Raw genomic sequence first — 57,671 nt, 5'->3', positions numbered from 1 at the left:
ATTTCTAACTTCAACCGTGTGCACATGGCCACTCGGGCTCGAAATCATTACCGTGTTCGTGTCCTGGTTGACTGACAAGACCTTTACCGTCGCCTTGACCGAGCGCCCCACCGACCCGGCTGGACGCTCTCCGGACTGTGTTATTGAGCTTCCTTCTCCAACCTTGACGCCCTTTACACCCTCGCCCGGATCCTTGATCTCCGCCGCAAGCGCCTCGTAATAACCGATGATTACCTGATCGCCGACCTTGACCTTGGCGAGATTTTCGACTCGAGGATCGATGAGCACGGTGAACCTATTTCCCAACGAATCTTTTAAAAAGACCTGGCGACCGTGGAGATCTATTTCTTCGACTTTTGCCGTGGTTTGCTTGGTGTTAGCGTAAAGCTGCCCCGCCTCTTGAGTGGCGCATGCCGCGAGCGTCATCAGGAATACACCGACCGTTCCGCGAATAATCGAATACCAGACTCTATCCATAGCGAAGCTCCCTCAGTCTTCAACGACCCGGAAATATCCCTATCCGTCAACTCCGACTTATCGGCCACAATAAAGCGAAGTTCAACTCGTATAATACGTCCCGTAGAACGGGGTGACCGCACGAACTGAACTTCGCCGTCATCATGATGATTAATTAGACAGCGCGGTTAGCAGAACCGGTTCCCTGTCGCCTATCAGCAGGACTCCTTAAAACCTAGCTTTTTTAATACGGTCTCCAAGGGACAGAGTTTGGTGAATCCGCTCTGAAATAGGTTAGCTCCCACGAACGCTGTAAACCAAAGCCAATTCTGGTTTACGAACAGTGGACTGGCCTCTACGCCCAACGCCAACGACAGCAAAACAAAAAAGCCCGCAAAAATCCGCACCAAACGATGTGTGGTCATAACAGTCCTCATGTTAGAATACGCTAATATAGCAAGTCCCAGCCGGCGATGGGACGCAAACTTCTTTATGATTCGCACGCGGCACGAGACCATGCGCAATCTGCAGTGCCCGTTTGAAAAAGCCACATAAAGAATTCGTCTTTTCCTTGGACATTTTCAGCTCTCCTTTTAGTGAAGTCTGCTGCCCTGACGTGCCAGAGAACTCAAGATGCCCTGGCATCGCCTCGAATCTGCTGCGGCACTGAATTCTGCCTCGTAAATCAAACGAAAATACTTTAATGGTTAAAGTGATCATGTACAGCACAGCCATCTGCCCCTATTGCGTCATGGCGGAGCGTCTGCTTTTGAAAAAAGGCGTCGAAAATATCGAGAAGATCAGAGTCGATATCGAGCCGGAACGGCGCTTGGAAATGATGGAAAAGACGAGACGCCGAACGGTACCCCAGATCTACATCGGCGAAAACCATGTCGGCGGCTACGACGATCTCGCTGCACTGGAGCGCGCCGGTCAGTTGGACCGTCTGCTGGCCCACGATTGAGGGCATAGATGTGGCCCAAAAGAACCGAACCTCTCATTCACCGTCCAAGTGATGCTCGCTATATATCGAGCAGCGATCGAGAGGATTTCCGATAGCAGACTAAGCCGTTTTTTTCGAAACCAAACTCGTAGATGCCGATCTTTAATACCAGTTAGTTATGGCGCAGCCGATCAGCCGGCAAAACCAGGCGCGTAAAGCAAACACCGAACCAGGCTCTCACCGAAACATTGTATATGCCAGCCTGCTTATGTATATTTGCTTATTCCTTTAGCTCTTTCGCAGGCGAAAGGAAGTCGACAAGCTACGGGCCTTTTATCGGGCTTGCCCGATCATTAAATATAAAAATCCAATAATCCACCAAGTGAGGGAAGAGATATGCGTAAACTAATTTGCTTAAAAGAGTGCTTGCTCGCTCTGAGCCTGCTCGTTTCCGCCGTGATCCCCGTATCGAGCTGGGCGCACGGAGGAGCTTCGGGCGTCGATTTGGATGCTTGCCGTATTCCGGTTGGCCCCCACTGGGTGCATTTTACCGCTTATCAACCGCAGATAGCCGGAACAACAGAATACTGCAACTCCATTCCTGAAGTGGGTTCGGCCACCTTGGTGTTCGACTACGAGGGAAAAGCGCTGCGGAACATGACGGTTGAATTTGAAATTACCAAAGAACCTCAGGGAACCCGCGTTTTTTACAAAGAGCCGTCGACCTATCCGACCGGCACGGCCAACACCACGATCAACTTCACCGAAGCGGGCGATTACCTAGCGCACGTGACCCTGGTCAATGAAGGACAAAAAGTAGACGCCCACGTACCTTTTGCCGTCGGAGCTTCGGCAACCGGAATTGCAACCAGCACCTACGTGGTGATCGCCGTGATTCTGATCGCAATCGGCTATATCTTTTATCTTTCCAATGCATCATTCAAAGGCGCCGTCGATCGGATGCTGAAAAAATCTTAGGAACTTTCAAGTGGGATTGACTGACTAATGCCAGTTCGTTTCAAGTCTTAGTCAAGTCTTCGAATCTCTGTTCCCAACGGTACTCAAAATGCAGACACGTTCCCTCGTATTCTTGTTTGGTTCCGCCTTATCGACCTTATCCACTGTCGCCGGAGCGGTTACTACTCCACCACCCAGCGCCAAAGTTCAGGTCGGCGAGGCAGAGCCTTTCTGTAATAGCGGGGCTCCCGGTGAATGGCGTAAAGCGCAGGTCATCGAGGGCGTAACCATTCAAGAGTCGAGGGTCTGCAACCCGGATAATCCGGCCGATGTCGCGGCCTTCGTGAAGGGGACCAATAACATATCCATGCAAACGATCATGGATACGTCCAGCCTGGCCGCGGACGCGATCACAAAAACCAATGATATGGACAACGACGGCGATCCCGACCATATCATCATTAAACTTGAAATCATGGAAGTAAATGGGCACTCGCCCGATTTCGCCGGTGTAGTGCCCACCTTCGATATCGCACCCGGCATACAACCTAGCTTCTGGGTCTTCGCTCCGAAAACCCGCGATATGTCGACGCGTAGCTTCGCCAGCGTGGAAGCAAATCCCATGCTGCGCATGCCGTCCGCACCAATCCGCGTTGAACAAGGCGACGTGGTCTGGCTGGTGGTGGAGAATACCCATTATTTCCCCCACTCAATACATCTCCACGGCGTCGACCACCCCTACATGGACCACGGCGGCGAGGGCAACGACGGCGTAGGTCAAACCAGTCAAATGGATATCATGCCGGGCCAAAGCAAGACTTACGTGATTAAGCCGCGCCAGCCCGGCACCATGTATTACCATTGCCACGTCCAACCCCATACGCATATTCCGATGGGGCTTGCAGGCATGTTTATCGTGGAAGAGAACAGACCGAACAACTGGGTTCAAACCTTCAACGTAGGCGCCGGCCAAGTCCGTCATCCTTCTGTGGCCGTATCCGAAAAATACAGCCAGGAATACGACCTACATTACCAGTCGATCGACAAAGAGCTGCACAAGCTCCCGCAGTCGGCCAACGATCCCCGCCTGATCGCGAGAGCGATGAACCAGGAGTACGACATCACCGATGCGAGCGACGACTACTTTGTTCTGAACGGACGATCCTTCCCGTATACCCTTCGGGAATCCCTTATTACGGTGAACCCTAACGAGAAGATCAAGCTGCGCGTTCTCAACGGCCATACGGAGACACTTGCGCTTCATACGCACGGCCATAAGGCCACGGAAACCCACTATGACGGCGTTGAACAGAACCCCAGCGCTCAGGTTACCCGTGACGTTTACATGATGGCCCCGGCCCAACGGCTGGACCTGTCGATAAACACGACGGATGACGGTTTGCACAGCTTTGGATCGGGTGTCTGGATGTTTCACGACCACGTTGAAAAGTCCTTTACCACCAACGGCATGGGTGAAGGCGGCAGCATAAGCCTCATCGTGTATAAATCCTACCTGGATGAAAACGGTACGCCCAAGACCCACGGCATGGACCTGAAACCATATTTCACCAAGGAATTCTGGGAAAGAAAAATACCGGTCTGGCAAGATTGGGCAGACGAGTGGGGTAGTCTGGCCGAACCTGCTGGCATGCAAGCAGCGGCTTCCACGAACGTGGCGCTGGCTAAATCCGCCTCGGTTGCGCCGGATCAATCGTCCAGTCCATGGAGCAGCCTTTTCAGTGGACTGCTGCTCGGTATTGCAGGTTATGTGCTCTATCTATACCGAGAGCGCGTGCTCGCAATGATCAGCCAACTCGCATCCCAAGCCAAAGGCAAGCATTGAGGCATCCGATCGTCATGTCAAAGTTCACGCATTTCATACTTTTCAGCGCTTTCCTGACCGCTTCGTCGGCTTTTGCCGCGGAACAACGGGAAATCGTAGAACACAAGATGTTGATGGATCACGGCGATGGCCACCTTATGGACATGGATGGCGGCATGGTGATGGGTCAAAACAAGGACAAACTGCCCGGAGGCTGCAACAAAATCAGCGAAGACTCGGAGATCACCGTAAGAGCCGGCCACAAATACGCCAAGAACTTTCCCGGCACCATGTTCGCTTTCGACAAACAGGAGTGGCGCGTCAAACCCTGCACGCGACTCACCGTGCATTTCATCAACGAGGATAATGTTCGTCATCAGTGGATGATGCATGGACTACCGAAGTTTATGTACGACAAGGGCATGTTCCACTTGGAAGTAACCGGCCCGGGCAAGATAAGCGGTACGCTGATCCTGCCGAAGGAAGACAGGACCTATCTGGTACACTGCGACATTGCCCAACATATGGAAAAGGGAATGAAAGGACAACTGGTCGTGGGCAAAGGAGGCGGCACGTTCCCAAGCATTCCCGGCTTGACCGACTTCGCCATTCCCGATAACTACGACCCGACTCAAACGGTAGCTGCCACTTCCTCAGTGCAGCCCGTGGCTACCCAACCCGTAGTGGCTCAGCCGTCACCGGCATCACAGCCCTCCTCCCATACCGGCACATTTATCATTGGCATAGCTCTTGGTTTGTTCGCGACGCCGTTTTTAGTGAGCAATTTCAAACAGCGCTTCAAAGGCATGAGCTCAAAGGATGTCGTAATCTATGGAGCAAGCCTTGGTAAAAGCCTGTTCGACCAAGCCGTCAATTTAGCAACCTCGTTATACCGTAGCCTAAAGAAATAGGCCGGCCTGCCTTCTTCTTGCCTATATCCGTTGCGCGGCGCCTTAGTCGACAGGTGCGCCGCGCAAATGGAAACTTGTCCGCCTTACTTGTAGAAGCCCCTTTTAGCTTTCCGCATTAATCGAATCGAAAGACTACGCGACCGCCTCGTACCAAGGCTTACCTTGAAAAAAAGGTGGCAAATACCGAGACGGCCGCATAGAGTGATATTAGGCCGCCTATACGCCCGCTTGCGCCAGAGTGGATTGTTCATGCCACTGGCGTACTTGCATCAGATGATCATCTTCCTCCGCGAGTGCCGCCCGAAAATCGGTGGCCATGTCATCAAGCCCCATCTCACCGGCCAACCTGATGAGTAGTTCCCAGCCTGCGTGATCGACAAGCTCAGCGGTGAGTATTGCTTCCAAGGATTGATCGACGGAGGTGCGCGGATCGCTCATAACCTGAAGCACTCCGCTTGACGCTACTGCGCTAACATCGGCGCCAGGGGTCTGTGTAGTCGGGTCGGCCCCTAGGGACTCTAGCGCCTTTGCGACCAGTTTAAAATGCTGTGCCTCCTCCCGCCTAAAACGCCTGAGCGTATCGACGGAGATCGGCGAATCGGCCTGCGCCGTTGTTTCACACTTGGTAATGAGATAATCGTAGAGCCGTGTACCGGTGCGCTCGAACGCCAGGCGCTCCCCCAGCTTATCGATCAGGACCTCGGGATGTTTGCCGGTAAGCTTGTTGACGGCTGCCTGGACCGCACCCTTCATGGTGCCTGGCATAGGCACCGAGCCCACCGGTTCAGCTCCCTGGATGTAGGTGCTGTCAACCATAGCCAGCGCCGACTCGTCTCCCGAGGAGCTTGGCGGGGTATTATTTGCCGCCTCGATCATTCGTTGGCTGTCTACAGGTGACATACCGATGCCGGTTCGATTCTTCATGGTCATTTCGATTGATTGATCCATCGTTCAACTCCTTGCAAGGCTTTTCGTGATTATGCGATCTTGCGATTCAGCTCGGTCCCGGGAGACCATTGGTATCCCGCCGCCACCGCTTGAGACGGCGAGCCCTGGGAATTCATCTGCTGCCGATAATCCAGCGATGCCGGGTCTTCCTGGGCTTTGTCGACGAACTGGGTGCCGCGAGTACGCAAGCCGACTTCTTGGCTGAGTACCTTGCGTACGAATTCGCGGTTGCTCTTGAATGGGATGGGGTCGGGCAATGTATCCGAAATGATCTCAGTCGGATCCCTTCTCTCATGCTTTTTGAACAGCTCTGACACATAGGCGACGTGTCCTAGCTCATAGTCCAGGAATCGCTCCCAAATGGCCTTGATACGCGGATTTGTCTCCTGTTCCACACAGCTGTAGTAGTTATACGCCTCGGTTGCCTCGTGCAGCAGCCATTTCTCCAGCCAGGTTTCGGTGGGATCTATGATCGATTCGTACTGGGTAACGTGTTGCTCTTCGATCGAGGCGATCTCCGCGTACAACTGGCGGGCGACCGGATCGGCATACATCGGCCCGATATTGGCGTAGAAATCGTGGGTCTGATACTCGGCGGCCATGATCGTCGTAGCATGAAGCTTGGTGACGGCGGCCGCTTTCGCGCGATCGTAATGGTCCCGCAGATCGTTCTCCGGCGCCCGATGTTCATCCGCCGTAGGTCGTCCGGGAATGATGTCTGTATGGGATTGCAAGATGTTATTCGCATCCTTGCCTTCCAGCCGATCCAGCAGCGCCGAATAACGATAGAGATGGTCAAAATCCTCCAATAATCCAAAGCGGTAGACCTGCGCGAGATACGGCTCAGGCTCGTTTTGCGCCACCGCAGCCGTGACCTCGACGGCTACCTGTTCATAGGCGATGGTGGTCTCCAAAGGCGAGTGGTCTGAGGAAATGAGCCAATTGACGGTGGTTTGCTGGTGCTGCTCGACGCGCCTGACCTTCGCCAGCGGCACCTGAAGTTCTTTGTTCATCCGCGCGCAAAGGTGCTGAAAACGTAGCGCCTCCGTTTCCAATCCGTTCATGAGGATGATTCTGACCCGTGTGAACGCCTCGTCGTCGAGCTTGCTGATCGGCTTCTGAACCATGTCTTTCCATGTGAACCTTTGCTTTTCAAGGGAAACGCCCCTCGAGTCAAAGAGCTTGACGGCCATAACGCCTCCTGTCCAAAAATAAGTCTGTTCTAAAGGAATGCGTTTCGTTTTCGAAACACTCCTGAGTATGACACCGAGAAAAGGAATCGATTCAGACAATAGATCTACGTGCATTAACCTATTCCGCGCGAATGACTGATCCTCTCTGGTGCACATCAGGAACATACGCACCATATCGGATCACGCAATGGCGCACCGTTTCGGGAAGGAACGCCCCACATTGGGCTCATACGCCGCGGAAGCATAAAGGCCTGCTTTTTGCTTACGACACCCCATCCTGAAATCAGAGAGCTCGTTTATGGAAACTGTCAGCAAAACCAATGATGTATTGTTCGTGCTACTCGGCGCGATCATGGTGCTCGCGATGCACGCCGGTTTCGCCTTTCTGGAAGTCGGCACCGTCCGCCGCAAGAATCAAGTCAATGCCTTGGTAAAAATCCTGTCGGACTTCGCCGTGTCTAGCGTGGCCTATTTTTTCATCGGCTATTACATCGCGTACGGCGTCCAATTTTTCGATGGGGCGGCTCAGTTGGCTCAAAACAACGGCTATGAATTGGTCAAGTTTTTCTTCTTGCTAACCTTCGCAGCCGCTATCCCTGCTATCGTGTCCGGCGGCATTGCCGAACGCGCCAAATTCAACCCGCAAATCACCGCTACGTTTTTGTTGGTAGGGTTTGTGTACCCTTTCTTTGAAGGCATTGCGTGGAACAAGAATTTCGGCGTCCAGGCTTGGCTCGAGCAGGGTTTCGGGGCTCCATTCCACGATTTTGCCGGCTCGGTAGTGGTGCATGCCGTGGGTGGCTGGATCGGCTTGGTCGCCGCCATTCTGCTCGGGCCACGCCGGGGCCGTTATCATCGCAACGGTGACATCTCGGCCCATCCGCCCTCGAGCATACCGTTTCTGGCGCTCGGTGCCTGGATTCTTACAGTCGGCTGGTTCGGCTTCAACGTAATGTCGGCGCAAACTCTAAACGCAGCAAGCGGTTTAGTGGCCTTGAATTCTCTTATGGCTATGGTCGGGGGAACCTTGGCCGCTCTTCTAATGGGACGCAACGATCCCGGCTTCGTACACAACGGCCCGTTGGCCGGTTTAGTTGCTGTATGTGCGGGATCCGATCTTATGCACCCCATCGGTGCATTGGTTGTAGGCGGTGGCGCAGGGATTCTGTTCGTCGTTTTGTTCACTCTGACTCAGAACCGATGGAAGATTGACGATGTGCTGGGTGTTTGGCCTTTGCACGGACTTTGCGGTGCCTGGGGAGGAATAGCCGCCGGGATTTTTGGCCAGTCTGTACTAGGCGGCATCGGCGGTATCAGTTTCTTATCGCAATTGATCGGTACCGGTCTGGGCATTTTCGTGGCTGTGGCCGGCGGTCTTTTGGTTTATGGCCTTCTCAAGCTCACAGTCGGATTGCGCCTGGACCCCGAGGAAGAATTCACCGGTGCCGACTTAACCATCCACAAAATCAGCGCGTCCCCGGAAAAAGAAGCCGGCTGGTAAATTCACTCCTATGCCCTTGCCCTGTTTTTTAGAAGCCATCTCACCATTAAAGGAAGGAGAGTATCGGTGGCCACGCTTCGCGCTCTAATAAGTAGATGGCCCATCCTGCCGCTACACGTTCGGGAACCGGCTGATTTGCAGACCACTCCAGAGCGATGCGATCGTTTTCGCGTTACGGAAAATCGTCTATTCGATGCTTAATAAATGGCAGATTGCAGCTCGTGTCTGTAAACTGAAAAAAATAGGGCCAGCGTTCTATTCCGGACCCGGAATACGCCAAATCAGGAAACCCGATGAGAAATGGACTTGATAAACCCTGACCTTCGGCAAACGTTTTGTGCGACAGCTTGAGAACCGGTGCGCAAAAGGCACGGTAAAGAGGACTAGTTATGAAAAAAGCCGTAGTGATTGGAGCAGGATTGCTCGTACTCATACTTTGGGGCGACGTGCTGCTGCATCTGCTCATCACGGCGATAGAACTCGTGCTCGAAACCATGGAACTGGTAGCGGAGCATTTGCTGGAGGCGCTCCTGGAACTCACCCCGTATGAAGCTCAGGCAGTTACAGCGTGGCTGGGGTTCGGACTTTTAATGCTTTTTCTCCTCTTCGGGTTCAAAAAGGTGAACAACTTTGTTCAACGGGCCAAATTGACAGCTCCTGTCTGGTGGCAGGACCAAAAGGGACATTTCCGGATAAACTGGGATTCTATCGGCTGGCAGATCGCGCTGACGGGAATGGCTCTGATGCTTCTGCTTCTTTATATCTAACTGAAAATATCTAACTGAAAGCCGAGCCGCACACCTCAGTGACCTTGACCGCCGACAGGAGCTTCGAACACCTTACAAACGGCCAAGGCAGGTATCATTAATCTCGAGTATTAAGCCGCGCGGAATCAGGCTTACGCTACACGGCTGGCTTTCTTGCGCTCATGCTCCAAAAGCAGCTTCTTTCTGAGCCGAACGGATTTCGGCGTCACTTCCACCAGTTCGTCATCATCGATGAACTCCAGAGCCTGCTCCAGGCTGAGCTTGATGGGCGGAGTCAGAAGGATGTTTTCGTCGCTGCCGGCGGCACGGATATTGGTCAACTGCTTGGCCTTGGTGGGGTTCACCACCAGGTCGTTGTCGCGCGAATGGATGCCGATGATCATGCCCTCGTAAACTTCCGTGCCGTGCTCGATGAATAGGCGTCCGCGCTCTTGCAGATTGAACAGCGCATAGCCTAGGGCCTTACCCTCCACCATGGAGATCATCACACCGTTGATCCGCTGGCCGATATCGCCTTTCTTAACCGGGCCATAATGGTCGAACACGTGGTACAAAAGACCGGTGCCCGAGGTGGCGGTCATGAATTCGGTCTGGAAGCCAATCAGACCGCGCGACGGCATCATATATTCCAAACGTACTCGGCCCTGCCCGTCCGGCACCATGTTCAGCAGATCGCCCTTGCGCTCGCCCAGCTTCTCCATCACCGCCCCCTGATTCGCCTCCTCCACTTCGATGGTCACGAATTCATAGGGTTCGCAGAGCTCGCCGTCAACCTCCTTGATGATGACTTCGGGGCGCGACACGCCCAGCTCGTAGCCCTCGCGGCGCATGTTTTCGATCAGAATGGAGAGATGCAGCTCGCCGCGTCCCGAGACCTTGAATTTGTCCGGGTCGGCCGTGTCTTCCACCCGCAGGGCGACGTTGTGCAGCAATTCCCGTTGGAGGCGTTCGCGGATTTGGCGCGAAGTGACGAACTTGCCTTCCTTACCGGCGAAGGGCGAATTGTTGACCTGGAAGGTCATGCTCACGGTGGGTTCGTCCACGGTCAGAGGCGGCAGCGCCTCGACGCAGTCGGTCGCGCAAATGGTATCGGAGATTTCCAGAGCATCGATGCCGGTAAAGGCGATGATGTCGCCGGCATCGGCCTCGGGCACTTCGACCCTTTCCAGGCCCTTGAAACCGAACACCTGAAGGATGCGCGCGTTGCGCTGCTTGCCGTCGCGGCTGACCACCACCACCGGGGTGTTGGTCTTGATGGTGCCACGCTGGATGCGGCCGATGCCGATGACGCCCACGTAGGAGTTGTAATCCAGCTGGCTGATTTGCATCTGGAAACCGCCCTCCTCGTCGACTGCAGGCGGATGCACCTTCTCGACGATGGTCTCGAACAGCGGGTCCATGCTGCCTTCGCGGATATCCGGGTCGTGGCCGGCATAACCGTTCAGGGCCGAGGCGTAAATGACCGGGAAGTCCAACTGCTCCTCGGTCGCCCCCAGCCGGTCGAACAGGTCGAAGGTCTGGTCCAGCACCCAATGGGCGCGTGCACCGGGGCGATCAATCTTGTTGATGACTACAATGGGCTTCAGCCCCAAGGCGAACGCCTTTTGCGTCACGAAACGGGTCTGCGGCATCGGGCCGTCCACCGCGTCCACCAAGAGCAGCACCGAATCCACCATGGACAGGACGCGCTCCACCTCGCCGCCGAAATCGGCATGGCCAGGGGTATCGACGATGTTGATGTGATAGCCGTTCCAGTCGAGGGCGGTATTCTTGGCCAGGATGGTGATGCCCCGCTCCTTTTCCAGAGCGTTCGAGTCCATAACCCGTTCTTCCACTTTTTCGTGGGCGGCAAAGGTACCGGACTGCTGAAGCAATTTGTCGACCAGGGTCGTTTTGCCATGGTCTACGTGGGCGATGATAGCGATGTTTCGAAGTTTTTCGATCATAAATCGGGAAAAGGATAGGTAATGGAGGCAGGGGCCAGGTAAAACCAGTCATTTTACCACATTCAAAAGCCTACTCAGTCCTGAGCGGACGCACTGCTCTCGCCCTGCTGGGCATGCGACCAGTAACCCCAATCCAGTTTGCGCCACCGGGCGGGGATTAGGTCGCAATAAAGGAGTGAACACCGGAAAACGGAGTGAAATGTCTTGCGGAGCGTGCCCTTCTCCAAACGCCGGTGATCCGTTGCGTATACCGGCGTGTCCGGTGCGAATGCGATCCGGTAACCAGCGCGTTTTATGCGCCAGACCAATTCCGAATCTTCGTTGCAAATCAATTCGGGATCGAATCCGCCAACATCGGTCACGATACTGCGCCGGACCAGCAGATTCGAACCACTGGCCGCAGGAATACCTATTTTGTGCGACAACCGCTGCCCGTAGGCAAACCAGTGGTAATACCGGCGAAATCGAGTATGCGATAGTTTTGCGCCGTAAATACAGTCGAACTCCGCGTATTTGGAGAGTGCATGGAAATAAGCGGGCGCCAATACCACATCCGCGTCCGTAAACAAGAGCCATTCGGTTTTGGCTAAACCCGCACCGATCTGACGAGCTTCGGAAATCGTGCTTTTCAGCCTCAAAACTTGAGTAAACTCCGGCAAGCGATGCTGAGCGACGATTTCCGCGGTCTTGTCGTCCCCAGCGTCCACTAGGATCAGATGACAGGCGTTGGGCAATGACGCGAGAAAATTCCTGATGTTTTTCTCTTCATTTAGCGTAGGCAGCACAACCGTGATGTCACTCAATTGCATGGAAACACCCTTCATCCGTTCTTCGTTGCAGTTTTCAAGACGCACCAGACGAGTATCAGTAACATCGTCATGTTGCAAAACGAAGAACGGCCTATAGAGGACTGTCGCAACTCACGTCTTCATACCCGGATGCAGAGCGGAACCCCGAATCCGATGCCAGAAAATCTCCTCGCTTCGACATCCGCAAGGCGTTTCCAAGAGACTGGTTGCCTCCTCCCTTTTAGTTTTGCTCCCAGGGAAGGCCATGATAACGCCACCCGCCCATGGTGCTGCGGTGCCGCTGTTCGTCGAGCGGCCCCTCAAAGCCTTGCTCGATGTTGGTGAGATCCGAATAACCTGCGGCTGTTAAGGCATTAGCGGCGTCCAGCGAGCGTTGCCCGCTGCGGCACAGCACGAACAACGGCGTGTCGGCATTTGGAACGACTTGACGAACCTGATCCACAAAATCCGGATTGGGCTTCCAGTCCGGTGCCCTTTTCCATGGAACATTCACCGCACCGCACGGATGCCCCACATAGGAGAACTCCAAAGGGTCACGGACATCCAACAGCACGGCATCGCCTTTTCTCCTGAACATATCCCAAGCCTGTGGGGGCTGAAGACTTTTTACAGATGACATCTTGCTACTCCTGAAGGTATGACTCAAAACAGTCCGGCGGACCACTCGGCGCGTACGCTTTTTGACCTACAAAAAAAGCCTCGTTGCGATAGCCTCGATCTATATCTCCGATTCGTCCCTCTTCCCGATAAAAAACGAGCCGGAGGTTGCCGAACAAACTCAGCAACTCGTTCGTATCAAGAAGATAAGCGGGATTTGTCGGCCCGATCCCGGTTGTCTTTTCTCGGATAAAGGTTTGATAGAAGAGCAAACCGCCAGGTTTCAGGACCTTCGTAACAGACTGGGCCACGGACCGTTCTAAAAAGCGGCTGATGACGATGACATCGAACAATTCCGTCATCGGAGGGCGGCCGACGATGTCCCGAACCTCGGTGTGAAGAGTCAGACCGAGTTGTCGCGCGTAGACGTTTACTCGGCTGATCGCCTCCGGAGAAATATCCCACGCATGGGTATCGAACCCTCGCTGCGCCAGATATAAAGCGCTTCCTCCGAGCCCGCAGGCCAAGTCCAGAGCGATGCCGGAAGGCGGAAGAAGATGCGCATTATCTGCCAGCACTTGCGCGGGCTCCGGAGTTACCTCGCCAACCGCGCGGTAAATCCGGTCCCATTTGCTTCGAATTTCGCGCTCGTTTTCAGCCACGCAAAAACCCTCCTCGCATCAGGCGGCTGCGTCTCCCTCCTGGAAGATTTGCTCCACCATGGGAATCAATTTCTTATCGAGCAGGAACATGATGACGTGATCGCCCTCCTCGATCACCGTGTCGTGATGAACCTGAATCACTTCATCGCCCCGCACCAGAGCCCCCATGACCACACCCGGCGGAAGTTTGATCTTGTCGATGGGTATGCCTACGACCTTCGAGCTGCCGCGCCGTCCATGCGCAATCGCTTCAATCGCTTCCGAAGCGCCATGCCGAAGGGAATAAACCTGAACGATGTCACCGCGCCTCACATAGCGAAGCAAGGCCCCGATGGTTGCCTGCTGGGGAGAAATGACGAGATCGACCAACGAGGTGTTAACGAGATCCGCATAGGCGCTCTTGTTCACTAGGCTGATTACCCGCCGGGCCCCCAAGCGTTTCGCCAACATGGCAGACAAAATATTGGCTTCGTCGTCGTTGGTAATGGCGCAAAAAATGTCGGTATTCTCGATGTTTTCGTTAAGCAACAATTCTTTGTCCGAGGCGTCGCCCGCCAATACCACAGTATTGGTCAGATCGGCGGCGATTTTCTGGGCGCGCTTGTAGTCCTTTTCGATAAGCTTTACCTGATAGCGGCCCTCCAGCGCCTGCGCCACCCGCTTGCCGATGTGCCCGCCGCCAGCGAACATCAGTCGCTTATAAGGTCTTTCGAGCTCCCTGAGCTCGCTCATGACAGCTTTGGTTTCTTCGGACGATGCGACGAAAAATACCTCATCGTCCGCCTGAATGATGGTTTTTCCGTTGGGAATCACCGGCTGGCCGTTACGAAAGATTGCCGTGATGCGCGCATGAACGTTGGGCATGTGCTGATGAAGCTCACGGATTTCCCGCCCGACGAGAGGCCCGCCTTGATGGGCACTGACCGACACCAGGCGAACGCGCCCTTCGGCAAACTCCAAAACCTGCGAAGCCCCCGGATATTTGAGCAGTCGCTCGATGAATTGAGTGATGATCTGCTCGGGGCTGATAACGACGTCGATCGGGATGGTTTCCGGAGAGAAAATACCCGGATAACTGAAATATTCGATGGCCCGGACTCGGGCGATCTTTCGCGGAATCTTGAACAAGATATCCGCCATTTGGCAGGCCAACATATTGGTCTCATCGTCACTGGTTACGGCGATGAGCATATCGGCCTCATCCGCCCCGGCCCGCTTTAAGACCGTGGGATGCGCCGCATTGCCCTGAACCGTACCGATGTCGAACCGGTCCTGCAAACTCTTCAATAAGGCGGGTTGCGTATCGATCATTACGATATCGTTAGCCTCGCTCGCCAGGCTGGCAAGCACGCTGCTTCCGACCTGTCCAGCACCTAGGATGATTATTTTCATTGTTGAGAGCCGAAGTTAGAACAGACGAAGATGGGAAGCGGTAAACCCGGGAGATGCGAAGCTAACGGTGCTATCGCCTTTCTCTGAATTTAATTCCCAGCGAATTGAGCTTGCGGTACAGATGGGTACGCTCGAGACCTATGGCATGCGAAAGACGGGCGACGCTACCACTGTATTTTTCCAGGTGATACTCGAGATAAGCCTTCTCGAATCGTTCGCGTGCCTCTTTAAGCGGCAGATCGTAAAAATCGGGTTGATTTAAAATTGCGCCGGTTTCCCCTAAAGATTCACCAAGCGCTGCCTTTACCTCATCCAGTTCCACCTCTTCTCCGCTGCCGAGGATCAAGAGGCGCTGCACCAGATTTTTCAGCTCGCGAATATTGCCATGCCACGGATAATGGCGCAAAAAGTTCTGGACGGGCACGGGAAACTTCCGGAAGGGCAATTTTTCGCGACTAACGAAATAATCCACATAAAACCGGAGCAGTTCAGGCACGTCTTCGCTGTGCTCGCGCAACGGCGGAACTTTGAGCGTGACGACATTCAGCAAATAGTAGAGCTCGCGCCGGAAACGGCCGGCCCGAACCTCTTCCTCCAGCGACTTACGCGTTGATACGATAATGCGTACGTCCACGCTGATGAGCTCGCTGCCGCCCACCCGTGAAAACGAACTCGACTCCAGCGCGCTAAGAAGACGCAACTGCGTTTCCTCTTCCATGTCGGCCACCTCATCGAGGAATAGCGTTCCGCCGTGTGCCTGTTCCAACAATCCATAATGAATGCGACCGTCTTCCATCCTGCCGAAAAATTCCACCGCGGAGTACTGCGGTGCGATCGTACCGACTCCTACGTCCACGAAAGGACCGTCGCGGCGCGGGCTATTGGCGTGAAGATAACGCGCCAAGGTCTCTTTCCCGGAGCCGGGTTCGCCCACGAACAACACGCGGGCGTCGTGCTGCGACAAACGCTTGATCTGATCGCGCAAGCGCTCGATGGCCGCGCTCTTGCCGATGGGCTCTACCGGGATATCCACCCGCCGCTTTAAACCAATGTTTTCCCGCTTAAGCCGAGCGTTTTCCAACGCTCGCTCGACGGTGACCAGCAACTTGGCCAGGGACAAAGGCTTTTCCAAGAAGTCGTAGGCGCCCAGCCGCGTGGCTTCGACCGCAGTTTCAACTGTCGCATGGCCGGACATCATGATCACGGGGCAAAGCTGATCATCCCGCAGCCATTCCTTTAGCAGAGTGATGCCGTCTTCGTCGGGCATCCAGATGTCCAGCAATATCAGGTCCGGCATGCGCTCCGCTCTGAGCTTACGCGCTACACTCGCGTTCTCGGCTACGGCAACCTGATACCCCTCGTCTTCCAAAATTTCCTGAAGCAAGTGACGGATGTCCGGCTCGTCGTCCACCACCAGAATATTCGCTTTGATCACCGCTTATACCTCCATCGCCAGTCCACGCACCGCAGCCGTTTCGTTTGCGATGGGCACTCTTATGATAAAGCGCGCGCCTTCACCGCGCCCCGAGTCCAGCCGGATGCTTCCGCCGTGTTCCTCAACAATCTTCTTTACGATCGCCAGTCCCAATCCGGTACCCTTGGATTTGGTTGTTACATAAGGCTCGAAAATTCGATCGGCCTGCTCCGGGGGAATACCCGGACCATTGTCATGCAATTCAATCTCGACGTAATGGTGATGGTTTTCCTCCGCCAGCTGCGTCCTGATGTCCATTCTACCCGACACCCCGGGAGCCAAGGCTTCCTGAGCGTTCTTGATCAGGTTGTGCAAAACCTGCCGAATCCTAACCGGATCGGCGTAAACCGCAGGCAAAGCCGGCTCCAGATCGAGTTCGAACTCCAAACCGGACTGAGGCGGATAAAGCGCGACCACTTCCTCGATCAAAACATCAATATCGACCCGCTGCAACTGAATAATGGACGGTTTGGCGTATTCCGAGAAGGCATTGACCATCATCTTCATGGCCTCCACCTGTTGCACGATGGTACGGGTGGCACGATCCAGCACTTCGGCTTCGGCTGTTTCCAGATTCTTGGACAGCTTGTGCTTGAGGCGCTCAGCCGAAAGCTGAATCGGCGTGAGCGGATTTTTTATCTCGTGCGCCAGACGCTGAGCCACCTCGCTCCATGCGGCCTGCCGCTGAGCCTGGATCAGCGCGGTAACGTCGTCGAACACCACGACGGCACCCTGCGATTCACCGTCCGAACCGAATAGCGGCGTTCCACGGCACAGCAGTTCCTGACGTCCTTTCGGCCCGAGAAAGGGAATTTCTGCGCGCCAAACGCCATTCTGTTTTTCCAATCGGTTTCCGACGATCTCCATCAAATCGGCCAGATGCGGCTGTGATTCCGTCAGTTCGCCGATGGTAGCGCCGACATTCTTGTCGAATTCGGCGTGGAGAATGGCGTTCGCCGCCTGATTGGCGGTCAGTAACCGCATCGATTCGTCGAAGCTCAATACTCCGGAAGAGAGATTTGCCAATACGGTTTCCAAATAAGCGCGCTGACGTTCGACTTCCTGGCGGGAATGCTGCGCATCGTCCCTGGCCTGGGCGATCTTTTGAGTCATGGCATTGAACGATTCGACCAGAAAGCCCAGCTCATCCTTGCGCTTCACCGGCAAGCGTTTCTCGTAATTTCCTTCGGCCACAGCCCTCGTACCCTGGGCCAGATACCGTACCGGCGCCACGATGCGGCGAATGCTGAGAAAGGCAGACCAGATGGCGGCTAACAAGCTCAACAAGAGCACCAGGGACAGCGTCAGGGAAAACGTCAGCTTCAAAGACCCGCGCAGGAAGGTTAGCTCCTTGTAATGGACATAGGCTGACTCGACGGTTTTCGCAAGATCCGCCAAACGCAGCGGAACCGAATAGATGCCTTGTAGGTACTGCGTGTCATCCCCCGCGACGGAGACCACCGCTCTGATCTGCAAGCTGTCCCTAACATCGGATTCGAGACCTACATACGACTTACCCTGCTTCACCTGCAACAAAACTCCCGTTTCCGGAAAGTCCGGGATGATTCGCCCCGTTTGACTTCCAATAAACGCGATGATGCGCCCTTGCTTCGAAAAGACTGTCAACTCGCCTTCCTCGGCATGGTCGCGCAGTTCTCCCAAGCGAATGGGAACCATCGACTCCGACGAATCCTCCAGACCTTCCGCTATTTGCTCGGTCTGCTTCAAAACGGCCCGCATACGTTCGTCCAAAGCGGCTTGCCCCAGCTGCAGAGCGTCCTCCATGGCCTGGTCGATGCGGACATCAAACCAACTGTCGATATTCTGCTGAAGAAATTGCATGGAGTAGTAAAACACGATGGAAGCCGGAGCCAAGCTCAACAGGGTGAACAGAAACACCATCCGGACCGTGAGATTAGAGCCCGCCGCCTTCCGTTTCAGTTGTTTCAGCAACCAATAGACGTTGACCCCGACCAAGCCTAAAAGCAGTACCGACCCGAGCGAATTGATCAACACCAGCCACGAATACATCTTCCCGAGCTGGGATGCATCCTGGGTCGCCGTGCTCATCAAATGAAGCGACGCCAAAAGCGCCGAAAACAGCGCCAGGATCGTTAAACTAAGCGGCGGTTTTAATCTGCGACGCGCCATCGGTACCAGGAGCTCCCGAGATACCAGCTAGGAGAAACGTAGGCGATCGGACGCAAAGGAAGCGGCAACGACTCGATGTCTAAATCCACCAACAGGCTCGCTTCGTAGCTATTGTCCTTGACGATGCGATCCGCCGGCAATGCCGACCAGCCACGGATCGCGCCCATGGCGTCCAGCAAGGCCGTTAAGCTCGCAAAACTTTCGGTGTTTCCGCCCTCGTGGATGATCTGGAACGATTTGCCCAAGGGATGATAAAGAATCCGGAACTTCCGGAGTTCGCTCCAAATCGTCTCGTCCAACCAATAACTGCGCTGGCGCTTGATCTTGAGGCGGACAACCAAAGTCAGGGGAACTCCATGCCTGAGGGCCTCGATGGCGGACTCGCTGAAGCGGTAATCGATGTCCGCGTTCAATACGTAGTTGGCCTCGGAAGGCACGAGTTCGGCACGTATGATTCGAAATCCATAATCGGCGCAAGATGCATCGAAGGCCAGTAAAAGGCCGATAAGAAAGCTCCATTGATTCAGGCGGCGGAGCACTAGCAGGATTTCGCTATGCGGGCGTAATAAAAACCATCCATCCCCTGCTCGCCGGTCAGTATCTGCCGACCATGATTTACGGATACCCCCCAAGTCGCCTCAATGGGCATTTCTCGCGCGTCGGAATGGGTCTCGAGGAAGTCGGCGATTCTCACTTCGTTTTCTTGCCGCAAAATAGAACATGTAGCGTAAAGCAACAACCCGCCTGGTGCCAGCATAGACCAGACCGCGTCCAAAATCCGCCGCTGTATATCCTCCAATGCCAGGATGTCACCCGACGTACGTAACACCTTAATGTCCGGATGACGGCGTATGACCCCGGTGGCGGAACAAGGCGCATCTAACAAAATGCGGTCAAAAGCCTGCCCGTCCCACCAACTTTTCGGATCTGCGGCATCGGCGGTCAATACCTTGGCATTCAGACCGGCACGCGCAAGATTTTCGTGAATCCTGGTAATTCGCTCAGGAGAAATATCAATCGCGACCACTTCCTTTGAATCAGGACAGGTTTCAAGGATATGCATTAACTTGCCGCCCGGGGCCGCACAAACATCGAGCACTCGCAAACCGGGCTTCAGCTCCAAGAGCGGCGCGGCCAACTGGGCCGCGCCGTCTTGCACGGATATCCATCCCTTGGCGAACCCCGGCAAACTTTCCACCGGCACCGGGCTTTCGAGGATCACGGCGCTTTCGCATACAGGGGAAGGATGGGCTGAAATTCCAGCCTGCGCTAGTTGCTCCAAATAGGCGGCCCTAGAGAGCATTAAGCGGTTTACCCGCAAAACCAGAGGGGGAGCGACGTTGTTTTGCCGTAGAACCTCGATGTACTGATCCGGCCAGTCTCGTTGTATTTCCGAAACCAACCATTCCGGATGAGCTTCCGAAACGGTCTTGTTTTCCTCTATCCGAGCCTCCAGCGTCGATTGTTCCCGAAGATACGTACGTAGAATTCCGTTTAATAACGGCTTCGCCCAGGTTTTCCGCCGTACCGCCGATACCGTCTCAGCTACCGCAGCATGGGGCTTAACCCGAGTGTACTTAAGCTGATACAAACCCAACAGCGCCAACATCCGAAGATCAAGATCCTTGATGGGCTTTCGCGTCAGGAGCCTAAGCAGATAGTCCAGCCGCCAATACCAGCGCAACACGCCATAGCACATGGCCTGCACGAAAGCGCGGTCATTGTCTCGGGGAATTTTAGGCAGAACGGTTTCGAGCGCGTGCGTAAGCGTTCTACGCTCTCCTACTACTTGAACGAGCACATCCGCCGCCAGCTCGCGTGAATTCGACACCATCAAGTGAAACGTTCCGATTTAACCGAATGGGCGTTCAGAAACGCCTGCGCCGGCATCCGCTTTCCTCCCGGTAGCTGAACTTCCAGCAGTCGAAGCACTCCGCTACCGGTAGCGATATCCAACGTCTTCTCACGATCCAGAACCGTTCCCGGCTCGGCCGTAACAGGCTCGTTCAAGCTTTCGGCCAGCCAAACCCGTAATATTTCTCCTCGGTAAAGCGTTTCAGCCACCGGCCAGGGATTGAATGCTCTGACCCGGCGCTCCAAATCTATAGCCGCCATCGTCCAATCTAACCGAGCCTCATACTTTTCGAGCTTTGCTGCATAAGTAACCTGCGTTTCGTCCTGAACTTCGGGCCGCACCGTCTCCGCCTCGATGCCGGGCAAAGCCTCCGCAAGTGCTTCCGCGCCAAGCCGGGCCAGGCGATCATGCAACTCTCCAGCGGTTTCCAAGGGCGCGATTTTACAGCTCTTCTTATGCAACATAGGACCGGCATCCAGGCGCGACTCCACCGCCATAACAGTAATACCGGTCACTTCATCGCCGGCGAGAACGGCCCGTTGAATGGGCGCCGCGCCACGCCAACGGGGCAGCAACGAAGCATGAACGTTGACGCAGCCTAGCCGGGGAATCTCCAGGACAATCTTAGGCAAAATGAGTCCATAGGCAACCACCACCATCAAATCCGCTTTATGCGACCGAAGTCGCTCCTGCTCCTCGGGGTCCTTCAAAGTCGTTGGCTGAAAAATGGGAATGCCATGACACTGCGCCAATTGTTTGACCGGGCTTGCCGTGAGCTTCTGTCCTCGCCCCGCCGGGCGATCAGGCTGAGTATAGACCGCGCATACCTCATGCGACCCGTTTAAAAGCATCCGCAGGGTAGGAACGGCAAACTCCGGCGTACCGGCAAAAACGATTTTCATAAGCGGAAATGGTGAATTGCCACGACGCAACAGCCTGACCACATGCTGTTACGCAAAACAAAAGAAGGATTCGCTCCGCCTGGAGCGAACCCTACTCCCAAAAGTATCGGGAGATTTAAAATCAGATCGCCGCCCGTGCTTTCTGCGGCTGCTGCGCGGCCCGCTGCCGTTGATCCTTTTTCAGTTTCTTGCGGACAAGCTGGCGTTTCAATGGCGAGAGATAATCGACGAACAACTTTCCATCCAAATGGTCAATCTCATGCTGGATACAGACCGCGAGAAGGCCATCGGCTTCGAGTTCGAACGGGTCGCCGTTGCGATCCAACGCTCGAATCTTAACCGTTTCGGCACGGGCCACTTTTTCGAAAATGCCGGGAACGGACAAGCAACCCTCATCCATTTCCTCGCTCCCATTTTTTTCCACGATTTCCGGATTAATCAGGCAAACCGGGGCATCCTTTTCCTCGGACACATCGATTACCACAATGCGTTTTTGGATATTGACCTGCGTTGCGGCAAGACCTACGCCAGGAGCGGCATACATCGTCTCGAACATGTCGTCCACAAGGCGTTTGATCGACTCATCGACCAGTTGCACGGAAGCCGCCTTCTTGCGGAGCCGGTCATCGGGAAATTCAAGAATGGTTAAGATGGCCATAACTTATATCGTGGACGCTAAATACCTAAGCCAATGGAATTCTAACGAAATTCAACTAGACTTTGAACGCCGTTTCTTACAGACCCGATTTCTTTTTGAAAGTTGCACATGCCTTATTGCGAACACATTTTTACGCCGGGTCCGGCACTTTCCCCACCTGAATGGCGGCGCCATGCGTGACGAGCAGGAGACAAGATGACGCTTCGAATTCTTATCGGTGTTGGTTTATGGTTGCTCGGCGGCATTGCGTTAGCCGATCAAATCCAGCTAAATCCGGATCACCCGGACCGGTATATCGTAGTCAAAGGGGATACGTTATGGGCCATTTCCGGCAAGTTTTTGAACAAACCTTGGCAGTGGCCGGAAATTTGGCAGAACAATCCCGAAATCCGTGATCCGCAACTTATTTATCCGGGCGACGTCATTGCCCTAAGCTATGTAAATGGCGAGCCGCGTCTACAAATCGAAACGCCGTCGGATATTCGCCTTAGTCCGGAAGTTAGAGTCAGCCCGCTTGCCCAGGCCGTACCTCTCATCCCGATGGACGCGATTCGCCAGTTTTTGACCAGGCCAAAAGTCGTCAATGAACGCGAGTTAGAAGAAGCGCCTTATATTGTGAATTTTGCCGGCGAACATATCGTCGGCGGCATCGGCGACCGGATTTACGTGCGCGCCATTAAAGACAGCACCAACCAGGCTTTTACCGTTCTTAGACCGGGACAAGCCTACAAGGATTCCGTTACCGGCGATGTTCTCGGCTATGAAGCGCTTTATGTCGCCGACACTCAATTGGAGCGTACGGGCGACCCGGCGACACTGCTTTTGACCCGTGCCGAACGTGAAACCATCATCGGCGACCGGCTCTTGCCGGTTGAGCAAGAAAGAATCGAGCTTTATTTCCAGCCGCACGCTCCTCTGAAAAACATCGAAGGGCATATCATCAGCGTCGTGGACGGGGTTTCACAGATTGGTCAATACCAGGTGGTGGTAGTCGACAAAGGAACCGCCGACGGCATGGAAACCGGCCATGTCCTTGATATTTATCAGAGCGGGCGCCCAGTACGGGATATCGTCAGCCAAAGGGCCGGTGAAACCGTAGCTCTGCCCAGCGAAAAAGCCGGCTTATTGATGATCTTCCGCCCCTACGAGCGCGTCAGTTATGCGCTGGTTATGAACGCAACCCGCGCGATACACGTATTCGACACTGTTAAGACCCCTTGACGGTAGCTTCTCCGGAAAACGCTGAAGAGCTGCGCTACTGGTTGGCGCTGCATCGGGCGCCGCTAATCGGAAGCCGACGATTCTGCGCCATTCTCGCCCACTTTCACACCCCGAGAATACTGTTCGAAACCAAGGCGGCTGACCTAGCCGCCTTGGGTCTTAAAGAAAAAACCATCGCCTATCTGCGCGATCCGGATTGGCAAACAGTGGAAAGCGATTTGCGCTGGCTGAGCGCCTCCGGCCGCGCTTGCCTAACGTTACACGATCCGCGATATCCAGCGCTATTACGCGAAATAGCCGATCCGCCGCCGCTGATCTTCGTTAACGGAGACATCCTCGCCCTTTCCTCCCGACAGATTGCAATCGTCGGGAGCCGAAATCCATCGCCATCGGGCTTACGAATTGCGCGTGACATCGCTTCGGCCTTGGTTTCGGCCGGGTTTGCCGTTACCAGCGGGCTGGCGCTGGGAATCGACGCTTCCGGACATTCCGGAGCGCTTAAATCTGGCGGTATCACCATAGCCGTTGCCGCCACGGGTTTGGATCAAGTGTATCCGCGCCAGCATCAAAGTCTGGCTAATGAAATCATTGCGCGAAACGGCGCCTTGGTATCCGAATTTCCTCCCGGCACCGGCCCCAAGGCCGATCACTTCCCTCGCCGAAATCGCATCATCAGCGGCCTGTCCTTAGGCACCCTGGTCGTCGAAGCGGCCCCACGGTCGGGCTCCTTGATCACCGCACGCCTGGCGGCCGAACAGGGGCGTGAAGTGTTCGCCGTTCCCGGCTCGATTTACAATCCGCTTTCCCGCGGATGCAACGACTTGATAAAGAATGGGGTAAAGCTGGTCCAAACGGTTGACGATATTATCGAGGAATTTGAGGCGCAGTTATCCGTCCAAGCCTACAAGCCTCCACCTCAAACTGAAGCGGAAGACGATCAACCTCATATGGAACTCTTGAAATATATTGCGTATGACCCAACCTCTGTGGATACTCTAGTGGCAGCCACAGGAAATACGCCGGAAGCTATCGTTTCGATGCTTTTATTGTTGGAACTGCAAGGTCAAGTTGCCTCTACGCCCGGAGGATGCTACTTCCGGACCCAATGAATTTCCTAGCCGTTGCGCCATCCCTTAGTTGAGACCACTCAATGAAAGAAAATGTATTCGATGTCCTGATTTATCTTTTCGAAAACTATATGGATGATGATGTCGAGCTAACGCCAGACCCCGACATGATTCGCACCGAGCTTTTAGAGGCGGGTTTTCCGCAAACCGAAGTAAACAAAGCCTTTGAATGGCTCGAATCATTAACTGAGCACAATGCGATCAAGCCTGTTTCCTCGCCGGCGTTTCGCATCTTTTCCGGCCAAGAGATCGCCAAGCTCGATGCCGAATGCCGCGGTCTCCTGCTATTTCTGGAGCAAAGCGGCATCCTTACACCGGCCAGCCGCGAACTGGTCATCGACCGTGTCATGGCATTCAACGAAGAAACGATCTCTTTGGAAAACCTAAAGTGGGTTGTACTTATGGTACTTTTCAGCCAGCCCAACGAGGAACTCGCCTTCGCGCGCATGGAAAATCTCGTCTACGAGAGCCTGCCCAACTATCTGCATTGATGTGCCACCCGTTTCTCCATGTTTTCTGCCGAAGAAACCGGAGAATTGTCCTTAACACGAATAGCTTGCACCTTATAGAATTCGATGAGCCAAAACCTGGTCATTGTTGAGTCACCGGCGAAAGCCAAGACCATTGAAAAATATCTCGGCCGAGATTTTCAGGTCTATGCGTCCTATGGCCATGTCCGTGACCTTGTTCCCAAAGAAGGAGCAGTAGACCCCGATCATGATTTCTCGATGAAGTATGAACTCATCGAGAAAAACGAGAAGCACGTACAGACCATCGCCAAGGCCGCTCAGAAAGCGAACGCTCTGTTCCTCGCGACCGACCCGGACCGGGAAGGCGAGGCAATTTCTTGGCATATCTACGAGATCCTGAAAAACCGGCAGGTACTCGACAACAAACCGGTGCACCGTGTCGTTTTCCATGAAATCACCAAACGCGCCATTCTCGAAGCGATTCAAAATCCCAAAGCGCTCTCCATCGACCTAATCAACGCGCAGCAGGCGCGCCGGGCGCTGGACTACTTGGTCGGCTTTAAACTGTCGCCCTTGTTATGGAAGAAGATTCGGCGCGGCCTCTCGGCGGGACGGGTGCAAAGCCCGGCACTGCGGATGATCGTCGAGCGCGAAATCGAGATCGAAAACTTCACGATCCGGGAATACTGGACTCTCGACGCCGATCTCGATGCCGACGGCCAAAAGTTCCGTGCCCGGCTCATCAATCTGAATGGCGCTAAGCTGGAGCAATTTAGCATCCTCAATGAGGAACAGGCGAGCCAAGCAAGAGACGCACTGCTTTCGGAAGCCAATGGCAAGCTTCAGGTGGTGAAGATCGAAGAGAAGGAGCGCAAGAGGAATCCCGCGGCACCGTTCATCACATCCACGTTGCAACAGGAAGCGGCGCGCAAGCTGGGTTTCACCACCAAGCGCACCATGGCTATCGCTCAGCAGCTTTATGAAGGCATCGATTTGGGCGGTGAGACCACCGGACTCATCACGTACATGCGTACCGATTCGGTCAACCTCGCCAACGAAGCGGTGCAGGAACTTCGCGAACTTATCGCGTCCCGATTCGGCGACGAAAACGTACCCAAGCAGCCCCCCCATTACAAGACGAAGAGCAAAAACGCTCAAGAAGCCCACGAGGCCATTCGGCCCACTTCGGCTTTTCGGCTGCCAGAGCAGGTTAAGCCCTATCTTAGCCCCGAGCAATACAAGCTTTACAACCTAATCTGGAAACGGACCGTTGCATGCCAGATGGTTCACGCCACCATCAAAACGGTCTCGGTTGATTTGTCCTGCGGCACGAAAGGGGTTTTCCGTGCAACCGGCTCCACAGTGGTGAATCCAGGCTTCATGAGCGTGTACCTTGAAGGCAAGGACGATGTCCCTAGCGAAAACGATGAAAGCTTCTTGCCGGTACTCAAAGAGGGTGCATGGGTCGACTTGAACGACATCATCACCGATCAGCACTTCACGGAACCGCCACCGCGTTACACGGAAGCGAGCCTGGTTAAGGCCTTGGAGGAATATGGCATCGGCCGCCCTTCAACTTACGCGTCGATTATTTCAACGCTACAGCAGCGTCATTACGTCGTGCTGGAAACCAAACGGTTTTATCCGACCGACGTAGGGCGGATCGTCAATAAATTCTTGACGGAACACTTCACCCAATACGTCGATTACAACTTCACCGCCAATTTGGAGGACGATCTGGACGCCGTTTCGCGCGGCGAAAGAAATTGGATTCCTCTGATGCGGGACTTTTGGCAGCCGTTCAAGTCACTGATCGACACCAAGGATGAAAGCTTAAGACGTGCGGATGTCACGCACGAATCGCTCGACGAGGCGTGCCCGGAATGCGGTGGACAACTTTCCATCCGTTTGGGGCGTAACGGTCGCTTTATAGGTTGCACCAATTACCCTGAGTGCAAGTACACCCGCAATATGAACGGCGAAGCTGCGCCGCCGGCACCGGAGATTGTGGAAGGAAAGCTCTGTCCGGCATGCGCCTCGCCATTGGTGATCAAAACCGGTAGATTTGGGAAATTCATAGGCTGCAGCACCTATCCCAAATGCAAACACATCGAGCCACTCGAAAAACCGGAGGACACCGGAGTACGTTGTCCTGAATGCAATAAGGGGCAGTTGATCAAGCGGAAGTCGCGCTTCGGAAAATTATTCTTCTCCTGCAACACCTATCCGAGTTGCAACTACGCGGTCTGGAATCCGCCCATCGCAGAGCCCTGTCCTAACTGCGCCTGGCCAATCCTGACGCTCAAAGTAACAAAACGGCGAGGCACGGAAAAAATCTGCCCTCGCAAGGAATGTGGCTATGCAGCACCCTACGAAGGTGAGCCACTGGCCGAATCCGCAACTTAACGCTGCCGGCAGGCCCGAGAAGACGTGCTTTCGCGGTTTCGTCTGAGACTCGCGGTGAGCCACCTGCGTGGTGGAGGAATCATTGCTTATCCGACCGAGGGAGTGTACGGCCTCGGCTGCAACCCTCTCGACCAACGGGCGGTGCTAGGTTTGCTGGAACTAAAAGAACGTCCCACGGCGAAAGGGCTCATTCTCATCGCCGCTGAATTCGGCCAAATCGAACCTTATCTTGACCTACCGACCGAGATCATGCGGGATAAAATCCTGGCCACATGGCCGGGACCGGCCACTTGGGTAATTCCCGCCGCCGGCTGGGTGCCGGCTTGGCTCAGAGGCGAGCACCCGACCGTAGCCGTTCGCGTCACAGACCACCCGGTGGCGGCCGCCCTATGCCGCGCTTTCGGCGGACCTATCGTTTCGACGAGCGCCAACAGAAGCGGCCATCCGCCAGCCCGTACGCCCGTTTCTGTTCGGAAGCACTTCTCAACCGAGCACCTTTTACTCATCCCCGGTCGGCTCGGGAATCTGCGCGGTCCAACGGCCGTCTATGACGCATCTACCGGTGCTCGGCTGCGTTAAACGACAACTCGATACCGTTTTAGCTTGACACGCCGATCTCTCATCCATAGCATTCCCGCATTTTGCAGGGCACTGCCGCAGCGGGAGCGAGTTCATCCTTAATGACCATATCGACTTCGTCACAGATCAACTCGACAGCCTCACAAAGTCCGAAAACGGATTTTATGGATATCCGCCGTTTGGTAGAGGAAGAAACCGCGGACGTCGACCGACTGATTCTTCGTGAACTCAGTTCCGATGTATTGCTCATCAATCAGATCGGCCGATATATCGTAAACAGCGGCGGTAAACGCCTGCGCCCGATGTTGTTACTATTGGTCTCCAAGGCCCTCCAATATCAAGGGCAACAGCACATTATCCTCGCGGCAGTCATTGAATTCATTCATACCGCCACCCTGCTCCACGACGATGTGGTCGACGAGTCAACCCTGCGACGGGGACAAAATACCGTTAATGCACTTTGGGGAAACTCGGCTAGCGTTTTAGTCGGCGACTATCTGTACTCGCGCTCGTTTGAATTGATGGTAAGCGTACAGAAGATTCGCATCATGGAGATCCTCTCCCGCACAACCACAGCCATCGCCGAGGGTGAGGTGTTGCAGCTTCTAAATTGCAATAATCCGGCGACAACCGAGCACAAATACCTCGAAGTCATCTCTCGCAAGACCGCGATTTTGTTCAGCGCTGCTGCACAGCTTGCCGCCGTTTTAACCGGTGCCGCCGAATCGACTGAACTCGCTCTGAAGAATTATGGCCTCCACCTCGGCATTGCATTTCAGTTGATCGATGATGCCTTGGATTACATGGCGAACCCCGAAGAGCTCGGAAAAAATCTCGGCGATGACTTGGCGGAAGGCAAGCCGACGCTGCCTCTAATCTATGCGATCGAGCACGGCAACGCATCGCAAGCCGCGGTACTCCGAGACGCGATCGAGAACGGCAATCGCAACGCGTTCCGCGAGGTCTACGAAATCGTTGAATCTACCGACGCAATCGCGTACACTGCACGGCGCGCTAGGGAAGAAGCAGAGAGAGCGGTTGAACTGCTCAATGTACTGCCCGCATCGGAATACAAGGACGCTCTTATTCGGCTCGCCCACTTATCGGTCGAGCGAAGCTATTAAAATCCATTATTCGGGGTGTAGCTCAGCCTGGTAGAGCACTGCTTTCGGGAGGCAGTGGCCGGAGGTTCGAATCCTCTCACCCCGACCAACTAGATCGAATCGTTACGCAAACACCTGAAGAGTAGCCGCGTAACATTTTGCGTAAACCCATTTTACGCCGACCACTCGCTTCAAACGCGTCACCTGTCTCATATCAGCCAGCTTCTCAACCGCTTCGACCAACTCATGAATATTGGTGAGCGAGTCGTAACGATATCGCCGGTCGCATGATGCAAAAGCACCGTCCGGATTTCGAGCCGAACATCAGCAGCCTGTAAGCTGCGCCCAAACGTGTGTTTCGGGTTGTGTGGACCTTGGCAGTCTCGATCACCGAACGTGCTACCCGGTTGAGAACAATCGACTGGTACTCCTTATTTTTCTCACCGAGCCAAGTACCTTTCGGACAAGGCACCGGGCAACCGGATACGATAAATACAGAGGTGTTTCACTCCGGGATTTGTATTGTCCAGTTCCGGCGCCACCAACAAACGTTCCGCTCTCGAAGGCCCCTGTTCCAGCGCTGCCGAGCCCTGATGCCATTCATGAATGAGCAATGGTTCCGGGGGCAGCGGCTTAACCGTCTGGGGCTCGCTCCAGCCCCACACTCAGCCAAACGCGCGAATGCCGATCAATTGGCGCAGCGCGTCCGTACAGTGCTCGATGCGACAGCACGCCCAGGCTTTCGTCTGCAGATGCTCACGGGAATCGAAGCGTTACTATGAACGAGCCGTTCGCAGTGTCGCCCATCACCTATCCTTTCGGGGCGAGCCTGAAGGCTTCTGGCTCCGGTCGAATTTACCCTACACATTGTGGAAAACTATGGAATCGAACGATCTGATTGGCTTGGCGGCGGGAACACTGACGACGGTGTCATTTGTTCCCCAGGTTATCAAAACCTGGAAGTCCCGTTCAGCGAAAGACATCTCCTTCGGGATGTTCCTGCTGTTCAGCCTGGGCGTCGTGCTCTGGCTGATCTATGGGCTGGCGCTTCACTCCGCCCCGATTATCTTGTCCAACTTAGTGACTCTTGTCCTGTCGCTGAGCATCATTCTGATGAAGCTCGTATACAAGTGATCGGAGGACGGTGTTTCTGCCGATCAGGCAAGACCGCCACCGTACGATTGCAAGTGTCGGCAAAGGCGCGGACAAGCTAGCCGAGAACCTCAACCCAAAGCGGAGAGACACCGGGCGAGTTGCGCAATCTCTTCCTGTCCGGCAGCGAAGGATATCCGCTTTAATCTAACCGAAAGGGTCGAACTCGGATGTTCTGGGCATTTTGCTCGTACGCGATGAAGCTTTGAGCTTATAAAACCATCTTGCCCCATCGACATCAACGCACGCTGTACACCTACGTAATGTTGCGGACTTACACGGCCGGAGGCTCGCGATTAAATAAGACCTTGTAACAAACGTGTCGCGGTGCTCATGAATTTCATCAGTCACGAGTTTAGTTCCTACGCCCCACCCTTCTTATCTTTCCATTTCATTCAGGTCCGGCGATCGGTCCGAATGTACCTGGCAAAGCCCCTCGTCTTAGCGCTTCTACCCGGCGAATAGCCACGCGCCCCAGCTGCGCCCGAAATTCGCGATCGGCACAAGGGTTCTTTATAAACCCAAGCGGCCGGACTTTGGCCAGAACCGTTACGCCGGCAGGCCGGCCATCATTAGTCGGTATTCCCGTTTTAAAATAGGAGGCTGTTTCATTGAGCTGCCGTCCGGTGGCATTTTACGAGTACCCGAGAGCGATATCGAACCCGTCGAAGCGTAGGTACAAACACTATAGACCGGGCTGCATCAGCTCAAGCTTCTCGCCGCCGGATACCTTGGCTATTCATCGCTCCTCCGGTCCAAAATGTAGTGTTTGATGCATTTTGTGAAACCGCATTACTCCTTTCTCTGCCTTGACCGATTTCTAAATTAATCCCGCAAAGGTCTCGGCGCTCGTTAATGCAAACTGCCGCATTCGCCCTCACAAATGCTTGCTGGAACGATCGTCCGATTAAACCGCTGACGCCATAGCATGCTCGATTCTGGTGCACGCAGCCCCCTCTTTTCGTGCAATAGATTTATCCAGCGATGCCTGCCTTGGTATACGAAATACCGCCCATAGTCCCCCGAATTTGGAAGATCGCATTGACCAGCTCACCACGCTCGGGCATGGCATGCATTATGTATTCCCATTCTCAAAACAAGTGCTAAAGGCGGCACGCAATCAACGGACAACGGCGTCCATCGGCGGTCACTCCGACCTTCGCTGGACGCTTTTTTTTGCCCGATGATCGCTTACGCGTCTAGTTCCGGCAGCATGGTACTCAAAAACACGGGCTGACCTCTTCGAGCATGACTCGCGTTACGCCGGACCCTTACAGGCTTTAAACAGGTTCTTATTCCAACGGAACATCTATGTATAACGTACTTCGTCCCGCCATCGTCTTAATGAGCCACCTTCGCTTCCCTTATAAATTTTTATTCATCGGCTTAATCCTCGCCCTCCCGCTTGCCGTTTACCTGTACCTGCTGGTTGTCGAAATGAGCGCCGGCAGCGAATTCGCCCGCAAGGAACGGTCGGGCGTGGAATACCTAAAAACGCTGCAGCCGTTGCTCCGATATTTTCCAAAACACCGCGGCATGGTCCATGCCGCACTCAACGGGGACAGTTCGTTCGACGGTGATATCCGAGCCTTGCGAGCCGGCATCGAGCACGCCATGACCGCGGTGGACGAGATTGATAATCGGCTGGATTCCACATTGCACACCACGATTAAATGGGATGCCATCAAACAAGAATGGAATCGCTTGGCAAATCAATCCTCCGGCGTGGAATCGAAGGAAAATTTCGCCGCCCACACATCCCTTATCGCCAATTTACAGGGGTTAATCAGCCATGTCGGCGAGACGTCCAATCTCATCCTGGATCCCGCTCTCGATAGCGCTTACCTCGTCGATGCCGCAATCCTCAAGCTCCCGGCCCTGATAGAAAATCTGGGGCAAGCGCGGGGCTTGGGTACCGGAATTGCCGCGCGGCAGGCGATCGATCATGACGAGAAATCCCGTCTGATCATGCTAAACACGCTCAGCCTGGAGAATCACGGCGCGGTCGAACGCGGCATGGATGTCGTCTTCCAAACGAATTCGTCGATCAAACCTGCGCTGACAGAGAGTCTTAGAGAGAGTCTCGCCTATCTCAAGGCCTTTCTGGATTTACAGTGGAATGAGCTGATTTCCAGAGATCGCATCGTCATACCGCCTTCGGACCATTTTTCCGCCGGAACCCGCGCCATCGATGCGCAGATCACCCTCTACGATGCGGTTTTGCCGACTTTGGATCGATTGCTGGAGGATCGTATTGCCGCCTTTGACGGCAAAGTCCGTTTCGTCGGCGTGATCGCTGTCACCACAGCATTACTCTCGGTCTATCTATTTGCCGCTTTCTACCTGTCGGTGCGACAGACGGTCCACACCTTGGTTCACAGTGGCCAGCGCTTGGCCGCCGGCGATCTGACCGCGCAAACGGAAATAAGCTCACGGGATGAGTTGGTGCAGGTGGCGGACGGCTTTAATAACGTGGCTCGCGAGTTTGGCCGCTTCATCGCCAGTGTCGTCGCGTCGGCCGAGGAACTGAGCAATGCCGCCGGCGAACTCTCGGGCGCCACCGGTCGCGTCGCACACAGCGCGAATCTTCAATTCGAAGCGGCCGGAAGCACGGCGGCCGCCATGGAGGAAATGTCGGTCAGCATCAGCGAAGTGGCCCGCCATGCCGGCGAAACGGAGCGGATTTCCAATCGGGCCAGAGAATTGTCCGCGCAAGGCGAGATCGTCGTCCGCCGCACCTCCGGCGAGATGGAAAAGCTGGCCGACTCGGTCCGCCAATCTTCCGAAATGATCATGGCGCTTGGAGCGCGCTCCGACGAAATCAGCGCCATCGTCAAGGTCATCACCGACATCGCGGATCAGACCAATCTACTCGCTCTCAACGCCGCTATCGAGGCGGCCCGTGCCGGCGAACAGGGGCGAGGCTTCGCCGTGGTCGCCGACGAGGTCCGGCAGCTCGCCGCCCGCACTCGCAATGCGACGGAGGAAATCAGGCAAACCATCGCATCCATCCAAGACGACATTCATCGTGCCGTGGGCGCGATGCGGACCGGCAGCGAACAGGTATCGGCCGGCGTCTCGCTGGCAGCCGAGGCAGCCATCTCTCTCGCCTCCATACACGAAGGCGCATTGCAGACTGTGCAAAGCATCACCACGATCGCCGCCGCCACTCACGAGCAGAGCGTCGTCAGCCAAGACATCGCGCAGCATGTCGAGCAAATCGCGGGGAAGGCCGACGAAAGCACGATGGTCGCCCAGGAGACCTCCGCCATCGCCCGGCATCTCGAACAACTGGCAACGAACCTTAAGACGATGGTTCACCATTATCAAATCTGATCCCGTATCTATAGGAGGTATTCATGTTTCCGATTCTGACCGGCCTGACTCTGGTATCGACCTTTCTGCTGCTCCTCATCGCTATCGAACAGCACATGGAAAAAACTCTGCTCGACCGTAAAAGAGCGGGCATCGCCCACTTACGCCGAACCACAGAGCTGATGATCAGCCTTCAGCAACACCGGGGCATGGCCAATTCCTGCCTAAACGGAGACGCTACGTTCAGAACGCGCCTGCCGACCGTTCAAACGAACATCGAGCAGCAATTGCAGGCGATAGTTCCTCTCGCCGTCGGAAATGTCGACGCCCATGCGAGGCAGTTATCCCGATGGCATGTCATTCACGATTCCTGGCAAGAATTGAAGCGCGGCCTTTTCGACCTCTCTCCCGCGGAGAGTTTCGCCGCCCACACGCGGATCATCAGGGAGGTTCTGTATCTCATGGAGGAAGCGGCGGATTGCTCCGGAATAGTGTTTGATCCCGATCCGTCCAATCAGCTCATGGCGGCAATTCTGGTGCGCCGGCTTCCCGAACTGATCGAGCAGATCGGGCAGGGACGCGGACTCGGGGCGGGCGTGATCGCCGCCGGAAAATGCCCGCCGGTCTCCCGCATCAAGCTCGCATTTTTGGCCCATCGCATCGACTTTCTCCTGAACGAGACCGAGGCGGCGCTCCGGGAACTTCCTTCGCCGGCCGGGCGAAAGCTGCAAGCGGGGTTGAAGGACTGCCGCGACTCGACCCGGCAATTCGTGAATCTTCTCAACGGACGGGTCATTCAGCCGGCACACATCGACCTTAAACTCAAACCCTATTTTGCCGAGGCGACCCGGGCAATCGAGGCCAATATCGCGCTGATCGATCAACTCGCGGACACGCTCCACAGCTTGTTCGCTGTGCAAATCGGCGATCTGGCAAGGCCGAACCGCTACGCGCCGTTGCTCCCCGCCGCTATTTCAACGGCGTTCGTCCTTGTCCCGCTGACGTGGCTACTGCCATAGTTCTGAACCAGAAGGATTTCCACGTCATGGCGTGTTCGCGCTTTCAACCGTTCGACGCCATCGAACGTTACTCAGACCAAAGGTCTTTTTTGATCAAATATAAAATGCTGGCAAAAACCTGCAGCAATACCCCTCCAATCGACAGCGCAAACCAGGCAAAAACGACGAAGCCATAGTGCAAGGGCGCTGCAAATATCTCTTCCATGAACCAGAAGGTGTGGCCCCATTCGTTGTAGCCGACGTTCGGCAAAAGCGTGAACGGACCGACCACGGAAAAAAGGTAGGGCACGGACAATCCTTTTGCGAAGAAGGGCAGGCGCGTCTTCGCGTACAGAAAAGCCCCGAAACCCGTAATGATGTAAACCGGGTAGCTTAGATAAAACACGACGATGTGATTGGGGGTAAAGTCGGTATCGCGCACGACCGTTTGATGCCAAGTCGCATCCTGTTCGGTGAAGAAGCTCGTTCCCCAGTAGAAGGCCCACGCATAGGCGGCCAGCCAGATCAGGTGCGTCATGTTCCGGCGCAGCTCCTCGCGCGGGGTCAATGTCACTACACTGCGATCACGGGTTTTCCATAGCAGTTCCCGCAGGGCATCGCCTTTTGCTCTGATCAGCACCGTCTCGGTGTCGATGAAGTGCGCCCAATAGTTCTCCAAATTGCGATCTCGGCTCCGCCATAGCCATCCCCACAAGAGAGCGGCCACGACGATTTCCAGCACGATTTCCGCGTAAAAAAGATTCATCCAGTAGGTCTCGAACTCCGGCGCAAAGGCGTCTAGCCCGGTCGACCACGCATAAACTCCCTCATACCAGCGAACCGCTACGTACAGCACCGCATAGCCCGCTAACACGAGAACCAGACGCCTCAAATTGAACAAAGGCGGTTCTTTCGCGGCGGCATTTTCAATTTCGGTTTGAGTCGACGTAGACACAAGGCACCTTTTCGCCAAGTCGAAACCCATTCATTGGACCAGAGCGCTCGAAAAACAATCCCGCCTTAGAGGTTGTGAAAAAACCTACTGCGCGGACTCGGGTCGCTCGCGACGGTTTTTCACAATCTCTTAGCCAACCTTCAGCACCACGAGGGAAATATCGTCATCGAAGGACCGGCTTTGGCAAAACTTCCCGAGTTCGTCGACGATAATCTCGATAAGCTCTTGGGGTGAAGCTTGAGAATGAGTAATAAAAAGCTCGCACAGACGAGGTTCACCGAAAAATTCCCCCTGTTTATTTCGAGCTTCGGTAACCCCATCGGTATAAAGAAGCACCATATCGCCCTCATTCAAAGAGAGCGCTTTCTCTTCAAACGCTACGCCTTTCTTAACGCCTAAAATGAGCCCTTCGGCATCCAATTCCGTACAATTCCGCTCGCCTCTGCGCAGCAATAGCGGGCGATTGTGCCCCGCATTGGCATAGGTAATCCAGCGCGTATCCGCGTGGTATCTCAGATAGAACATGGAGATAAAAAAGCTGGCCCGGTTCAAATCCTCGAACAGGATATCGTTCAAGACCGACAGGGTCTTTTCCGCGCCGTTGCGGAGCCTCGGCTGGCCTTTCGCCATCCAGTCGGTTCCCATCTTCAAAGTGCTGCGGGTTTCGGCCATGATCAGAGCAGCGCCCACCGAGTGCCCGGAAACGTCGGCTATCACGATATCGACCCCCTCTTCCGTGGCGAAATAATCGAAATAATCGCCGCCTACATGGACGGCTGGCAGACAATACCCCGCCACCAGAGCGCCATCCATCCGCAGCGGGACGCTAGGCAAGAGGGACAACTGGATCTGCCGGGCGATTTCCATCTCGTGGCGTTCTTCTTCTATTCGCCGCAATGCCGTGACATCGGTCTGCGTACCGATGAAATGAGTCAGCTTGCCGTGATCGTCCCTCACCGGAGAGATGAACAGCTCGTTCCAAAACGGCGTGCCGTCCTTGCGGTAATTTTTCAGCGTCAGGTGGCAATCGCGCTCTTCGCGCACGGCCTTCCGAATTTCCTCGATCGCGTTCGGATCGGTCTCCGGGCCTTGCAGGAAGCGGGGATTCCACCCGATCACCTCGTCCCGGCTGCTGCCCGTCATCTGGACAAAGGCGGGATTGGCGTAGATGATGGGATTTCCCGGCTGATGAGGATCGGTGATGATGATACCGACGCTGGAAGCCGCGATGGCCCGGTCTCGAAGCCTTAGAGCATCCTCAAAACGCTTGCGTTCGGTAACGTCGTGATCCACCCCGCGCCACCTCAACAAGTGGCCCCGGTTATCGGAGAGCGGGATTCCGGTGGATTCGGTAAACACTTCGCGGCCATCCTTGTGCCGATAGCGGTTGATCAGGCGGAGGAAAGGCTCCTCGCGGGCGATCAACTCGGGCGCAAGTGCCGCGACGCGTTCCCTGTCTTCCGGGAAAAATAACTCGTAATAGGGTTTTCCGATGATCTCCTTGGCGTCATAACCGAGAATACTCTTCACCGCGGCACTGGAGTAGCTGTAGCGGCCGTCAGCATCCTGCTCCCAGATCCACTCGCAGGTCATATCGACGACCTGGCGGAACCGCGATTCGCTTTCCCGCAGCGACTCCTCGGCAACTTTGCTTTCGGTGATGTCCTCGACCATATCGATGGCGAATTGCAGTTCGCCCTTGAATCCGTAGGTTCCCGAAACGATTTTGCGGACCCAGACCACTGTGCCGTTTTTCCGGATAAAGCGCTTGTCCAGGTTGTAGTGTTTGTATCTGCCTTCGACCAAGCCTTTAAACTGCCGCGCGCTGATCTCGAGATCTTCCGGGTAACTCAGATCGAAAATAACCCGGCCGTGCAGTTCCTCGGCGCCAAAGCCCAGCATCTCCTGCAGGGCGATGTTGCATTCCCTGATTCTTCCGTTCTTGTCCAAGAGCGCAATGCCGATGCCGGCCCGTTCGAAAATCGCCCGGAACCGGGCTTCGCTTTCCCGCAAGGCGATCTCAGTGAGCTTGCGTTCGGCGATTTCCGCCCGCAGGGTCACTCCGGCCGCTGTAAGCTCCAGGGTCTGTGTCTTAGCCCGCTTTTCCAATTCGTCGTGGCTCCTGCGCAACGCTTCTTCGCGTTGCCGCAGTTCGGCGATGGCTCGGTCCTTTTTGCGGTTGATTTCGGTAAGACGCTTGTGTGTCCGCTCCAAGCTTTCGTTGAGCAGGTGCATTTTGGTCATGGTGTCACCATGGCCGTAGGACGTCCTGTCGAAGGGTGCCAGAGCCTCCCGAAAAAATACCTCGGCCTGCAATTCGATATCGACGTCTTCAGCGGGAGCACCGGCTTGGGCCAAAAGCTCAGCCAGCGCTTTATGGTGGATCGCGGCCAGAACCGGAAGACTCACGTTCTCCGCGATTGCTTTGCGTCCCAGCCGATAGGCCCGCAACAATGGATTCCCCTCCACTCCGGCCAAATAGTCCCGCAATGCCTCGACGTATTGCACTGCTAGCTCACGTCCACCACGTTCGACTGTTTCTTCATTCATCACATGTCTCCGAGATGCAGCCGTGCGGTGTCTGCTTGGGAAGACGCTGCATCCTTCGGGACGAAAAAGGCTCCCGGCTTATTGGACTCGCGGACCGGCGCCCAATTCAATCGGCCCCGCTCAAAAGAAGCTCCGAACAAATCCTGAAATTGCTTGTGTTGCGCCCTTCAACCGCACTCAGGATAAACTCCGCGAAGCGGCGTCGAAACACGAAGATTCCACACTTCGACGCCGCGCCAGGGACATGCTCGGAGTTTTCAAATCGGTCGGCGATGTCTCACGCAGTGACCGGCAAGAGGGCCCTGCTCATCGCACCCATTTCTTCATCGTCACCGTCGTGCCCTTCCCGACTTCGGACACGACATTGAACTCGTCCATGAGCCGCTTGGCGCCCGCCAAGCCCAGCCCGGCACTACCGCTCGTCGAATAACCCTCCTGCATGGCCAGTTCGACATCGGGAATACCTGGCCCCTCGTCGCGAGCCACGACCATGATGCCTTGCGCGCCTTCCTTTTGCGCCTTGTCCAGAAGGATTTCTCCCTTTCCGGCGTATTGAAGGATGTTGAGCGCCACTTCCGAGATGGCCATGGCGATAAAGCTTTGTTCGACCGACCAGAAGCCCAACTCCGCCGCCAATAAGCGTGCCTGCTGGCGAGCGATCAGAATTTGCGACTCCGAATCAATGAATACTCGTATTTCGTCGGTCATGAACTTTTCTGTCCGCTCGCTGAACCACCCATATATAGAATTGTGGTGTAAAGCGTTCTTGCGGTTCCCTCGTAATTCCAGTTCTTGCCGCATATCGGCCATAGATTGAGAGTACATGACGCGGCGCCTTCTAGCCATGCCAAGCGATGGCGGTCAGATCTTTTTTCGATTTGCTCGATGGAACGCGCGGGCAGTTTATTGGCCTAAAGCGGGTGAGCCGACCTTCGATGCCGCCGGACTCGGGCAAACATCGTTGTCTTCAACCCAATTCCGACGCAAGGGCGCGAGCTATCCGTCCGGAATCGGCATCGCACACGGTCTGCACACCAATGGTGAATTCAAATGAGGCGCATTAGCCTTCACCTGCCATGCTGCCCTTATATACGATCCTGAGATCGCCCGCCGGACTGTACGGATTGCAGGTCGCATTGCTCGCGGGTACTTATTTTCTGACTGCCAAGCTCGGATTGTCACTCGCTATACCACCCGGCAATGCCAGCGTGGTCTGGCCACCAGCCGGAATCGCACTGGCTGCCGTGCTCGTGTTCGGGCGTCGTCTGTGGCCGGGTATCGGGCTAGGAGCCGGTCTTGCGAATGCATCGACGGAAGTCTCTCCCTTGGGCGCCATGAGTATCAGTCTCGGCAATACCGTGGAAGCGCTCGTGGGCGCGTTCCTGCTCAACCGATTCAGCCGTCCTATCGTCCCCTTCGAGCGCGTTCGCCATGTTTTCCTGTTCGCTTTCTTCGCCGCCGTCAGTAGCGTGATTGCGGCCACTCTGGGCGTAACCAGTCTTTACTGGGATGGGCTGATCGAGGAATCGGCCTATGGCATCAATTGGATCACGTGGTGGCTGGGGGATATCGTCAGCCTCCTTGTCATAACCCCCTCGCTGCTATTAGTTCGGCAATCAGCGAGAAACACCGCCATCCCCATTCGCCTTGAACCTCTGTGTTTTTATGGACTGCTCGTGATAAGCGGCCTGGCGGTATTCGGGCATTGGCTGCCGAGTTCGATCATCAAGCCACTCCCGTACACGTTGATTCCTTTTGTGCTATATGCCGCGTTTCGCATGGGTCAAGAACATGTCGCCATCACTCTGACCGGAATCGCGGCGGTCGCGATCCTTGCCACGGTACTCGGCTCGGGCCCCTTTGCCGGGATGCCGCTGCATCAATCGTTGTTTTCGCTGCAGGCATTCATCGGATCCTCCACCCTGATCGGGTTCACGCTCTCGGCGGTCGTGCTGCACCGACGGCGTGTCGAAGAGGCGCTGCTCGAAAGCGAGGCACGCTTACGCGAGCGCACGGAATTGCTGGAGTGCATACTCGCCACGACCGATAGTCCCATTTTCATCAAGGACAAGGCGGGCCGCTATCTCGCCTGTAATGACGCGCTGTTGCGCCTGTTCAGCTTCCGGTCCGAAGACGTCATCGGCCGTACGGAATTCGAGGTCTTTCCGCGAGAGATGGCGCAACAGTTTCGGGACAACGACCTCCGCCTCCTGGCCAAGGGAGGGACCGAACGGTTCGAGGAAATCATCCGGCTGCCAAACGGCAAACAGCGTCTTTATCTCAGCAATAAAGGCGCCTATCGGGACGCCGCCGGAAGACCGGCGGGGATCGTGGGGATCAGCACCGACATCACCGAGCGCAAGCATATGGAAGAAGTGCTACGTGAGACCGACCAGCGCAAGAATGAATTCATTGCCATGCTCGGGCATGAGCTTCGGAATCCGTTGGCACCGATCCAGAATGCGGTGCGCATCCTGGGCAAGCTTAATCCCGGTGATCCTAAGTTGAACTGGGCGCGGGATATGATAGATCGCCAGGTGAACCACTTGGCGCGGCTGGTGGATGATCTCCTGGATGTGTCACGGATTGTCCAGGGCAAACTGACGCTGCGAAAAGCCCCGGTGGATTTGGCTAGGGTAATCGATCAGGCCATCGAGACCAGTCGGCCATTCATTGAAGAACGTCGCCATGCCTTTGCCGTTTCGGTGCCCGAGCAGCCCGTCCGGTTTGAAGGCGATCACGTGCGACTCGCCCAAGTGGTTACGAATCTTCTCGATAACGCGGCGAAGTACACGCCGGCAGGCGGCCGGATTTGGCTGACCGTTTCTTGTAAAGATGACGAAGTCATCATTTCCGTACGAGATACGGGGGAAGGCATCTCAGGCGCCTTGCTCCCACATCTTTTTGACGTGTTCACTCAAGCCGAACGGACGCTGGATCGCGCCCAGGGCGGCCTTGGAATCGGTTTGACCATCGTGCAAAAAATCGTGGAATTGCATGGAGGGCGAGTCGAAGCCCATAGCGAAGGTTCTGGCCGGGGCAGCGAATTTGTGGTGCGGTTGCCGGTTCCGGTACATTAACGGGCGCACGCTTCCGCTCCGGCGCCCCGGCCATGTGCGCCGTCTCGTTCGGCCACGACACAATGGCCTCTTATAGAGGAAAACGCGATGCTAAAACGAAAGGTCACCAAACGGGCCATCCAGGAACGGCTTAAAGCCGATGCGAAAAAGCTCTCCGAGGGCGATTTCAAGAGGGTAATCGCGAAGGCCGACGAGATAAAGCAGAAGTTTGAATCCAAAGGCCCTCTCGGTCGTTTCCTGAACGATGTCAGACTGATGATTGCGCTGGTGAGGGACTATCTAAACGGCACCTATCGCCAAATCCCCTGGTATGCCCTTTCGGCCATTGTCGCCGCCCTCCTTTATGTGCTGAGTCCGATTGATCTCATTCCGGATGTCATCCCGATTTTGGGGTACACGGACGATGCCCTGATGTTGAGCGTCTGTCTGCTTCTGGTCGAGCAGCAACTCGCTGAATACGAAGCCTGGACGACCGAGAGGTCTACCTAAAGGCTGGGTTTGATCATTCTATGCATTGGCCGGCGCACGGTCTCGGATCGTTTTACCGGCTCATGAGCCCGGCTGGCTTTCTTGCCGCAGATCTCTCGCCCCAACCGCCACCGCGCGGGAGCCGGGATTAGGTAGCCCCACGTATTTACCGAACCGATCCCACGCGATCTAATATCCCCCACTCGGCTCCGGAGTCCGGCATCGCCCGCGGGGTGCGCGGACCGCCGCGCCGAGTACGGAACGGGACATTCCGGCCCAGAGCGCCAATGGAGCGATGGTCCTCTGGAGGTTTCCAAGGACGGTGAGAGCCTTCACTGAGTGGTGACGGGGCCGACGGGTGGGAGGCCACCCGGGCTCGCCGGAACCCGGCGGGAACACGGAGGTTCAGCCCGTCACCACGCAGTGGTTTTTCCGCGAACCGACGCTCTGCTATCGCCATGATCCACACCTCTTTTTCGTCACGGTCAGCGCGCTGGGCCCGAAGGGCCGCCCGCCTTTATGTCGCCGCACAACTGCTCAAAGCGGTCTCCCGGCTGGGTATTGGCGGCCCGGTGTCACGGACTCTAGCTCTCGTGGAAGTGATCCGAATGCTCCGGAACAGACGGCGCGTTTAATCGGATCGCCTCACGAATCGAGTAATTTCAAGCGACCGGGCCCCATCGCTCGCGGAGCGTTCTCGCCGCCTCGACCATATGGGTCAGGGCCTGCTCGACCTCCGGCCATCCACGCGTCTTGAGGCCGCAATCGGGGTTGACCCAGAGCCGTTCCGGCGCGATGGCTTCGCAGGCTTTTTCCAGAAGACGCAGCATCTCTTCTTTTTCCGGTACGCGGGGGGAATGGATGTCGTAGACGCCGGGACCGATATCATTGGGATAACGGAAGTCGTGGAAGGCGGCCAGCAAATCCATGTCGGAACGGGAGGTTTCGATGGTGATCACGTCCGCATCCAAAGCGGCGATGGCCGGCAGGATATCGCCGAACTCCGAGTAGCACATGTGGGTGTGAATCTGGGTATCGTCCGCCACGCCCGAAGACGCCAGGCGGAAGGCTCTTACCGCCCAGTCCAGATAGTCGTCCCAGTCCCGCCGCTTGAGCGGCAAACCTTCGCGAACGGCGGGTTCGTCGATCTGAATGGCCGCGACGCCTGCCTGCTCCAGGTCGCCGACTTCGTCGCGAATGGCCAGGGCGACTTGCAGGGCGGTGACGGCGCGGGGCTGGTCATCGCGCACGAAAGACCATTGCAGGATGGTCACGGGGCCGGTCAGCATGCCTTTGACGGGTTTCCGGGTCTGCCTCTGGGCATAGGCGATCCATTCCACGGTCATGGCTTTGGGTCTCGACACGTCGCCCACGATGATCGGCGGCTTGACGCAGCGGGAGCCGTAACTCTGCACCCAACCGTGCCGGGTAAAGGCGAAGCCTTCCAGTTGCTCGCCGAAATACTCCACCATGTCGTTGCGCTCGGCTTCGCCGTGCACCAAAAGATCCAGGCCGAGCGCTTCCTGCTTGTGCACGGCTTCGCGGATGGCTGTGCGCATGGCCTCGCGATAGAGGGCTTCGTTCAGTTCTCCTTTCCGGTAATCGGCGCGGGCCTTCCGGATGTCCGAGGTCTGCGGGAAAGAGCCGATCGTGGTAGTGGGAAAGGCGGGCAGCCGCAGCCGTTCCCGTTGCAAGGGAATCCGTTCGGAAAAAGGCGAATAGCGCCGGAAATCCGCTTCGGTCAGTTGTTCCAGACGAGCCTTGACCGCCGGGTTGTGAATCCGCGGCGAAGTCGCGCGGTTTTGCAACGCCCGATCCTGCACGCCCAGTTCGGTCCGGATGGCCTCCGTACCGAGCCGCAAGCCTTTGTCCACGGTCGCCAGCTCCTGAAGTTTCTGCACGGCGAAGGCTAGCCAGCTTCTGATTTCCGGGTCCAGTTCGGATTCCGGCTCCAGATCCACCGGCACGTGGAGCAGCGAGCAGCTCGGCGCCAGCCACAGCCGCTCGCCCAAACCAGCGCGGGCGGTGTCGGCCAAGGCCAGCGCGCGCCGAAGATCCGTGCGCCAGACGTTGCGGCCGTCGATGAGCCCCAGCGACAGGACCTTGTCCGAAGGATAGTCGCCGGCAAAGACCGGCACCTGCTCCGGCGCCCTGACGGCGTCGATGTGCACTCCGGCCACCGGCAGGGACTTCAGCAGTTCCACTCGCTCCGCCGCCGAATCGAAATAGGTGGCCAGAAGAACGTGAGGCCCCGCCGCCGCCAGGGTCCGGTAAACCTCGCGATAGCCGGCTAGCCATTCCGCGGGCAGATCCAGCACGAGGGCCGGCTCATCCATCTGTACCCACGAGACGCCCTGGTCCTTGAGCCTTCGAAGGATTTCCGCGTACACCGGCACCAAGCGGGGCAACAAGCTCAGCCGATCGAAATCGGTTTCCTTTGCCTTGCCCAAAAACAAATAAGTCAGGGGGCCGATCAGCACGGGCTTTGGGTTAAGCCTCAGGGCCTTGGCTTCCTCCACCTCCTCGAACAGCCATTCCACGCCCAGGCGGAACGACGTGTCGCGATGGAATTCCGGGACGATGTAGTGGTAGTTGGTATCGAACCACTTGGTCATTTCCATGGCCGGCTGATCTTTCTGGCCTCGGGCCAGTTCGAAATAGCGGTCGAGGCCCAGAGTTTCATCGCCGAAACCGAAGCGTTCGGGAATCGCGCCCAGCAATGCCGTCATATTCAGCATCTGATCGTAGTAGGCGAAATCGCCCACCGGCACCAGATCGATGCCGGCCCGGGCTTGGAGGTTCCAATGCCGTTCGCGCAACTGCCGACCGGTTTCTCGCAAGTCCGGAAGGCCGATCTTGCCGGCCCAATAGGCTTCCAGAGCCTGTTTCAACTCGCGCCGGGCGCCGATGCGGGGAAATCCCAAAGAATGCGTCACCGCCATAAAATCCTGCTCCTCTTCTTAATATTTGTCGATTTGGAACTGGCATGATCGGTTCACGGTGATTATTATTCAAACTCAACTTTTTAATAATCTTCATCGATTTCATTCATGATTCAGTCGATTTTGGAACTGCGCCATTTGCAAACCCTGCTGGCCCTGGTGGAAACCGGCAACCTGTCCCGCGCCGCGACCCGGATATATCTCACCCAGTCGGCGATCTCGCATCAGATTAAACAACTGGAGGAGCACTACGGCGTCAGCCTGTTCGAGCGCAAGAGCCAGCCGCTGCGGCTCTCGCCGGCGGGCCAGCGCCTGCACACTCTCGCGGAAACGGTCATGAAACTGGTCGGAGAGGCGGAACGGGACATCGCGCGCATCGCCCAAGGCGAAGCCGGACAGCTCCGCATCGCGGTGGAGTGCCACACCTGTTTCGATTGGCTCATGCCGGCCATGGACCAGTTCCGGGAGCACTGGCCGGAAATCGAACTGGATCTGGTCTCGGGCTTTCACACCGATCCATTGACCCTATTGCTGGAAAATCGGGCGGAACTGGTGGTGGTTTCGGAGCCGCAACCGCGCTCCGGGCTCGTTTTCCACCCTCTGTTCAGTTTTGAAATCGTCGGCCTCGTGTCGCGGCAGCATCCCTTCGCATCCCAGCCCTTTCTGAAACCGGAGGATTTCATCGAGGAAACCTTGATCAGCTATCCGGTGCCGGAAGACATGCTGGACATCGTGCGCAAGGTATTGAAGCCGGTCGGGATAGAGCCGAAGCGGCGCACCGCCGAGCTGACCGTGGCGATCTTGCAGCTGGTGGCCAGCCGGCGCGGCATCGCGGCCTTGCCCAACTGGACGGTGCAGAGCTATCTCGATCGGGACTACGTTCTGGCAAAACCCATCGGCAAAAAAGGCCTGTGGAGCGCGTTGCACGCGGCGACCACCGAGGCAATGGCGGCATCGGCCTTCATGCTGGACTTTCTCGATACCGTGCGTTCCAGCAGTTTCCGAAACCTACGGGGTCTCCAACCACTCCCGGACTTGTAATCCGTTCGGTCTATCCGAACAGGAGCTTGGAACCTCGGATCGCAATCCGTACGTAACTTTACGAGCTTACACGGCATGCGAAGAAGGATTGAATAGAGCCTCTTAAAACTCCCTTGTCACACCTTATGCTGGACTTCATCGGCCACGGCCCCAGCGCGTTCCACCATCGATTTCACCGACTAGCCGTTCAGCCCCGCTCGATCTCATTAACGGATCGATCGGTTTTACGTCTATAATGGATAAATCTTCCACAGCTATGAATCCCCGATTGTCTCAACCCAGCGCCAAAATCCCCCTCGGTACGACCGTACTGTATAAACCCAAGCGACCGGATTTTTTCAAGGACCTCCACCCCGGTCAGCCCGCCAAGATCACGCGCTATTCGCGCTTCAACAGCGGCGATTGTTTTATCGAACTTCCTTCCGGCGGCATTTTGCGGGTGCCCGAGAGCGACATCGAACCCGTCGCCGCGTAGCATCAACCAATCACGACGGATTCGGTAAAAACCCGCCCAGGTATCGCAACACCGGCTTAGGGCCGTTCCTGTTGTTCTCGTTCCTTTTTCGGAATCTTCTCCTTGGTGCTGGCGGCATCGATTAGGGCGTGGCACTGGCTGTCTTCGGCCAGGCCGAGTTCGACCCAGGGAATCAACGCGGCGGCGGGAGTCAAAAGCGCACCCAGGGCTACGGAGGCCGCGGCGCGGCCAGCGAGTGGCGCGGGCTCCGGATACGGCCGCGGCTTCTTCAGGTTTCCGCCGATTTTGATGGGAGTCCTCGCGCTGAACGGACTGAAGTCCTTGGGATGAGCGGACAGACGGAGATCCAGCGCTTCGGTGGCCAGATTGACCTGGCCTTCCAAAAGAACATTGGTATCCGTGGTATCCATCAGGAACAACTGAGTCTTCACCACGCCGTCGCTGATGATAAAATCGGCGATGGTGCAGCGCACCGGAATGCTCGGGTCTTTGCCTATGAGCTTCTGCAGGCTCTCGGCGATGTCGACCCCGAGGAGTTCCATCATCAGGTTGCTGATGCGGCCCTGCTCCATCAGAATCGTGATGCCGCCGTCTGCGTGGGCGGCCATCTCCGCCACCGAGTTGCCCTCAGTGGTCAGATGCAGGCGCCCGAAAAAGGTGCCGGCCGTCTCCTGTTCGAACGGGGTTCCCGCGGCCAGACGCTTAAAGGGCACCTTGTCGATTTTTCCTTTGACTTCGGTCTGTAATTTTTCGCCGCGCGCGTTCACCGTCACGTTGGAGTCGATCGCGCCGTAGCCTACGGTAAGCTTTGCCGGCTGGATCGTCAGCATGCCCCGATCCATTTTGATATCGACGAATACATCGTCCACTGGCATCCACGGGGTCACGATGTTTTTGCTCTGGAAGCGGATGTCTCCGTCGGCAGTGCGCAAGCCCTCGACAGGGTACGGCTTGTCGGGGAGCAGCCGCGGACGTTCTGGCTCCTCGGGGGACGGCGTCGGATCGGCCCCGAAAATGCCCACGAAATCCTTGAAGTCGAGCTTGCGGGAAACTACATCGCCTACCAGATAGGGCCGGTCTTTCCGCATCATGAACGTGAGATCGCCGGTGAGATCGCTATTGCCGAGATTGCCTTCGAACCCCTTCAAAAGCCAGCGTTCGCCCTCGCGGTTAATCTTTCCCCTGAACCGGTACGGCGGAGTTTCCGGTATCCACACGGGAACGACGGCGGCGAGCGCCGCAAGATCCGGCCCTTTCGCCTCGAAGCGCAAATCGGGGCCCTGAAGCTGTAAGGGTTCGGCTATCGTGCCCGCCACCTTGGCCTCGGTCTTGCCGTATGCGACCTCGACGTTTACCGGGAAGGGCTGCTCTTCTTTCCAAAGATCCAGCACTGAACCGCCTCTGACCTTCAGCGTGAATTGCTCCTGCTGCAGTCGGCCCTGGCCGTTCAGTTCGACCGCCTGCTCGTCCGATTCTCCGACCGCCGTCGATACATTCATGTCCAGTTGGGTATCCATGGTCGGATCGCGGAACAACAACCGTCCGTCGTCGATGGCGAGGCTGTCGATTTTCGGAAACCACCTTTCGCTTATGGGACTCTCGGCCCGATCCCGCTCCTCTTTCTTGTCCTTGTCGCCGAACTCCCAGTTGGCCATTCCCTCGGGGTTCCGTTCCAGCAACATGCGGGGTTTCGAGACACGGATTTCCGGAAGCACGATGCGCCCCTTGAAGAGATCCGGAATCCGGACGGCGAAGGCCAGCCGGTCGAGGGTGAACATCTCCGGTTCGCTCCCCCAGGGGGCATTGGCCAGTTCCACGTCGTTGATCGTGAAGCGCGGCGTCAACGACCAATCCGCGCTCAAATCGCCGTTGATCGAGAAGTCGCGGCCGAGGGACTTGCTGACCGCCGTGGACAGGGGCTCGCGAAGCGTGTTCAGGTCGAAGAAGGCCACGATAAGGACGACGGCGAGAACCAAAATCCCGATCAAGGTCGCGATCAAGGTCCCGAGCCCGACAGCTATCCATTTCAAGAACCGCAACATAATCTTTTCCCAAGGAAAGCGATCATCGACAGGCTACCTCCCACTTCGGCGTCCGGCAGGTCGGCAACCGTTCAGACGTGCGGCGGGCGCTACTGCAAGCCCCCTCCCACGCTAATGTTGTGCTTGACGTCCATAACACCCTCAACGCCGCGGGCAATCTCCACCACCCGCTTCTTTTCGGCCTCGCTGTCGACGAGTCCGCCCAGTTGCACGATGCCCTTATCGGTCTCGACTTGAATGACGATCCCGCTCGTGCTCGGGTCCGCCAGCAATGCCGATTTGACCTCGACGGCGATCGCCTTGTCGCTCATGTACTCTCCGGCAGTCCGGGCGAAGATTCCCTCCGTGGAGTCGCCTGTTTCTGCGAATGCCGGAGGACTGGCGAAACTCGCAACGGTCACAGCCAAAAAAGTCACGAAAAAGCGTATGCGCTTAATCATGTCGAGCCTCCTTGTCGCTCGGATAGGCTTCTTTTCCTATTAATTTGCTATGACCGCCGATCCGGCAAAAAGATCGTCCGGAATGCGCTTTCCAATCTTCTGTTGCACGGACGATAGGCCCTTCGATTTCAACCGGGACCGGTTTTCGAGATCATCTTCTCGAAGCGAACACGAGTCAGCCTGAGCGCGCCAACTACAACCACCACATTAGGCACCCGCCTACATCCAAAGAAACAGCATGGCCGACAGGTCGGTGCGAACCCGCCGGCCGGTCGCGGGAAAGGTGCGCACCGCATTGTTGATACGATTGCCGAAGGCGTTGGCGTTCCCTTCATAGCGATTGAACAGCGGCGGAAATATCCGTTTCGGCGAGGTGGCCGAAAAAAACAGAGCGTTTTTCTCCAAGCCCTCCGACGTTGATCCGCACGGATCGAGATTGCCTTTCCCCTACAACGCCTGCCAGGCAAACCATAGTCCTAAGCCGAGAGAGCTGAGGCCGAGCCCGGCGGCGGCAAGCCGGCGGCCATGCAGGCGAGTCCACAGCAGCACGCCGGTCAGGCTGAGCACGACGAGTCCGCCGGCTAGCGTGTCCACCAGCAATATCCAGCCGGCGCCCAAGCTCACGCCTCGGTGCAGATTGTTGAGCAAGGCGAAGAAATTGGCTTCGCCACGCTTGACGGTGACAAAAGCGTTACCCTCCCAATATTCCGCTTGCACGAAGCGTTGCGGCGTGCGCAAAGCCACCTGCCAGCGCGCCGGCTGCTGCACGGCCACCCCATTCCAGATGACGGTCTTGCCGGGCTCCAGCGTACTCTTCGATCTTCCCGACGCGAAATTCAGCGTCTGCCCGAGCCATTCGGCCAGAGCCTCAGGATCGGCAGGGCGCGGTTCGGGCAGCGGCAGCTGAACCATGTTCTGCTCCATTCGGGCGACCGGAATTTTCATCATCTCGCGATGGTTGAGCAGGATCCCCGTAGTCCCGAACAAAAGCCCCAGCGCCGCGCCCCATAGCCCGATCCAGGCATGAACGCGGCGCAGCCATTTGAGAAATGCCCCGCGCGCCAAGCGCCTGGGGAGAAATAGGTATCCTCCCGAGGGTTTGACGCGCGGCGGGGGTGCCGAAAGGCCGAACTCGGCGGCCCCCATCAAAATCTCACCCGTATCGCGGCGTTGGCGGCGATCGGCGAGCCCGGCATGATGTTGTTGTTGCTGTGTGCCGAAGCGAAATACTCCTTGTCGAAGAGGTTTTCGACATTTACCTGCACCTGGACATTGTCGTTGATCGTGTAGTAGACGGCTCCATCGAAGCGGAGAAAGCCAGGCAGGGTGACAAGATTATCGGTGGCCGCGAACATTTCGCTACGGTATACCGCGCCCAGGCCGACGCCCCACTGCGGCGTAAAGTCGTAGCGGTTCCACAACGAGAAGGTGTGTTCCGGGATCTGGGCCACCTTGTTGCCTTTCGGGGCGCTGGCCGAGAGGCTCTCGGTGATCTCGGCATCCTGGTAGGCGTATCCGCCGATGACGCGCCACTGGTCGGTGATGTTGCCGCTCATTCCCAGCTCTATTCCCCGAGTCCGCTGACCGTCGACCAGGAACGACACCGCCGGGTTGTTGGGATCGGTGGCGATGGCATTGAGGCGATCGAGCTGATAGAAGGCCAGGGTTGCTGACAGGTCGGGACGGATATCCCACTTCGCGCCCACCTCGTAGTTCTTGAATTCTTCCGGTTCCAACGAACTATTGGCCAGGGTTAGCGAAGCCAACTGATCGCCCGCCCGCGGCACATAGGCGATGCTGTAGTTGGCATACAAAGAGAGCGCGTCGAACGGCTTGAAGATCAAGCCTCCACGCGGCGACCACAGGTCGTCGTTGGTGTAAAAGGTCTGACCGTTGCGGTTGTTGCGGAAATCGACCTCGAAGCTGTCGTAGCGCAGCCCCGCCACGAGCTGCCAGTGCTTGGTGAGCTCGATCTGATCCTGAAAATAGCCCGCGGCGATGGTGGCAAGGCCGTGATTGTCCGCGTCCGTGGCATTCTGGCGGAAGGTCACGGGGCCGGTAAATCTCGGATTCGCCAAGGGAACCCTGACCGACGTCGTGTTGGGACCGACTGCCGTGAAAAAGCCGGTCTCGCGGAAGTTATCGGTTTCCTGGTGGCCGAACTCGGCGCCGGTCAAAAGGGTGTGTTTGAAAGGACCGGTCTCCAGCTCAAACGTCACATCGGTCTGGTTGAAGAAATTCTCGCGCTGGGTTGCATTGTTGTAGGCCGAGATCGACACCTGGCTGCCGCCAGCATTGACCGCTCCCGGAAAGATGTTCTGGTAGAACTTGTCGTAGATGGCATAGCGGGTGCGGTTGCGGAATTTGATTCCGCTGCCGAAGTCGTGATCGATCAGGGCGCTGAATGCATCGACGTCCGCCCAGGTCGGACTGCGCCTCGGATCGCCGAAAAACGTGCCGACGTCGGTTTCGACCGGGCGGCCCGAGAACGAGGGAATGCCGCGGTCCGCGACGCGATCGTCCTCGTAATGTTCGTAACCGAAGATCACTTGGGTCTGATCTCCCAGACGCCAGGCGACCGTCGGATTGACGCCCCAGCGCTCGGCATGGAAGCCCTCGCGGAAGCTGCGGGAACTCTCCCACATACTGGTGAGACGAACGGCGAAATTTTCGTTGATGGCCTGACCGAAGTCCCCGGTCAAACGGAATTTATCCCAAGACCCGACCTGAAAGCTCGCTTCGCGCGGGTTCTCCCAGTTCGCCTGCTTGGTTACCCGGTTGATCAGACCGCCGGAGCTGCCACGGCCGAAAATCATCGCGTTCGGGCCTTTCAGCACCTCCACCCGATCGATGTTGTAAAGATCGCGGAAATACTGGACATCGTCGCGTATGCCGTCGACGTACATATCGCCGGTCGACGCGTTGCCGCGGAAAATCACCGCGTCCCGGTTTCCTTCGCCTTGCGACATGACGACACCGGGCACATAGCGGACCGTGTCGGCGATGCTCTGCATGTTCTGGTCCTTGATCAACTCCTGCGTGATGACGGTGATCGACTGCGGGACGTCGATCAGGGGAGTGTCGGTTTTGGTTGCCGTCGTGGTGCGTCTGGCGACATAGCCTTTGGTGTCGCCGTCCGGCTCTGCCATCTTACCGACCACTTTGACCTGGTCGAGCGTGGGGGTGTCCTCGTCCGCGGCAACGACGCCATCGGCCGCGCATGCCAAGGCAAGGGCAAGAGGCGCTCCCGCGAACGCAGTCGTTTTAAGCCGGTATTTGTTCTTATTAGTCATAACTGTTTTCCCCTAGGTAACTGGTAAAGGTCGAATCGCTGGCTACCTGGCTGGAAAACGGCTGGGTGGCTGATTTGTAAATTCAAGGCTTGGCTTCGTTCGGATCGGAGACGAAGCCGATGCGCGTCACGCCGGCATTGGCCGAGGCGGCCAGGACTTCGGCGATGATTTGATAAGCCGTGGTTTTATCGGCCCGCAGATGCACCTCGGGCTGGGGCTGTTGCTGCGCTGCCGCCGCGAAGCGCTCGCGCATCCCTGCCCGGTCGATCGCTTCGTTGTTCCAGAAAAGCCGGCCGGTTCCGTCGATCGACAAATCGATATGCTCGGCTTTGTCCGTGCTCGGCTGGCTAGCCGCTCTGGGCAGATCGATCTTGACGTTATGCGTGAGCAAAGGCGTCGTGATCATGAAAATGACCAGCAATACCAGCATGATGTCGATGAGAGGGATCATGTTGATCTCGGCCGAAGGACGCATGCCGCCCTGCCCCTGACTGAAGCTTCCGAACGCCATCATGCACCTCCCGCAACGGCTTCGCCGACCGCGCCGCTTCGAGCATCGGCCTCGGTCCCGACGAAATGCGCGCCGGTGGTCAGAAACGCGAACAGGTCGTGGGCGAACGCATCGAGCTTGGCCAGCAGCAACCGGTTCGAACGGGCGAAGGCGTTGTAGGCCAGCACGGCAGGAATAGCCACGGCGAGGCCGGCGCCGGTCATGATCAGTGCTTCGCCCACCGGGCCCGCGATCTGATCGAGGCTCCCCTGCCCGCTCATGCCGATGTTGACCAGGGCGTGGTAAACACCCCAGACCGTTCCGAACAAGCCGACAAACGGTGCGGTGCTGCCGATAGATGCGAGCACGGTGAGACCCCATTCGAGCGCCGCGGTTTCTTCGTCGATGACCCGGCGCATGGAGCGCGTCAGGAACTCCGCCGCCGAGCCCGCTTCGTTCAGCCGACCCGCGCCATGCCGGGCATGATGCCGGGACGAAACCAGGGCGTGATAGGCGAGATGGGAAAACGGTTCGTCGGGATGGTGCTCTTCCAGTTGCAACTCCACGGCATGCAAGGAGGAGGCGTTCCAGAAGGACTCCAGAAAACGGGCCGTCCGGCGCCGTGCGATCAGCGCCTGCAAGTTCTTCGCCACGATGAAGTACCAACTCGCGACGGACATGGCGACGAGAATCGCGAAGATCGCTTTGCCGACCGTGTCGCTTTGCGCGAGAAAATGGGTCAAACCCAAGGTTTCTGTCGTTTCCATAGGATTATCCTTCGAGTGAGAATGAAATCGGGACCAACACCCACGCCGGCACGGGCTGATCGCCCTGGCGGGCGGGAACGAATTTCCACTGCTTGACGGCCTCGAGGGCGGCGGCATCGAGCCGGTCGAATCCGCTGGAGGTGCGGATATCGACCCGTTCGGCACCGCCGCCGGCGCTCACCAGAACGCGGAGCACCACTTTGCCCTGCTCCCTCTGACGGCGGGAAAGGACGGGATAGGCCGGCGGCGGATTCCGGAGATAGTTCGCGTTGAAGCGCGGCGGAATGACCGGGGCTGGCGGCGGCACCGGGGCTGGCGCCGTTTCGGTCGGAACTTGATGTGGAGACAGTGCTTGTTCAGCAGTTGCCCGCTGCACGGCTGCTTCGCTGGGCGTCGACAGAATCGGCGAACGCTTGACTGGCCGTTGGGCCTGCTTCGGTTTCGCTTTCGGTTTGAGCGTTTTTTCGGCCTTAGGTTTGATCGGCTCCGCCGGTTTCGGTACGGCCTGGGGCGCATCGGTTCGCGGTTGCGCCGTCGAGATCAGATCGACCATCACCGGCGCCGCCTGTGGACTCTGCGCCGCCGGCACCGACTCGCCCTCGATTAGCATCGGAAGCATCGCGGCATGGACCAGGACGGCCCCCACTATGCCCGCGGCACGGATTCCCCAATACCGATCGACTTGCAGAATGCCGGACGAAAATCGGCCCGGCGGATAAGCGGCTGCCCCCATAATGCTGCCTCACCAACAAAAGCGTAACTAAACCAAGATGTCTGGCTGGCTACCTGTGCCGTGAGGCTGGGTGGCTGGCTACAAAGGTGTGTGGGAAGCTATTGCGCGGCCCGATGACGGCGTCGCGCGGTGCTCGGTTTCCTTGCTCTCGGGCCGCTCGCGACGCTTCGCACACAACACCCTCTAAGAAACTGTTGAAAAACTGCTGCGCCTGTCCATTTCCGATTCCTACTCAACCCATCCCAAGGGGCTCGCGACGTTTTAAACAGCTTCTACGCACCCCTACGGGCGCGAACGGAAACTATTTCGTCAGAATAAGTTTGTCGTTGCTGGTTATGCGCAGGCGGTATTCGTCTCCGCCATGTTCGATCACGATTTCACGGGCGGAGCCCAACAACTCCACGCTCGTGACTCTGCGCTTCGAACGAACGGGTCCCTCATCACCCCGACGATGCGGGTGATCGGTTTCAACTCGGTTGTTAGGGCTCATACTTTTTCCTCATGTCTCACAACGGGGGGGACGGTACATCACCATGTTGCAAATGATATCCATTATCATTTTCGTTGACAACCGTTCTTGCCACCCGTCTTCAATTCGGTGGAACTACCCCGAATCCGAACGGGCGCTAAAAGATGCCGGACATTGATTTGGAAGAGGCCGCGCGACCGACTCGTCGAGCCATTGGAATCCTTGCACGACCAAGGAGGTCGTATGGATCAAAGAACCTAAGAAGATCCGCCACTGAGGTTTTTCACATAACCACCGAAAATGTCCGCCCCATAACGATTGGCAGGTTCGAATTCATCGAACATGCAAGCGTGAAGTTCGGGGCGAATTATTCGCCGGAATCGTCGGAGAAAGTCGCTGTTCGCTGGCGGCTGCCCAATCGGCTGAAGGTGGAATCCAGCGCTCTCTTCAGCTTTTCCGTAGCACCGTTGACCGCCTGTTCAATGGTTCCCGCCCGGTGGCTGACCGCTACCGGTTTCCGTCTCGCAGGGCGAGCCTCGAGCAGGCAGCGTATGTCGTCTTGGCCGCTCTTGTGAGCGTTTATATCGCTGAGGTGGACTTCCAGCCGGGTAATCCTGTCGCCGAAATGGCCCAAAGCCTTCGCCGTCGCGTCTTCAACCCAGCGGGCCAGTTCATCGCGGCCTTCGATGTTGCTGTCGGTGTTGAACTGAATCTGCATGGAAGCGTCCTTTTGCCATGGCTGTCGGGGAACGATCCGGTCCGGTCTCAATAGCGGTAGATTGCGGCAACCCCCGTCTCGGTGGGCATCCGTTCGGCGGGGACGACGACGACCTGACCGCCGGTCTTCAGGACCCATTCCGCCAGATCATCGAGCAGGTCATCGACCTCGGGATGGGCCAAATTGCCGAACTCAACCCGGCCGGTCGCGGGATCGATTCGGCCGGGAACCTCGCAGTCGGCATCGATCAGCAGCGTCGCGACCCGCCCGGCTACGGCCGCTCCAGCGACCTGCGCCGGATCGTCGGCGCCTAGGCCCTTGGCTTTCGCCGCGCCGAATGTCTCCACCAACTCGGTCAGCCGTGCCAAATAATAAGGCTCGACCGTCCGCCAGGCCCGTTCGCGCAGCGCGTCGGCGGACACCGCGTCCGGATGGATATCGATGCCTTCCGCCAGCAGGAACGGGTTGTGGCTGACCTGGCGGAAAAGATGATGATGTTCCGGCAACGCCGCCAGCAGCAAGGGCAAGCCCGAAGGCCGCGAATGGTGCTCCAGCACGGCGCGGTCGACCGCGCGGAAGAACCGCTCGGCATCGAGGTCCACCTCGTCCTTTTTCGCGCCCTGTCCATGGTGCATTGCCGGTCCCGTGGGGCCCGAGCCATAGGTGGAGATGGTCAGATGCGGTTCGGTCAATTCCTCGCCGAGCGCCTCGGTAATGGTTCTTGGAACCTCCGGGGCCAATTCGATTTCGTCCAAGGCGTCGCGGTTTCCCTCGAAGAGCTTGACCTCCCGCCGGTTCAGGCCGAGGACCTGGTAGCGGTCGGCCGACTGGAGGATGCGCAGCAGGGGTTTGGTATGGAAGCTGTCGGCCACGACCGCCAATTCGGGAACCGGCCGCTGGAGTCGATAGACCCGGAACAGGCCGGGAGCTGCCAGCACGGCCAGTCCGTCCAGCGTGTGATTCCAGAAGCCGCGATCGCCGGCCAAGGCCAGGAACGATTCGATAAGCGGCTGGACTTGCTCTTCCGGATAGGCCCGCCACAACGATTCTTCCAGTGTCTTCACAAGGTTCCGAAACCGGATCGGGTCTTGCTGGTTATCCGGGTGATGCCGATGCGTCGGCTGATACAGCGAAAGACACGGCGGCTCTTGAATGCCCAAGAGCCCGGCCGGGTAATCATTTGCCGGTAAATCCATAAAGCCTCCGGACGCTAGCCCGAATTTCTAACAATACGCAGCGTGGATAAGCATCACTAGGGACCTAGAACTTTCGGCATTTATTCCCCTTGCTCCGGCCGAAACAGGCGACGCTGCCGCCTGTTTCTCAGCGGTTATCAAGGACGAAGAGCTTCGTCGAGTGCTCTAATCCGACGAAAATATCGAGTACAGCCCGTACAACAGACCAATCCAGGCCACGGTTTTGACGATGGGCAGGCCCAAGAGAACCAGGACGCAGATCACGACCAAGCTGACACCGCTCCAAGTGCTCTTTTCCATCAGGCGATGCCCGAGCCATTGAACTGGAATCGATCGATCCCTGTGCTCCTCGATGCCGACATTCTTTTTGCTTTCGGTGGATTTGTTACGCAAACAACACCTCCTTGAAGCCGGTAACTATGATCATCCGCCGCAAAAAACGTCCGACGGTCCTTTTGTTCGACAAACGAAGGGCGACTCCGATCCCCTCATCCGCCAGCGCGTAAAAATAGCTCGCCGGGATTATCGCAACCGGGCCGAGGGAATCTTTGCACAGTGAAACGGGTCTTACTGGAATAAAGAATCTAAAAAGATCCGCCACTGGGGTATCCAACATGATCACCGAAAATGTCCGCCCCATAAGGACCGATGGATTTGAATTCATCGAATACGCCGCCCCCGACACCCAAGCCCTGGCGAAGCTTTTCCGCCAGATGGGATTTGAGGCCGTGGCCCGCCACCGGTCCAAGGACGTGGTGCTCTATCGGCAGGGCGAAATCAATTTCGTCATCAATCACGAGCCCCGGAGCTTCGCGCACCGCTTCGCCAAACGCCACGGATCCTCGATTTGCGCGTTTGCGATCCGGGTCGAAGACGCCACCGCGGCCTATCGGCGGGCGCTCGAACTGGGTGCCAAACCCTCCCCCAGCGAAGCCGGGCCGATGGAGCTCAATATTCCGGCGATCCGGGGGATCGGGCGGAGTTTGATCTATCTCGTCGACCGCTACGGAGACCGTTCGATCTACGATGTGGACTTCATCCCGGTCGAGAACGAGCCGGCAGAGCCTTTTGGGGTCGGGCTCACCCGCATCGATCATTTGACCCATAACGTGCGCAAAGGCCATATGGACGAATGGGCCAATTTCTACGAGCGCATTTTCAGCTTCAAGGAAATCCGCTATTTCGATATCCACGGCAAGGCGACGGGGTTGAAATCGCGGGCGATGGCGAGTCCTTGCGGCAAAATCCGCATTCCCATCAACGAGCCCTCCGACCCCAAGTCGCAGATTCAGGAGTATCTCAAGCTCTATCACGGCGAGGGCATTCAGCACATTGCGCTGGCCACGGACGACATCTACGCGACCGTCGAGCGGCTCCGCGACAACGGCGTCCGCTTCATGGATGTGCCCGATACCTATTACGAGCGGGTGGAGTCCCGCGTTCCGGGCCACGGGGAGGATATCGAACGCCTGCGGCGGAACCGTATCCTGATCGACGGCATTCCCAGCCCGCACACGTCCCCTCAAGATCAAAGGGAAAGAAAGGGAACGGGCCTGCTTCTGCAAATCTTCACCGAGACCGTAATCGGCCCGATTTTCTTCGAAATCATTCAAAGGAAGGGCAACGAGGGCTTTGGCGAGGGTAATTTCCAGGCGCTGTTCGAGGCGATCGAAAACGACCAGATGAAACGGGGAGTA

The 57,671-nt window shown here is 56.6% G+C and carries 51 protein-coding genes and 1 tRNA gene (2 of these 52 cut by a window edge); 21 read left to right on the top strand and 31 right to left on the bottom strand.

Annotated features, from left to right (window positions below):
• Both VEB01_RS18770 and VEB01_RS18765 read right to left on the bottom strand, forming a co-directional pair.
• A protein-coding gene (locus VEB01_RS18770; RefSeq protein ID WP_324878131.1) for a hypothetical protein crosses the window boundary here: on the bottom strand, positions 1-477 show its 5' portion. The gene continues 102 nt to the left of window position 1, outside the view; 477 of the gene's 579 nt are visible here — the first part of the coding sequence; it begins with the start codon at positions 475-477; the stop codon falls past the left edge of the window.
• Positions 478-671: 194 nt separating this feature from the next.
• Positions 672-881, bottom strand: coding sequence for a YgaP family membrane protein (locus VEB01_RS18765; protein WP_324878129.1), 210 nt, complete (start codon positions 879-881; stop codon positions 672-674).
• A gap of 278 nt (positions 882-1,159) precedes the next feature.
• Here VEB01_RS18765 and grxC point away from each other — a divergent pair, with 278 nt between their 5' ends.
• From grxC to VEB01_RS18745, 4 genes are all read left to right on the top strand, one after another.
• Positions 1,160-1,420 (top strand): glutaredoxin 3, encoded by a 261-nt coding sequence (grxC, locus tag VEB01_RS18760; protein WP_324878127.1) that lies wholly within the window; start codon positions 1,160-1,162, stop codon positions 1,418-1,420.
• Between the two features lie 435 nt (positions 1,421-1,855).
• Complete coding sequence (locus VEB01_RS18755) at positions 1,856-2,377, top strand: hypothetical protein (protein ID WP_324878125.1); 522 nt, start codon at positions 1,856-1,858, stop codon at positions 2,375-2,377.
• Between the two features lie 88 nt (positions 2,378-2,465).
• Entirely contained in the window at positions 2,466-4,199 is a 1,734-nt protein-coding gene (locus tag VEB01_RS18750) for a multicopper oxidase domain-containing protein (protein ID WP_324878123.1), read from the top strand.
• 14 nt (positions 4,200-4,213) lie between these two features.
• Complete coding sequence (locus tag VEB01_RS18745; protein WP_324878121.1) at positions 4,214-5,089, top strand: cupredoxin domain-containing protein; 876 nt, start codon at positions 4,214-4,216, stop codon at positions 5,087-5,089.
• Positions 5,090-5,305: 216 nt separating this feature from the next.
• On the opposite strand, the gene VEB01_RS18740 is transcribed toward VEB01_RS18745, so the two are convergent.
• Both VEB01_RS18740 and VEB01_RS18735 read right to left on the bottom strand, forming a co-directional pair.
• Entirely contained in the window at positions 5,306-6,037 is a 732-nt protein-coding gene (locus tag VEB01_RS18740) for a ferritin-like domain-containing protein (protein WP_324878120.1), read from the bottom strand.
• Positions 6,038-6,066: 29 nt separating this feature from the next.
• Positions 6,067-7,230 carry a hypothetical protein gene (locus VEB01_RS18735; protein WP_324878119.1) on the bottom strand — a complete coding sequence of 388 codons (1,164 nt, stop codon included), beginning with the start codon at positions 7,228-7,230 and terminating at the stop codon, positions 6,067-6,069.
• Positions 7,231-7,528: 298 nt separating this feature from the next.
• Between VEB01_RS18735 and VEB01_RS18730 the strand changes: the two genes are divergently transcribed.
• Together VEB01_RS18730 and VEB01_RS18725 are read left to right on the top strand one after the other, a co-directional pair.
• Positions 7,529-8,731 (top strand): ammonium transporter, encoded by a 1,203-nt coding sequence (locus VEB01_RS18730; RefSeq protein WP_324878117.1) that lies wholly within the window; start codon positions 7,529-7,531, stop codon positions 8,729-8,731.
• Positions 8,732-9,120: 389 nt separating this feature from the next.
• Complete coding sequence (locus tag VEB01_RS18725) at positions 9,121-9,498, top strand: hypothetical protein (protein ID WP_324878115.1); 378 nt, start codon at positions 9,121-9,123, stop codon at positions 9,496-9,498.
• A 131-nt stretch (positions 9,499-9,629) separates the two neighbouring features.
• Here the strand turns inward: VEB01_RS18725 and typA are convergent, their stop codons facing one another.
• From typA to def, 11 genes are all read right to left on the bottom strand, one after another.
• A complete protein-coding gene (gene typA, locus VEB01_RS18720) occupies positions 9,630-11,444 on the bottom strand; it encodes a translational GTPase TypA (protein WP_324878113.1) in 1,815 nt (604 codons plus the stop codon).
• A 74-nt stretch (positions 11,445-11,518) separates the two neighbouring features.
• Positions 11,519-12,268 carry a glycosyltransferase gene (locus tag VEB01_RS18715; RefSeq protein WP_324878111.1) on the bottom strand — a complete coding sequence of 250 codons (750 nt, stop codon included), beginning with the start codon at positions 12,266-12,268 and terminating at the stop codon, positions 11,519-11,521.
• A 205-nt stretch (positions 12,269-12,473) separates the two neighbouring features.
• Positions 12,474-12,872 (bottom strand): rhodanese-like domain-containing protein, encoded by a 399-nt coding sequence (locus tag VEB01_RS18710; protein ID WP_324878109.1) that lies wholly within the window; start codon positions 12,870-12,872, stop codon positions 12,474-12,476.
• A gap of 4 nt (positions 12,873-12,876) precedes the next feature.
• Positions 12,877-13,512, bottom strand: a complete 636-nt coding sequence (locus VEB01_RS18705; RefSeq protein WP_324878107.1) for a class I SAM-dependent methyltransferase — start codon at positions 13,510-13,512, stop codon at positions 12,877-12,879.
• An 18-nt stretch (positions 13,513-13,530) separates the two neighbouring features.
• Positions 13,531-14,904, bottom strand: coding sequence for a Trk system potassium transporter TrkA (gene trkA, locus VEB01_RS18700; protein WP_324878105.1), 1,374 nt, complete (start codon positions 14,902-14,904; stop codon positions 13,531-13,533).
• Positions 14,905-14,974: 70 nt separating this feature from the next.
• Positions 14,975-16,339, bottom strand: coding sequence for a sigma-54-dependent transcriptional regulator (locus VEB01_RS18695; protein ID WP_324878104.1), 1,365 nt, complete (start codon positions 16,337-16,339; stop codon positions 14,975-14,977).
• Positions 16,340-16,342: 3 nt separating this feature from the next.
• On the bottom strand, positions 16,343-18,448 hold the full coding sequence (locus VEB01_RS18690; RefSeq protein WP_414675518.1) for a sensor histidine kinase: 2,106 nt from the start codon (positions 18,446-18,448) through the stop codon (positions 16,343-16,345).
• Between the two features lie 62 nt (positions 18,449-18,510).
• The gene (locus VEB01_RS18685) at positions 18,511-19,068 is read right to left on the bottom strand and encodes a DUF4390 domain-containing protein (RefSeq protein ID WP_324878101.1); all 558 of its coding nucleotides are present in this window, start codon (positions 19,066-19,068) and stop codon (positions 18,511-18,513) included.
• Positions 19,068-20,363 carry a 16S rRNA (cytosine(967)-C(5))-methyltransferase RsmB gene (rsmB, locus tag VEB01_RS18680; protein ID WP_324878099.1) on the bottom strand — a complete coding sequence of 432 codons (1,296 nt, stop codon included), beginning with the start codon at positions 20,361-20,363 and terminating at the stop codon, positions 19,068-19,070. Before rsmB ends, VEB01_RS18685 begins: the two co-directional genes overlap by 1 nt.
• Positions 20,363-21,286 (bottom strand): methionyl-tRNA formyltransferase, encoded by a 924-nt coding sequence (gene fmt, locus VEB01_RS18675; RefSeq protein WP_324878097.1) that lies wholly within the window; start codon positions 21,284-21,286, stop codon positions 20,363-20,365. Before fmt ends, rsmB begins: the two co-directional genes overlap by 1 nt.
• A 121-nt stretch (positions 21,287-21,407) precedes the next feature.
• Positions 21,408-21,944, bottom strand: a complete 537-nt coding sequence (def, locus tag VEB01_RS18670; RefSeq protein WP_324878095.1) for a peptide deformylase — start codon at positions 21,942-21,944, stop codon at positions 21,408-21,410.
• Positions 21,945-22,139: 195 nt separating this feature from the next.
• Between def and VEB01_RS18665 the strand changes: the two genes are divergently transcribed.
• The 10 genes from VEB01_RS18665 (at position 22,140) to VEB01_RS18620 (ending at position 34,336) form a co-directional block, all read left to right on the top strand.
• Complete coding sequence (locus VEB01_RS18665) at positions 22,140-23,165, top strand: LysM peptidoglycan-binding domain-containing protein (protein WP_324878093.1); 1,026 nt, start codon at positions 22,140-22,142, stop codon at positions 23,163-23,165.
• Complete coding sequence (gene dprA, locus VEB01_RS18660) at positions 23,162-24,274, top strand: DNA-processing protein DprA (RefSeq protein WP_324878091.1); 1,113 nt, start codon at positions 23,162-23,164, stop codon at positions 24,272-24,274. Before VEB01_RS18665 ends, dprA begins: the two co-directional genes overlap by 4 nt.
• Before the next feature lie 41 nt (positions 24,275-24,315).
• Positions 24,316-24,783: a Smg family protein gene (locus VEB01_RS18655; RefSeq protein WP_324878089.1), complete on the top strand. Its 468-nt coding sequence runs from the start codon at positions 24,316-24,318 to the stop codon at positions 24,781-24,783.
• Between the two features lie 84 nt (positions 24,784-24,867).
• Positions 24,868-27,168: a type I DNA topoisomerase gene (gene topA, locus VEB01_RS18650; RefSeq protein ID WP_324878087.1), complete on the top strand. Its 2,301-nt coding sequence runs from the start codon at positions 24,868-24,870 to the stop codon at positions 27,166-27,168.
• A gap of 24 nt (positions 27,169-27,192) precedes the next feature.
• Positions 27,193-27,747, top strand: coding sequence for an L-threonylcarbamoyladenylate synthase type 1 TsaC (gene tsaC / locus VEB01_RS18645; RefSeq protein WP_324878085.1), 555 nt, complete (start codon positions 27,193-27,195; stop codon positions 27,745-27,747).
• A gap of 164 nt (positions 27,748-27,911) precedes the next feature.
• Positions 27,912-28,871: an octaprenyl diphosphate synthase gene (gene ispB / locus VEB01_RS18640; RefSeq protein ID WP_324878083.1), complete on the top strand. Its 960-nt coding sequence runs from the start codon at positions 27,912-27,914 to the stop codon at positions 28,869-28,871.
• An 11-nt stretch (positions 28,872-28,882) separates the two neighbouring features.
• Positions 28,883-28,959, top strand: a tRNA-Pro gene (locus VEB01_RS18635).
• A gap of 770 nt (positions 28,960-29,729) precedes the next feature.
• On the top strand, positions 29,730-29,984 hold the full coding sequence (locus VEB01_RS18630) for a SemiSWEET transporter (RefSeq protein WP_324878081.1): 255 nt from the start codon (positions 29,730-29,732) through the stop codon (positions 29,982-29,984).
• Positions 29,985-31,313: 1,329 nt separating this feature from the next.
• A complete protein-coding gene (locus VEB01_RS18625; RefSeq protein ID WP_324878080.1) occupies positions 31,314-33,338 on the top strand; it encodes a methyl-accepting chemotaxis protein in 2,025 nt (674 codons plus the stop codon).
• A gap of 23 nt (positions 33,339-33,361) precedes the next feature.
• Positions 33,362-34,336: a nitrate- and nitrite sensing domain-containing protein gene (locus VEB01_RS18620; protein ID WP_324878078.1), complete on the top strand. Its 975-nt coding sequence runs from the start codon at positions 33,362-33,364 to the stop codon at positions 34,334-34,336.
• A 67-nt stretch (positions 34,337-34,403) separates the two neighbouring features.
• Here the strand turns inward: VEB01_RS18620 and VEB01_RS18615 are convergent, their stop codons facing one another.
• The 3 genes from VEB01_RS18615 to VEB01_RS18605 form a co-directional block, all read right to left on the bottom strand.
• On the bottom strand, positions 34,404-35,270 hold the full coding sequence (locus tag VEB01_RS18615; protein ID WP_324878076.1) for a methane monooxygenase/ammonia monooxygenase subunit C: 867 nt from the start codon (positions 35,268-35,270) through the stop codon (positions 34,404-34,406).
• Positions 35,271-35,399: 129 nt separating this feature from the next.
• Positions 35,400-37,820 carry a PAS domain S-box protein gene (locus VEB01_RS18610; RefSeq protein ID WP_324878074.1) on the bottom strand — a complete coding sequence of 807 codons (2,421 nt, stop codon included), beginning with the start codon at positions 37,818-37,820 and terminating at the stop codon, positions 35,400-35,402.
• A 306-nt stretch (positions 37,821-38,126) separates the two neighbouring features.
• Complete coding sequence (locus VEB01_RS18605; protein ID WP_324878072.1) at positions 38,127-38,528, bottom strand: anti-sigma regulatory factor; 402 nt, start codon at positions 38,526-38,528, stop codon at positions 38,127-38,129.
• 368 nt (positions 38,529-38,896) lie between these two features.
• Between VEB01_RS18605 and VEB01_RS18600 the strand changes: the two genes are divergently transcribed.
• Together VEB01_RS18600 and VEB01_RS18595 are read left to right on the top strand one after the other, a co-directional pair.
• Positions 38,897-40,900, top strand: a complete 2,004-nt coding sequence (locus tag VEB01_RS18600; RefSeq protein ID WP_324878069.1) for a sensor histidine kinase — start codon at positions 38,897-38,899, stop codon at positions 40,898-40,900.
• A gap of 87 nt (positions 40,901-40,987) precedes the next feature.
• Positions 40,988-41,389, top strand: a complete 402-nt coding sequence (locus VEB01_RS18595) for a YkvA family protein (protein ID WP_324878068.1) — start codon at positions 40,988-40,990, stop codon at positions 41,387-41,389.
• Between the two features lie 641 nt (positions 41,390-42,030).
• Here the strand turns inward: VEB01_RS18595 and metE are convergent.
• Positions 42,031-44,310, bottom strand: coding sequence for a 5-methyltetrahydropteroyltriglutamate--homocysteine S-methyltransferase (gene metE, locus VEB01_RS18590; RefSeq protein ID WP_324878066.1), 2,280 nt, complete (start codon positions 44,308-44,310; stop codon positions 42,031-42,033).
• Positions 44,311-44,418: 108 nt separating this feature from the next.
• Here metE and VEB01_RS18585 point away from each other — a divergent pair, with 108 nt between their 5' ends.
• Together VEB01_RS18585 and VEB01_RS18580 are read left to right on the top strand one after the other, a co-directional pair.
• Positions 44,419-45,351 (top strand): LysR family transcriptional regulator, encoded by a 933-nt coding sequence (locus VEB01_RS18585; RefSeq protein WP_324878064.1) that lies wholly within the window; start codon positions 44,419-44,421, stop codon positions 45,349-45,351.
• 256 nt (positions 45,352-45,607) lie between these two features.
• Positions 45,608-45,826, top strand: coding sequence for a hypothetical protein (locus VEB01_RS18580; RefSeq protein WP_324878062.1), 219 nt, complete (start codon positions 45,608-45,610; stop codon positions 45,824-45,826).
• Between the two features lie 56 nt (positions 45,827-45,882).
• Here the strand turns inward: VEB01_RS18580 and VEB01_RS18575 are convergent, their stop codons facing one another.
• The 12 genes from VEB01_RS18575 to VEB01_RS18520 all read right to left on the bottom strand — a co-directional run bounded on the left by VEB01_RS18575 (position 45,883) and on the right by VEB01_RS18520 (position 56,367).
• Positions 45,883-47,868, bottom strand: a complete 1,986-nt coding sequence (locus VEB01_RS18575) for an AsmA family protein (RefSeq protein WP_324878061.1) — start codon at positions 47,866-47,868, stop codon at positions 45,883-45,885.
• A gap of 89 nt (positions 47,869-47,957) precedes the next feature.
• Positions 47,958-48,308 carry a BON domain-containing protein gene (locus VEB01_RS18570; RefSeq protein WP_324878059.1) on the bottom strand — a complete coding sequence of 117 codons (351 nt, stop codon included), beginning with the start codon at positions 48,306-48,308 and terminating at the stop codon, positions 47,958-47,960.
• Between the two features lie 219 nt (positions 48,309-48,527).
• Positions 48,528-48,713: a hypothetical protein gene (locus VEB01_RS18565; RefSeq protein WP_324878057.1), complete on the bottom strand. Its 186-nt coding sequence runs from the start codon at positions 48,711-48,713 to the stop codon at positions 48,528-48,530.
• A 42-nt stretch (positions 48,714-48,755) separates the two neighbouring features.
• Entirely contained in the window at positions 48,756-49,454 is a 699-nt protein-coding gene (locus VEB01_RS18560; RefSeq protein WP_324878055.1) for a PepSY-associated TM helix domain-containing protein, read from the bottom strand.
• Positions 49,454-51,601: a TonB-dependent receptor gene (locus VEB01_RS18555; RefSeq protein WP_324878053.1), complete on the bottom strand. Its 2,148-nt coding sequence runs from the start codon at positions 51,599-51,601 to the stop codon at positions 49,454-49,456. Before VEB01_RS18555 ends, VEB01_RS18560 begins: the two co-directional genes overlap by 1 nt.
• Positions 51,602-51,683: 82 nt before the next feature.
• Positions 51,684-52,115, bottom strand: coding sequence for an ExbD/TolR family protein (locus VEB01_RS18550; protein ID WP_324878051.1), 432 nt, complete (start codon positions 52,113-52,115; stop codon positions 51,684-51,686).
• Positions 52,112-52,858: a MotA/TolQ/ExbB proton channel family protein gene (locus VEB01_RS18545; RefSeq protein WP_324878049.1), complete on the bottom strand. Its 747-nt coding sequence runs from the start codon at positions 52,856-52,858 to the stop codon at positions 52,112-52,114. The genes VEB01_RS18550 and VEB01_RS18545 overlap by 4 nt, the downstream gene beginning before the upstream one ends.
• A gap of 4 nt (positions 52,859-52,862) precedes the next feature.
• On the bottom strand, positions 52,863-53,591 hold the full coding sequence (locus tag VEB01_RS18540) for an energy transducer TonB (RefSeq protein ID WP_324878047.1): 729 nt from the start codon (positions 53,589-53,591) through the stop codon (positions 52,863-52,865).
• Positions 53,592-53,892: 301 nt separating this feature from the next.
• Positions 53,893-54,081: a hemin uptake protein HemP gene (gene hemP / locus VEB01_RS18535; protein ID WP_324878045.1), complete on the bottom strand. Its 189-nt coding sequence runs from the start codon at positions 54,079-54,081 to the stop codon at positions 53,893-53,895.
• A 346-nt stretch (positions 54,082-54,427) separates the two neighbouring features.
• On the bottom strand, positions 54,428-54,778 hold the full coding sequence (locus VEB01_RS18530; RefSeq protein ID WP_324878043.1) for an HPF/RaiA family ribosome-associated protein: 351 nt from the start codon (positions 54,776-54,778) through the stop codon (positions 54,428-54,430).
• Positions 54,779-54,825: 47 nt separating this feature from the next.
• Complete coding sequence (locus tag VEB01_RS18525; RefSeq protein ID WP_324878042.1) at positions 54,826-55,974, bottom strand: baeRF3 domain-containing protein; 1,149 nt, start codon at positions 55,972-55,974, stop codon at positions 54,826-54,828.
• 165 nt (positions 55,975-56,139) lie between these two features.
• Positions 56,140-56,367, bottom strand: a complete 228-nt coding sequence (locus VEB01_RS18520; protein WP_324878040.1) for a hypothetical protein — start codon at positions 56,365-56,367, stop codon at positions 56,140-56,142.
• Positions 56,368-56,588: 221 nt separating this feature from the next.
• On the opposite strand from VEB01_RS18520, the gene hppD reads away from it, so the two are divergent.
• Positions 56,589-57,671, top strand: the 5' portion of a protein-coding gene (hppD, locus tag VEB01_RS18515; RefSeq protein WP_324878038.1) for a 4-hydroxyphenylpyruvate dioxygenase. Its footprint extends 6 nt past the window's final position; 1,083 of the gene's 1,089 nt are visible here — the first part of the coding sequence; its start codon is at positions 56,589-56,591; the stop codon falls past the right edge of the window.

Origin of the sequence: Methylocaldum sp., assembly GCF_035627495.1 — a bacterium.
Lineage (GTDB): Bacteria > Pseudomonadota > Gammaproteobacteria > Methylococcales > Methylococcaceae > Methylocaldum.
This window is presented reverse-complemented; position numbering and strand designations above follow the sequence as displayed.

Bases quoted from the DNA above. Each gene is read 5' to 3' on its own strand.
- VEB01_RS18625 (WP_324878080.1), top strand. From the start codon at position 31,314: ATGTATAACGTACTTCGTCCCGCCATCGTCTTAATGAGCCACCTTCGC.
- VEB01_RS18715 (WP_324878111.1), bottom strand. From the start codon at position 12,268: ATGAAGGGTGTTTCCATGCAATTGAGTGACATCACGGTTGTGCTGCCT.
- VEB01_RS18750 (WP_324878123.1), top strand. From the start codon at position 2,466: ATGCAGACACGTTCCCTCGTATTCTTGTTTGGTTCCGCCTTATCGACC.
- VEB01_RS18555 (WP_324878053.1), bottom strand. From the start codon at position 51,601: ATGACTAATAAGAACAAATACCGGCTTAAAACGACTGCGTTCGCGGGA.
- VEB01_RS18665 (WP_324878093.1), top strand. From the start codon at position 22,140: ATGACGCTTCGAATTCTTATCGGTGTTGGTTTATGGTTGCTCGGCGGC.
- VEB01_RS18740 (WP_324878120.1), bottom strand. From the start codon at position 6,037: ATGGATCAATCAATCGAAATGACCATGAAGAATCGAACCGGCATCGGT.
- VEB01_RS18605 (WP_324878072.1), bottom strand. From the start codon at position 38,528: ATGACCGACGAAATACGAGTATTCATTGATTCGGAGTCGCAAATTCTG.
- VEB01_RS18745 (WP_324878121.1), top strand. From the start codon at position 4,214: ATGTCAAAGTTCACGCATTTCATACTTTTCAGCGCTTTCCTGACCGCT.
- VEB01_RS18600 (WP_324878069.1), top strand. From the start codon at position 38,897: ATGCTGCCCTTATATACGATCCTGAGATCGCCCGCCGGACTGTACGGA.
- VEB01_RS18725 (WP_324878115.1), top strand. From the start codon at position 9,121: ATGAAAAAAGCCGTAGTGATTGGAGCAGGATTGCTCGTACTCATACTT.
- VEB01_RS18560 (WP_324878055.1), bottom strand. From the start codon at position 49,454: ATGGGGGCCGCCGAGTTCGGCCTTTCGGCACCCCCGCCGCGCGTCAAA.
- metE (WP_324878066.1), bottom strand. From the start codon at position 44,310: ATGGCGGTGACGCATTCTTTGGGATTTCCCCGCATCGGCGCCCGGCGC.
- VEB01_RS18540 (WP_324878047.1), bottom strand. From the start codon at position 53,591: ATGGGGGCAGCCGCTTATCCGCCGGGCCGATTTTCGTCCGGCATTCTG.
- VEB01_RS18545 (WP_324878049.1), bottom strand. From the start codon at position 52,858: ATGGAAACGACAGAAACCTTGGGTTTGACCCATTTTCTCGCGCAAAGC.
- VEB01_RS18610 (WP_324878074.1), bottom strand. From the start codon at position 37,820: ATGAATGAAGAAACAGTCGAACGTGGTGGACGTGAGCTAGCAGTGCAA.
- VEB01_RS18550 (WP_324878051.1), bottom strand. From the start codon at position 52,115: ATGATGGCGTTCGGAAGCTTCAGTCAGGGGCAGGGCGGCATGCGTCCT.
- hemP (WP_324878045.1), bottom strand. From the start codon at position 54,081: ATGAGCCCTAACAACCGAGTTGAAACCGATCACCCGCATCGTCGGGGT.
- VEB01_RS18595 (WP_324878068.1), top strand. From the start codon at position 40,988: ATGCTAAAACGAAAGGTCACCAAACGGGCCATCCAGGAACGGCTTAAA.
- VEB01_RS18690 (WP_414675518.1), bottom strand. From the start codon at position 18,448: ATGAGCACGGCGACCCAGGATGCATCCCAGCTCGGGAAGATGTATTCG.
- VEB01_RS18630 (WP_324878081.1), top strand. From the start codon at position 29,730: ATGGAATCGAACGATCTGATTGGCTTGGCGGCGGGAACACTGACGACG.
- VEB01_RS18620 (WP_324878078.1), top strand. From the start codon at position 33,362: ATGTTTCCGATTCTGACCGGCCTGACTCTGGTATCGACCTTTCTGCTG.
- grxC (WP_324878127.1), top strand. From the start codon at position 1,160: ATGGTTAAAGTGATCATGTACAGCACAGCCATCTGCCCCTATTGCGTC.
- VEB01_RS18710 (WP_324878109.1), bottom strand. From the start codon at position 12,872: ATGTCATCTGTAAAAAGTCTTCAGCCCCCACAGGCTTGGGATATGTTC.
- fmt (WP_324878097.1), bottom strand. From the start codon at position 21,286: ATGAAAATCGTTTTTGCCGGTACGCCGGAGTTTGCCGTTCCTACCCTG.
- VEB01_RS18570 (WP_324878059.1), bottom strand. From the start codon at position 48,308: ATGATTAAGCGCATACGCTTTTTCGTGACTTTTTTGGCTGTGACCGTT.
- ispB (WP_324878083.1), top strand. From the start codon at position 27,912: ATGGATATCCGCCGTTTGGTAGAGGAAGAAACCGCGGACGTCGACCGA.
- VEB01_RS18530 (WP_324878043.1), bottom strand. From the start codon at position 54,778: ATGCAGATTCAGTTCAACACCGACAGCAACATCGAAGGCCGCGATGAA.
- rsmB (WP_324878099.1), bottom strand. From the start codon at position 20,363: ATGGTGTCGAATTCACGCGAGCTGGCGGCGGATGTGCTCGTTCAAGTA.
- VEB01_RS18655 (WP_324878089.1), top strand. From the start codon at position 24,316: ATGAAAGAAAATGTATTCGATGTCCTGATTTATCTTTTCGAAAACTAT.
- def (WP_324878095.1), bottom strand. From the start codon at position 21,944: ATGGCCATCTTAACCATTCTTGAATTTCCCGATGACCGGCTCCGCAAG.
- trkA (WP_324878105.1), bottom strand. From the start codon at position 14,904: ATGAAAATAATCATCCTAGGTGCTGGACAGGTCGGAAGCAGCGTGCTT.
- VEB01_RS18765 (WP_324878129.1), bottom strand. From the start codon at position 881: ATGACCACACATCGTTTGGTGCGGATTTTTGCGGGCTTTTTTGTTTTG.
- VEB01_RS18575 (WP_324878061.1), bottom strand. From the start codon at position 47,868: ATGTTGCGGTTCTTGAAATGGATAGCTGTCGGGCTCGGGACCTTGATC.
- VEB01_RS18585 (WP_324878064.1), top strand. From the start codon at position 44,419: ATGATTCAGTCGATTTTGGAACTGCGCCATTTGCAAACCCTGCTGGCC.
- VEB01_RS18525 (WP_324878042.1), bottom strand. From the start codon at position 55,974: ATGGATTTACCGGCAAATGATTACCCGGCCGGGCTCTTGGGCATTCAA.
- topA (WP_324878087.1), top strand. From the start codon at position 24,868: ATGAGCCAAAACCTGGTCATTGTTGAGTCACCGGCGAAAGCCAAGACC.
- typA (WP_324878113.1), bottom strand. From the start codon at position 11,444: ATGATCGAAAAACTTCGAAACATCGCTATCATCGCCCACGTAGACCAT.
- VEB01_RS18730 (WP_324878117.1), top strand. From the start codon at position 7,529: ATGGAAACTGTCAGCAAAACCAATGATGTATTGTTCGTGCTACTCGGC.
- VEB01_RS18580 (WP_324878062.1), top strand. From the start codon at position 45,608: ATGAATCCCCGATTGTCTCAACCCAGCGCCAAAATCCCCCTCGGTACG.
- VEB01_RS18735 (WP_324878119.1), bottom strand. From the start codon at position 7,230: ATGGCCGTCAAGCTCTTTGACTCGAGGGGCGTTTCCCTTGAAAAGCAA.